Origin of the sequence: Streptomyces sp. MS191 (assembly GCF_008042125.1) — a bacterium.
Taxonomy (GTDB): Bacteria; Actinomycetota; Actinomycetes; order Streptomycetales; family Streptomycetaceae; genus Streptomyces.
The window spans coordinates 14,635-70,505 of sequence record NZ_RDBI01000066.1 but is presented as its reverse complement, the minus strand read 5'-3'; the positions used below and the strand labels follow the sequence as shown (position 1 = coordinate 70,505).

The window sequence follows — 55,871 nt, the reverse complement described above, 5'->3', positions numbered from 1 at the left end:
CATTCCACCCCGCTACTAGCGGCGCTTCGACTTCCGGTCGTCCTTCACGTGACCCCGGAAGGTGCGCGTCGGCGAGAACTCGCCGAGCTTGTGGCCGACCATCGACTCGGTGACGAACACCGGAATGTGGGTCTTGCCGTTGTGCACCGCGATCGTGTGGCCGAGCATGGCCGGGATGATCATCGAGCGACGGGACCAGGTCTTGATGACGTTCTTGGTACCGGCTTCGTTCTGAGCGTCCACCTTCTTTACGAGGTGTCCGTCGACGAAGGGTCCCTTCTTGAGACTGCGCGGCATCTAAACCCGCTCCTAGCGCTTCTTGTTCGTCTTGCGGCGGCGGACGATGTACTTGCTCGAAGCCTTCTTCGGCGAGCGAGTACGACCCTCCTTCTGACCCCACGGGGAGACCGGGTGGCGACCACCGGAGGTCTTGCCCTCACCACCACCGTGCGGGTGGTCAACCGGGTTCATCGCCACACCGCGGACGGTCGGGCGAACGCCCAGCCAGCGCTTACGGCCGGCCTTACCCCAGTTGATGTTGCTCTGCTCGGCGTTGCCGACCTCGCCGACGGTGGCGCGGCAGCGCACGTCGACCAGGCGGATCTCACCGGAAGGCATGCGGAGGTGGGCCATCTGGCCCTCCTTCGCGAGCAGCTGCACGGAGGCACCGGCGGAGCGGGCGAACTTGGCGCCGCCACCGGGACGGAGCTCGATCGCGTGGATCGTGGTACCGACCGGGATGTTGCGCAGCGCCAGGTTGTTGCCCGGCTTGATGTCGGCGCCGGGGCCGTTCTCCACGCGGTCGCCCTGCGAGAGACCCTTCGGCGCGATGATGTAGCGCTTCTCGCCGTCCACGTAGTGGAGCAGCGCGATGCGAGCGGTGCGGTTGGGGTCGTACTCGATGTGAGCGACCTTCGCCGGCACGCCGTCCTTGTCATGACGACGGAAGTCGATCAGACGGTAGGCGCGCTTGTGGCCACCGCCCTGGTGACGGACGGTCACACGACCGGTGTTGTTACGGCCGCCCTTGCTGTGCAGGGGGCGGACCAGCGACTTCTCCGGCGTGGACCGCGTGATCTCGACAAAGTCGGCGACGCTGGAGCCACGACGGCCCGGGGTCGTCGGCTTGTACTTGCGGATACCCATTTCTCAGTCCTCGTCCGATTCCGGACGATCCAGACCGCCCTTAGGCGGTCGGACCGCCGAAGATGTCGATACGGTCGCCCTCGGCGAGGGTCACGATGGCGCGCTTGGTGTCCTTGCGCTTGCCGAAACCGGCCTTGGTGCGCTTGCGCTTGCCCTGGCGGTTGATCGTGTTGACCCCGGTGACCTTGACCGAGAAGACCGCCTCGACGGCCTGCTTGATCTGGGTCTTGTTGGAGCCAGGCGCGACGATGAACGTGTACTTGTTCTCGTCCAGCAGGGCGTAGCTCTTCTCCGAGACAACCGGCTTGACGAGAACGTCGCGCGGGTCCGAGAAGGTCTTGCTGGTGACGACGGCCTCAGTCATCAGGCGTCGCTCCCTTCGGTCTCAGCGGTCTGGGGGCCAGACACGAAGGACTCGAAGGCGGCCTTGGTGAAGACCACGTCGTCGGAGACGATCACGTCGTACGTGTTGAGCTGGCCCGGCTCCAGGATGTGAACCTGGGGCAGGTTGCGGGCGGACAGCCACGCGGCCTCGTCGGCGCGGTCGACGACCAGGAGCAGGTTCTTGCGCTCCGAGATCTTGCCGAACAGCGTCTTGGCGGCCTTGGTGGAGACCTCGCCCTCGACCACGCCGGTGACGACGTGGATACGGGAGTGGTTCGCCCGGTCCGAGAGGGCACCGCGCAGGGCGGCGGCCTTCATCTTCTTCGGGGTCCGCTGCGAGTAGTCACGCGGCACGGGGCCGTGCACGACGCCACCGCCGGCGAACTGCGGCGCACGGGTCGAACCCTGACGGGCGCGGCCGGTGCCCTTCTGGCGGTAAGGCTTCTTGCCACCACCGCGGACTTCGCCACGGGTCTTGGTCTTGTGCGTGCCCTGACGGGCCGCGGCCAGCTGCGCGACGACGACCTGGTGGATCAGCGGGATGCTGATCTTGGCGCCGAAGATCTCCGCGGGGAGCTCGACGGTCCCGGCCTTGTCGCCTGCCGGCGAAAGGATGTCAATGGTGCTCATCGGTTCCTCAAACCCCCTTGGCCGCAGTACGGACCAGGACGAGGCCACCGTTCGGACCGGGGACCGCGCCCTTGATGAGCAGCAGACCCTTCTCCGCGTCAACGGCGTGGACGGTCAGGTTCTGGGTGGTGACCCGCTCGTTGCCCATACGGCCCGCCATGCGGAGGCCCTTGAACACACGGCCCGGGGTGGCGCAGCCACCGATGGAACCGGGGGAGCGGTGCTTGCGCTGGGTGCCGTGACCGGCGCCGAGGCCCTTGAAGTTGTGACGCTTCATGACACCGGCGAAGCCCTTGCCCTTGCTCTTGCCGGTGACGTCAACCTTGACGCCCGACTCGAACACGGCGGCGGTGATCTCCTGGCCGAGCGTGTACTCGCTGGCGTCAGCGGTACGCAGCTCCACCAGGTGGCGGCGCGGGGTGACGTCGGCCTTGGCGAAGTGACCCTTGAGGGGCTTGTTCACCTTGCGAGGGTCGATCTCGCCGAAGGCGATCTGGACCGACTCGTAGCCGTCGATGTCGTTGGTGCGGACCTGGGTGACGACGCAGGGCCCGGCCTTGACGACGGTGACCGGGACAACCCGGTTGTTCTCGTCCCAGACCTGGGTCATGCCGAGCTTCTCGCCCAGGACGCCCTTAATGTTCTTTGCCATCTCGCGCGTCACCTCAGAGCTTGATCTCGATGTCGACGCCCGCCGGCAGGTCGAGGCGCATGAGCGAGTCAACCGTCTTCGGCGTGGGGTCGAGGATGTCGATGAGGCGCTTGTGCGTGCGCATCTCGAAGTGCTCGCGCGAGTCCTTGTACTTGTGCGGCGACTTGATGACGCAGTACACGTTCTTCTCAGTGGGCAGCGGCACCGGGCCTGCGACCGACGCACCAGTGCGGGTCACCGTCTCGACGATCTTCTTCGCCGAGGAGTCGATGACCTCGTGGTCGTAGGCCTTGAGCCGGATGCGGATCTTCTGTCCCGCCATGGCTACTCAGTAGTCCTGTCTCTCGTAACGCTCTGGAACTCGGGGGTTCTCCAGTCCTCCACCTCCGACCCACGCGGTCGGGCGTGTCGCACTCCCTCTACGCAGAAATCCCTAAGGATCTCCCAACCAAGGGGGCGCGGTACCAGAACCGCGAGCCGGGGGCAGAACACCCACCGAGTGCCTGGCCGGCACCCCGCTGACGCTTCCCAGAAGATTCCCGTACGTCCGACCCGAGGGGTCGACGAGTACTGTGGGACTCGCTTCCGGTCCTCCCGACGGGAGGCGCGCAGCATCGGCACTCAACCGAGCAACCCCGATAGTCTGCCATACAGGGCCCTCCCGCCGCCAATCGGGGCGGAAGACTGTACCCCACGTCACGTCGCGGTACACGCAGGGCCATCTCCACCCCCTCGCTCGCACCCCTCGGGACGACGGCCCGCGCGGGAGGCCGCCGCGCGGGCCGCGCCGGTCAGGTGCGGGTGACCGTGCCGCACCCGCCCCGAGCCCGGTCCGGGCGCATCTCCTCGCTGCGGTCGTACGGGTCGACCGCCGGGCCGGAGCCCCGCGGTGCGGCCGCCAGGTCCTCAGTGAACTCCGGGTGGAGGAAGCCGTCCTCCTTCTCCTCGCAGGAGTCGTTGCCGAAGCTCATGTCGTAGCCGACCACCATCACGCGGCCCTCGGTCACCCGGTACCTGGCGGGGTCGTACACACCGAAGGTGACCTGGCGGCGCACGATCGTCCGCGCCACCTCGTCGAAGCCCGGCCGGGTCTTCACCAGGGGGTAGACGAAGGTGTAGTCGGCGACGATCTCCACCTCTCCCGGGCGCTTCCCCTTCCGGACGGTCATCCGTCCCCGGGTCTTCACGACGTCGCCGACCGGGCGCACCCGCTGGGGGTCGAACCGGCTGAACAGCGCGAGCGGGTCGTCCTTCTCCGTGGGCCGCTCCACGGCCCGCGTCATGGCATCGCGCAGCTCCTTCCCCCGGGGATCCATGAGCGCCAGCGCCGCCGCCGGCCTGTCACCGCGAACCGTGGCGGGATCGATGTTGGCCGCGACGAGGAAGGCCTTCGCCTTCTTCAGGGCGGCAGCGATCCGCGCCTCGGACAGACCGTTCGTCGCCTTCGCCCGGGGCAGCTCGATCCCCGCCGCGCCGTCGGCCCACCGCAGGGCCGGCGAGCCCTTGAAGGGGTCCTTCAGCGTGGGCGTGTCGGGGAACGCCTCGCGGGAGGGCGCCGCCGTCGGGCGCGCCGTCTCGGCGGCGAGCGGAGCACTGTCGCGGTCTCCCCCGAGACCGTCCGGCAGCGCGGCCGTGAGCTCGTCGGGCAGCCGGTCGGTCAGCAACTGGGGCCGCACCGCGACCAGCGCGAGCAGCACGACCAGCGCCATGCCGAGGACGGCCTTGATCCGGCGCCTGCGCGCGGCACGGCCGTTCATCTCCTGCCACGCCGGCCCGGTGCGCCACCCCTTCGGCTGTCCGGCCGGCATGCCCCCCGGCCGCCCCTTCCGGATCCGCCACCGCCGGGGCTTCGGCGGAGCGGTGCCCCCGACTCCGTCGCGCTGCGCCGCCTCGACCAGCGCGGCCCAATCCTCGTCGGACACCGACCGTCCCTCGTCCTTCATGATCCCCACCCCTCGCACTCTGTTGCGGACGGAGGATGTCACAGCGCTCGGGGGCCCGAAGCAGCAGGTCGGAGGCGTTGATCGGGTCGTGGTGCGGGGCCGGTGGACCGGGGCCGCGGCGCGCGCCCGCGGGCCCTCGGCACGGGGTGATGATGGAAGGGAACCCGCACGGCGGGAGGCGCGACCCCTCCCCCGCGGGACCGACGTCGGACACGGCAGGTGCCGGGCGCATGCGCACGAGCGACGAGATCTACCACCGGGTGCTGTGGGATCCCCGCTTCGACCCCGAGCGCTTCGTGATGGGGATCGCCGAGCGCGGCGCCGCACCGCAGCGGACGGCCCTGCCCGACTTCGTGCCCGGCGGGGAGATCCCCTGGCACCGGGTGCTGTTCTTCGAGGCGGACGGCGAGCTCGTCTGGGACCGGGCCACGGGCACGGACCGGATCGACGAGTCGGTCGCCGGGAGGACCACGGGGCCGCACGCCGCGGGCCGGGCGCGTCCGGCGGCCGCGACCGCGTCCGGGGCGACCGTCCTGGCCGTACCGCCGACACCCCGCACGGCACTGGCGTGGATCCCGCCGCACCGGCTCTGGCCGCCGATCCAGCACATCCGGCACGCGCACGACCGCCAGATCCACCGCTGGCCCCCGCACGTCAACGTCGTCTTCGGCTTCGTCCCCGAGTCCGACTTCGCCCGGGCGGCACCGCTGGTGTCCGCCGCGGCGGCCGAGGCGGTGCCGTTCACGGCCCGGCTGGAGGGCGTGCACTGGTTCCGGCACCGGGAGGACGCCACGGTCTGGCTCGACCCGGCCGCGGCGGGCGAGGAGCCGTGGGCGCTGCTGAGGCGCGCCCTGGAGACCCGTTTCCCCCTGTGCGGCGACGACTCCCGGGGCTACACCCCGCACCTGTCCCTCGGCCGCACCCGCGACCCGCACGCGCTGACGTCCACGTCCGAGGCGCTGCTCGCGCCGATGACGGCCCGGGTGGCCGAACTCGCCGTCCTCTCGCGCCGCGCCGACGGCCCGATGCGCGTCCGGGCGACCGTACGGCTGGGCAGCGGCGAGCTGCGCTGGACGGCCGCCTGAGCACCCCGCCGGCGGGGACGCAACCCCGGGTGTCGAGAATCCGTCTGACAGGGCGCGGATCACGGCTTGGGCCATGGCATCCGCCGCTTCCAGGAACCAGCACGCAGCACGGGGGAACGACACACGTGGACGCCAGAGACGCCGGACCCGCGCCGGATCCCGACCTCCCCCGTCCTCGGCTCCGCCGCCGCAGCGTCGTCGCCGCCGCCCTCGGGGGTGCCGCCCTGGCGACACCGGCACTCGCCGGCTGCTCCGTGCCCGCGCCCCGCCGGACCGGACCGACCGCGGATCCCGCGCCCGGGATGCCGATCGCCGCCTCACGGCGCGCGCAGCTGCTGCAGATCGCCGCGCACCCGGACGACGACCTGTACTTCATGAACCCCGACACCCAGCGCCTGCTCGACGCCGCTGTCCCGCTGGTCTCCGTGTACGTCACCGCGGGCGAGCACACCGGCCGGAACCGGATCGCCGGGATGCCGAGCCGCCCGGACGACAAGGCCGCCTACTCCTCCGCACGCCACCAGGGCCTCCGGCAGGCCTACGCCACGCTGCTCGGTCTCGACCGGTTCGCGCCCTGGCGGAAGGACGTCGTCACCCTCCGGGGCGGCCGGCGGGCCGAGATCGACACCCTCACCCATCGCGGCCGCCGGGTGGAACTGGTCTTCCTGAACCTGCCCATGCACACCCCGCGCCGGTACATGGCCCTGCCCGCCCTGTGGCACGACCGCGCCCTGGAGCTGCGCACCCAGCTCGCGGCGGACTCCCCCGTCGACCGCTCGGAGAGCTACGACCACGAGGGGCTGACCGACGTGCTCGTCGGCCTCCTGGAGCGGTACCGGCCGACGATCGTGCAGACCCTGGACCCGGACCCGGACATCCAGCACAGCGACGAGGCGACCCGCAGGCGGGACAGCGAGCAGCCGGGCTACTCCGACCACGGCGACCACACCGCGACGGCCTGCTTCTCCTGGGCCGCGCTGATCCGCTGGGTCGCGGAGGGGACCGGCCGGCCGGCCGCGGACGGCGGGGCCGTACCGGCCTTCGCCGTGACCGCCTTCCGCGGCTACTACAACCGCCACTGGCCCAAGAACCTCCCGCCGCAGGTCCTGAAGGAGAAGGCCGGACATCTCGTCCCGTACGGCGGCGATCCCGGCTGGGACTGCGGCAACCCCTCCGGCTGCGGCGACTACGGGGTGGGCGGCGACCGGCCCCTCACCAACAAGAAGGGCTGGGTCCGGTCCACCCACCACCGCTACCCCGGGCCGGGCCCGGCCGTGGCCGAACGGCCCGACGGCCGGCTCGACGCGTACGGGGTGCTCGGGCTGCGCGCGGTCCGCTGGCGGGAGACCGGGCGGGGCAGCGGGCAGTGGGGTGCGCCGGAGGACCTCGGCGGCGGCCCGCTCGCCCCCGTGCTCGGCTCGACGGCGCTCTCCGACGGCCGGATGCTCCTCTTCGGTCTCCGGTTCGCCGCCCTCGGCGGGCACGGCGGCCCGAACCGGCGGGAGGTCGTCCTCCTGGAACAGCGCTCCCCCGGCGGTCCGTTCCTCGCCTGGCGCGGGCTCGGAGGTCCGGAGCGCGGCGACGACCGCGGGCGCCGGACCGGGGTCCCGGTGGCCGTGACGGCGCCCGACGGCCGGGTGCACGTGTTCGTGCGGAACGCGGACCGGGGGGTGTCGACGCGGGTGCGGGACACCGGCGGCGGCTGGGGCCCGTGGCGGGCCCTCCCCGGTGACGCGGAGGTGCAGGACGGCCTCACCGCGGTCGTGGACGCCGCCGGGCGGGTGCGGGTCCTCGCGGCCGGCGGCACGGCCGTCCACCAGTGGATCGACGGTGTGCCGGGCGATCCGTCGCCGCTCGCGGCGGATCCGGTGGCCGCGCTGCCGGTCCCGGGCACGGACGGCATCGAGGTGTTCCACCGCGGCCCCGCCGCCGGGCGGCTGCTGTCGACGGCCGGCACCGACCCGGACTTCGAGGGGTACGGCGCGGTCGCCGTCGCCCCGGGCCCGACGTTCCTCGGCCGTGACCTGCGCGGGCGGATGCAGCTGCGGCACGGCGGGCGGCTGCACGTCCGTACGCAGGGCGTGGCGCCGGTCGGGAACGCGACGCTCCGGGGCACGACGGCGGTCGGTCTGGGCGCGGACGCGCACCCGTGGCTGTGGCGGCCGGCGGGAACGACGGAGGCCCGCCTCCCCTGAGGGGAGACGGGCCCCGACGTGGCCTGGGATCAGGTCACTTGACGTAGTAACCGGTGATGTCGGCGAGCAGGTCGACCGTGCCGGCCCGGTTGTAGAACACCACCTTGCCGTCCGCACCGACGGGGACGACGACCAGGTTCGGGATCGTCAGACCGGCGGTGAAGTTCAGGTTCGAGGCGCTCGACCGGGTCGTGCCGCTCGGGTAGACCGACACGAAGCTGGTCGCCGTCGGGGACGTCGCCGTCACGTTGAGGACGACGGCCGTGACACCGGCGGCCGGGACGCCGTTGGCGCCCGTCACCTGGAGCGTCACGGTCCCGCCCGCGCCGACCTTGGCCTTCGGGACACCGAGGCCGGAGCGGGTGTCCATCAGCCGCAGCGGACCGAGGTTGATGTGGGACGCCCCGGCCGTGTCGGAGGTGAAGTACCCGGTGACGTCGGCGAGCAGGTCGACCGTGCCGGCGCGGTTGTAGAAGCTGACCTTGCCGTTCGCGCCGACCGGGACGACCACCAGGTTCGGGATCGTCTGGCCCGCGGTGAAGTTCAGGTTCGAGGCGCTCGACCGGGTCGTGCCGCTCGGGTAGACCGACACGAAGCTGGTCGCCGTCGGGGACGTCGCCGTCACGTTGAGGACGACGGCCGTGACGCCGTCGGCCGGGACGCCGTTGGCGCCCGTGACCTGGAGGTCGACGACGCCGGAGGCGCCCACCTTGCCCTTGGCGACACCGGTGCCGTCGCGGGTGTCCATCAGCCGCAGCGGACCGAGGTTGGTGTGCGTGGAGCCGCTGGTGTCCTTGACGTAGTAGCCCGTGATGTCGGCGAGCAGGTCGACCGTGCCGGCGTGGTTGTAGAAGCGGACCTTGCCGTCCACCACCGGGACGACCACCAGGTTCGGGATCGTCTTGCCGGCCGTGAAGTTCAGGTTCGAGGCGGCCGTGCGGTCGGTGCCGTTGGGGTACGCGGAGACGAAGCTGGTCGCCGTCGCGTTCGTCGCGGTCACGTTGAGGACGACCGCGCCGACGCCCGTCGCCGGGACGCCGTTGGCGCCGGTGACCTGGAGCACCACCTCACCGCCGGGGCCGACCTTGGCCTTCGGCACACCGAAGCCGGAGCGGGTGTCCATCAGCCGGGTGGGCGTGACGGGCTTGAAGGTCTTCGGGCCCGGGACGGTCACGGCGACCGACGCCGAGGTCGACACCTTGCCGGAGGTGTGCGTGGCGCGGACGGCCACGGTGTGGGCGCCGTAGCCGCTCACCGTCGTGGCGGCGCTGCGGGCGGCGGGGCCCGGGGTGGCGACGACCTGGCCGTCGACGAGGACCTCGAACTTGTTGATCAGCGCGTTCGTGGTGCTGGTGGACCAGTTCACCGTGACCGGACCGGGCGTCTCGTAGCCGGTGCCGGCCCGGGTCGCCGCGCCGCCGAGCGAGTCGACCTTCAGACCGGCGACGGAGCCGGTGGCGTAGGAGCGGATGGTCGGCAGCTGCGGGTACAGCATGGTGCCCGGGCACTGGGTGTTGAAGCCGTTGCGGTGACCCGAGATCGCCGCGAAGGGGTACACCTGGTTCAGGGTGAACGTCTGCCCGAAGAAGTTCGTCTGGGTGACGCCCGCGGTGAGCTGCGCGGTGCTGTTCGGGTCGACGCCGTACTGGCCGAGCTTGTACGCGGCCACGCGCGAGGCGGAGACCAGCGCGGCGCTCGACGCGGCCTGGTTCGTGTAGTCACCGATGACCGCGACGCTCGTCGACTCGGAGTTCCAGCCGTAGGTGTGCGCGCCCAGGACGGGCTGGTCGACGCCGCCCTTGCGGCCCTCGAAGATCGTGCCGCACTTGTCGACGAGGAAGTTGTAGCCGATGTCGCGCCACTTCTCGACGTCCACGTGGTAGTCGAGGATGCTGCGGACGACACTGGCCGAGGCCGAGCACTCGTACGCGGCGCTCGTCGTGTGGTGGACGAAGATCGCCTTGATCTTGCCGCCGATGAGGTACTGGGCCGGCTCGGGCGTCTTGTCCTCGATCGCCTGCCCGCCCCACTGGGCGCGGCTGACGATCGTGGGCTGCGGAGCGGTCGAGGCCGGACCGGGCACGCTCGGCGGCGTGGTCGGCGGGTCGACGACCGCGAAGGCCGCCGGCTCGGCGTTCAGCTCGCCGCTGTCCTTGGCCGCGGATCCCGCGCCGCCCGGGTCGATCATGTTGAGCTTGAGTCCCGCGGGCAGCACGCCGGCCGCGGCACCGTCGCTGACGCGCACCTCGGCGCCGTCGGAGGCACCGACCCACACCGGCTCGGTGGAGCCGGGGGCACCGGCACGCCGGCCGTCCATGCCGGCCGGGTGCGGCTCCAGCTCGACCCAGTCGGACCACTCGCCGGTCTCGACGCTGCGGGTGCGGGCCTCGATCGTGCCCTTGACCTTCTCGTCGGGGTTCGTCCAGCTGACGCCGAGCAGACCGAACGGCTCGGTGGTCCGCTGCGTGAGGACGGCTTCGCCCTTGCCCTTGTCGGTCAGCGCGAGCTTGTGCAGCTCGCTCCTGCCCTTGCCGCCGTGTGCGGCCTTGCTGCTGTACACCCCCGGCGTCGCGGCCTTCGCCCCGTCGTCCCCGGTGCCGAAGACGGCACCGTTCGCCGCGGCCTGGATACCCAGGACCGCGAGGACGCCCACGGCGGTCCCCAGCGCTGTGCGACGCACCCGCGTCGCCGTCGTCGTACGTCGTGCTCGACGTCCCGATCTCAAGTTGTCTCCACCCCTTGATGGACATGACACAGTCAACCGGGTGGATGCTACTGGCAACTACTGTCACGGGCGCCACTGGGGTCACAACTGTCACACGAGATCACCGGAACAGACGAGGGCCCCCGTCCCGCCGCGAACGGCGGGCCGGGGGCCCTCTGATGACGCTCCGTCAGGAGCGGCACAGGTCAGACGATCGACAATTACTTGTTGATCTTGACGACCTGGCCGGCGCCCACGGTCCGGCCACCCTCACGGATGGCGAACTTGAGGCCCTCCTCCATGGCGACGGGCTGGATCAGCTCGACGGTCATGGAGGTGTTGTCGCCCGGCATGACCATCTCGGTGCCCTCGGGGAGGGTCACGACGCCGGTCACGTCCGTGGTACGGAAGTAGAACTGCGGGCGGTAGTTGTTGAAGAAGGGGGTGTGACGGCCACCCTCGTCCTTCGACAGGATGTAGGCCTGGGCCTCGAAGCTCGTGTGCGGCGTGACCGAACCCGGCTTGATGATGACCTGGCCGCGCTCGACGTCCTCGCGCTTGATGCCACGGAGGAGCAGACCGACGTTCTCACCGGCCTGGCCCTCGTCGAGCAGCTTGCGGAACATCTCGATGCCGGTGACCGTGGTGGTGACCTTCTCGGTCTTGATACCGACGATGTCGACGGTCTCGTTGACCTTGAGGACACCACGCTCGATACGACCGGTGACGACGGTGCCACGACCGGTGATCGTGAAGACGTCCTCGATCGGCATCAGGAACGGCTTGTCGACGTCACGCTCGGGCTGCGGGATCGCCTCGTCGACGGCGGCCATCAGGTTCAGGACCGACTGGCCCCACTCCTTGTCGCCCTCGAGCGCCTTGAGCGCCGAGACCTTGACGACCGGCAGGTCGTCGCCCGGGAACTCGTACTCGGAGAGGAGCTCACGGACCTCGAGCTCGACGAGCTCCAGGATCTCCTCGTCGTCCACCATGTCGGCCTTGTTCAGGGCGACGACGATGTACGGAACGCCGACCTGGCGGGCCAGGAGCACGTGCTCCTTGGTCTGCGGCATCGGGCCGTCGGTGGCGGCGACCACGAGGATGGCGCCGTCCATCTGCGCGGCACCCGTGATCATGTTCTTGATGTAGTCAGCGTGACCCGGGCAGTCGACGTGCGCGTAGTGACGCGACTCCGTCTGGTACTCGACGTGCGCAATCGAGATCGTGATACCGCGCTGGCGCTCCTCGGGAGCCTTGTCGATCTGGTCGAAGGCCGAGGCCTCGTTCAGGTCCGGGTACGCGTCGTGCAGCACCTTGGTAATGGCGGCCGTGAGGGTCGTCTTACCGTGGTCAATGTGACCGATGGTGCCGATGTTGACGTGCGGCTTAGTCCGCTCGAACTTCGCCTTCGCCACTGGGTCCTCCTGTGGAGTGGTTCTGTACGCCTTGCTTCATCGGCGCCAGGTGATCTTTGCTGGGATGCCATGCGCCGGGGCCCGATTCCCTCGGGTTACGGGGGCTGAGCCCCGGCGACTGGTGTCAAGCCTAAAGCGTGAACTCGGGAGAGTTACTCGCCCTTGGCCTTCGCGATGATCTCCTCGGCGACGTTCCGCGGAACCTCGGCGTAGGAGTCGAACTGCATCGAGTAGCTTGCGCGACCCGAGGTCTTGCTGCGGAGGTCTCCGACGTAGCCGAACATCTCCGAGAGGGGCACGAGGCCCTTCACGACGCGAGCGCCGCTGCGCTCCTCCATGGCCTGGATCTGGCCACGGCGGGAGTTGATGTCGCCGATGACCTCACCCATGTAGTCCTCGGGCGTGACGACCTCAACGGCCATCATCGGCTCAAGGATGACGGGGGAAGCCTTGCGCGCGGCCTCCTTGAAGGCCTGCGAACCGGCGATCTTGAACGCGAGCTCGGAGGAGTCGACCTCGTGGTAGGCACCGTCGAGAAGGATGACGCGGACGCCAGTCATCTCGTAGCCGGCCAGGATGCCGAACTGCATGGCCTCCTGCGCACCCGCGTCGACCGAAGGGATGTACTCCTTCGGGATGCGGCCACCGGTGACCTTGTTCACGAACTCGTACGAGGCGTCGCCGCCCTCGATGGGCTCGATCGCGATCTGCACCTTGGCGAACTGACCGGTACCACCGGTCTGCTTCTTGTGGGTGAAGTCCACGCGCTCGACGGCCTTGCGGATCGTCTCGCGGTACGCGACCTGCGGCTTGCCGACGTTCGCCTCGACCTTGAACTCGCGACGCATACGGTCGACGAGGATGTCGAGGTGAAGCTCGCCCATACCACCGATGATGGTCTGGCCGGTCTCCTCGTCAGAGTGAACCTGGAAGGAGGGGTCCTCCTCCGCGAGACGCTGGATGGCGACACCCAGCTTCTCCTGGTCACCCTTGGACTTGGGCTCGATGGCGACCTGGATGACCGGCGCCGGGAAGTCCATGGACTCCAGGATGACCGGGTTCTTGTCGTCGCACAGCGTCTCACCGGTGGTGGTCTGCTTGAGGCCCATGACGGCGACGATGTCGCCGGCGCCCACCGAGTCGATCTCCTCACGCTTGTTCGCGTGCATGCGGTAGATCTTGCCGATGCGCTCCTTCTTGCCCTTGACGGAGTTCAGCACCGCGGTGCCGGCCTCAAGGCGACCGGAGTAGATCCGGACGAAGGTGAGCTTGCCGAGGTGCGGGTCGCTCGCGATCTTGAACGCGAGGGCCGACAGCGGCTCGTCGTCGGACGGCTTGCGCTTGACGACCAGCTCCGCGTCCTTGACGTCGTGGCCCTCGATGGCCTCGACGTCCAGGGGGGAGGGGAGGTAGCGCACGACCGCGTCGAGCAGGGGCTGGACGCCCTTGTTCTTGAACGCGGTGCCACAGAAGACGGGGGTGATCGTCTTCTCGCCGCCACCCTTGCCGGAGGCAATGGTGATACGACGGATCGCGGCGTACAGCTGCTCCTCGGTGGGCTCCTGGCCCTCGAGGAAGAGCTCCATGATCTCTTCGTCGTTCTCGGCGACGGTCTCGACGAGCTTGCCGCGCCATTCCTCGGCGGTCTCGGTGTGCGAGGCCGGGATGTCGACGATGTCGTACATCTCGCCCTTGGTCGCTTCCGCGGACCACACCAGGGCCTTCATGCGGACGAGGTCCACGACACCCTGGAAGTCGGCCTCGGCACCGATCGGCAGCTGCATGACGATCGGGACGGCGCCGAGGCGGTCCACGATCATGTCCACGCAGCGGTGGAACTCGGCGCCCGTACGGTCGAGCTTGTTGACGAAGCAGATACGCGGCACGCCGTAGCGGTCCGCCTGACGCCAGACAGTCTCGGACTGGGGCTCGACACCGGCGACGCCGTCGAACACCGTCACCGCACCGTCGAGCACGCGGAGCGAACGCTCCACCTCGACGGTGAAGTCGACGTGGCCCGGCGTGTCGATGATGTTGATCGTGTGGTCAACGTCTTCCAGCGGCCAGTGGCAGGTCGTCGCGGCAGACGTGATCGTGATGCCGCGCTCCTGCTCCTGCTCCATCCAGTCCATCGTGGCAGCGCCGTCGTGGACTTCACCGATCTTGTAGGAGACGCCGGTGTAGAACAGGATCCGCTCGGTGGTGGTCGTCTTGCCCGCGTCGATGTGGGCCATGATCCCGATGTTGCGGACCTTGGCCAGGTCAAGCGAAGTGGTAGCCATAAGGCTTCAGTCTTCTCTCGGTCTCGATGTGGGGTGCGACTACCAGCGGTAGTGCGCGAAGGCCTTGTTGGACTCGGCCATCTTGTGCGTGTCCTCGCGCTTCTTGACCGAAGCACCGAGGCCGTTGGAGGCGTCGAGGAGCTCGTTCATGAGGCGCTCGGTCATGGTCTTCTCGCGACGGGCGCGGGAGTAGCCCACGAGCCAGCGGAGCGCGAGCGTGGAGGCGCGACCGGGCTTGACCTCGATCGGCACCTGGTAGGTGGCGCCACCGACACGGCGGGACTTGACCTCGAGAGACGGCTTCACGTTCTCGAGGGCGCGCTTCAGCGTGATGACCGGGTCGTTGCCGGTCTTCTCGCGGAGGCCTTCCATGGCACCGTAGACGATGCGCTCGGCGGTGGAACGCTTGCCGTCCAGCAGGATCTTGTTGATCAGCGAGGTGACAAGAGGAGAGCTGTAGACCGGGTCGATGATGACCGGGCGCTTCGGGGCGGGGCCCTTACGAGGCATTCTTACTTCTCCTTCTTGGCGCCGTAGCGGCTGCGAGCCTGCTTACGGTTCTTGACGCCCTGCGTGTCGAGGGAACCGCGGATGATCTTGTAGCGAACACCCGGCAGGTCCTTCACGCGGCCACCGCGGACGAGCACGATGGAGTGCTCCTGCAGGTTGTGGCCCTCACCCGGGATGTAGGCCGTGACCTCGATGCCCGAGGTCAGACGCACACGCGCGACCTTACGGAGGGCCGAGTTCGGCTTCTTCGGGGTGGTCGTGAACACACGCGTGCAGACGCCACGACGCTGAGGGGAACCCTCGAGTGCGGGCGTCTTGTTCTTCTCGACCTTGTCCTGCCGGCCCTTCCGGACCAGCTGCTGGATCGTAGGCACTACTTCTCCGGTTTCTGTGTGCCGTCGGTGAAACTAACCTGGAACGTCGCCGACCCACGCGGTCGGGTGTGTCGAATACTGCGGACTTCCGCCGGGGCGGAAAAGGCGCAGATTGCGGTGGCCGTTCTCGGACTCGCCTTGCGGTTGAGGACACGCACGCGAGCCCAGGCACACCCCAGGCACAAGGTCTGAGCGTACCTATCGCATGGACTCCGGTCAAAACAAATGCCCACGCGCACCGGGACCCGGCCGACGTGGGAGAACGAATCCGGGKCACCCCCGAGGAACTGCCCCTGGCCGAGGACCTGCTGCCGCCCGACGACTGGCAGCCCACCATGGAGGACTTCGCGCGCTGGCTCGGGGTCCCCGACGAGCGGATGGGCGTCTTCGTCAAGGTCGTCAACCAGTTCCTGGAGCCCGGCGAGGAGGACACGGAGACCCGCGCCACCTGTTCGCCCGCCCGAGTGCGGGCCTTTTTCATGCCCGCTTCCTGGCATCCCCGCCCTTCCCGCCGGAGGAACCCACCATGGCCACTCCCCTCTCCGCCGACCGGCTCCTCGCCGCGCTGCGCGCCGAGGGCGTCCACGTCGTCGAGCACGACGGCTGGCGCACCCACAACCGCAACCAGGCCGGCCCCTGGGGCCCCGTGAGCGGCGTGATGATCCACCACACCGTCTCCAGTGGCACCGCCTCGTCCGTCGAGCTCTGCTACGACGGCTACGACGGCCTGCCGGGCCCGCTGTGCCACGGCGTCATCGCCAAGGACGGCTCCGTCCACCTCGTGGGCAACGGCCGCGCCAACCACGCCGGCGGCGGCGACCCCTCCGTCCTGCAGGCCGTGATCACCGAGACCTACGGCGACCGGCCGCCCACCCCGCGCGAGCACCAGGGCAGCGCGGGCGCCGTCGACGGCAACACCCGCTTCTACGGCTTCGAGTGCGTCAACCTCGGCAACGGCAGCGACCCCTGGCCGGCGGCCCAGCTCGACGCCATCGAGCGGGTGTCCGCGGCCCTCTGCCGGGCCCACGGCTGGGGCGCCAAGTCGGTCATCGGGCACCTGGAGTGGTCCGACTGGAAGAGCGACCCGCGCGGCTTCGGCATGCCGGGCATGCGGGACCGCGTCCAGAAGCGGCTGGGCGCCGCCCCGTCCAAGACCCCCTCCGGCGCCACCTCCCCGGCCCGCCCGAGCACCCCGCGCTACCAGCCGTTCCCCGGCACCTCGTTCTTCCGGAAGAACCCGAGCTCGCCGATCGTCACCGCGATGGGCCGCCGGCTGATGGCCGAGGGCTGCTCCGCCTACACCGTCGGCCCCTCCCCCCGCTGGGGCGAGGCCGACCGGCGCAGCTACGCCAAGTGGCAGCGCAAGCTCGGCTTCCACGGCTCCGACGCCGACGGCTGGCCGGGCCCCGCCTCCTGGAACGCGTTGAAGGTCCCCTACTGCGGGTGAGTCCCGCCCTACCCGAGGAGTTCCACCGATGTCCGATGCCGCCAAGCGCACGGCCCGCACCGTCCTCCAGTCCGCCGTCGGTATCGCCGTCGTCCTGCCCGCGATCGTCGACGCCTCCGGCATCCCCGAGACCCTCCCCTGGGTCGCCGGGGCCCTGGCCGTCGCCGGCGCCCTGACCCGCGTCATGGCGCTGCCGGCGGTCCAGACCCTGCTGCCGTCCTGGCTCCGCAGCACTGCGGGAGGCGCCGATGGCCGAGTCTGAGCCGAACGACCCCGTCGCCGTGGCCGTGGAGCTGGAACGGCTCCGCGGCACGCTGGAGGCCGGCTTCGCCCGGGTCGACGGCGCGCTGGCGCTGCTCGTCCAGCGCAGCGACCAGACCGACAAGCAGCTCGCCGACATGGAGACCCGTCTCGACGCCCTGGAACGCGCCCGCTGGCCTCTGACCAGCATCGCCGCGCTCACGGCGAGCGCGGGCCTGATGATCGCGATCTGGGAGCTGGCCGGCCGCTGACCTTCCCGGGCACGCGGCCCGGGAACGCCGAAGGGCGGCCACCCCACGGGGTGACCGCCCTTCGCACGTCAGGCGACTCGCTTACTGGTTGTACGGACCGTAGTCGTAGTCCTCCAGCGGAACGGCCTGGCCGGAGCCGGTGCCGAACGGCGAGTAGTCGATGTCGTCGTAGCCGACGGCCGAGTACATCGCGGCCTTGGCCTCCTCGGTCGGCTCGACCCGGATGTTGCGGTAGCGGGACAGACCCGTACCGGCCGGGATGAGCTTACCGATGATGACGTTCTCCTTGAGGCCGATCAGGGAGTCCGACTTGGCGTTGATCGCCGCGTCGGTCAGAACCCGGGTCGTCTCCTGGAAGGACGCCGCCGACAGCCACGACTCGGTGGCGAGCGAGGCCTTGGTGATACCCATCAGCTGCGGACGGCCGGAGGCGGGGTGACCGCCCTCGGTGACCACACGACGGTTCTCGGTCTCGAACTTCGAGCGCTCGACGAGCTCGCCCGGCAGGAGCTCCGCGTCGCCGGACTCGATGATCGTCACGCGGCGCAGCATCTGCCGGATGATGATCTCGATGTGCTTGTCGTGGATCGACACGCCCTGCGAGTTGTAGACCTTCTGGACTTCGCCGACCAGGTGGACCTGGACCGCACGCTGACCGAGGATCCGCAGCACGTCGTGCGGGTTGGTGGCACCCACGGTGAGCTTCTGGCCCACCTCGACGTGGTCGCCCTCGCCCACGAGCAGACGGGCACGCTTCGAGATCGGGAACGCCGTCTCGTCGCTGCCGTCGTCCGGGGTGACGACGATCTTCTTGGTCTTCTCGGTCTCCTCGATACGGACGCGGCCGGCCGCCTCCGAGATCGGGGCGACACCCTTGGGCTGACGCGCCTCGAAGAGCTCGACGACACGCGGCAGACCCTGGGTGATGTCGTCACCGGCCACACCACCGGTGTGGAAGGTACGCATCGTCAGCTGGGTACCGGGCTCACCGATGGACTGGGCGGCGATGATGCCGACCGCCTCACCGATGTCGACCAGCTTGCCGGTGGCCAGGGAGCGGCCGTAGCAGAAGGCACAGGTGCCGACCGCCGACTCACAGGTCAGGACCGAGCGGGTCTTGACCTCCTCCACGCCCGCGCCGACGAGCGCGTCGATGAGCACGTCACCCAGGTCGACGTTGGCCGGCGCGATGACCTTGCCGTCCACGACGACGTCCTCGGCGAGCATCCGCGCGTACACGGAGGTCTCGACGTCGTCCGTCTTGCGCAGGACGCCGTCGGCACCCCGCTCGGCGATCTTCAGCTTCAGACCGCGCTCGGTGCCGCAGTCCTCCTCGCGGATGATCACGTCCTGCGAGACGTCCACCAGACGACGGGTCAGGTAACCCGAGTCGGCGGTACGCAGGGCGGTGTCGGCGAGACCCTTACGGGCACCGTGCGTGGAGATGAAGTACTCGAGGACGGTGAGGCCCTCGCGGAAGGACGCCTTGATGGGACGGGGGATCGTCTCGTTCTTGGCGTTCGACACCAGACCACGCATACCCGCGATCTGACGCATCTGCATCATGTTTCCTCGGGCACCCGAGTCGACCATCATGAAGATGGGGTTCGTCTTCGGGAAGTTCGCGTTCATCGCCTCGGCGACCTCGTTGGTCGCCTTGGTCCAGATCGCGATGAGCTCCTGAGTGCGCTCTTCCTTGGTGATCAGACCGCGCTCGTACTGCTTCTGGACCTTCTCGTCCTGCGCCTCGTAGCCCGCGACGATGGCCTTCTTGGCCTCGGGCACGACGACGTCGGAGATGGCCACGGTGACACCGGAACGGGTCGCCCAGTAGAAGCCCGACGCCTTCAGGTTGTCGAGCGTCGCCGCCACGATGACCTTGGGGTAGCGCTCGGCCAGGTCGTTGACGATCTCGGAGAGCTGCTTCTTGCCCACCGAGTAGTCGACGAACGGGTAGTCCTCGGGCAGCAGCTCGTTGAAGAGCGCGCGGCCCAGCGAGGTGCGCAGGCGGAAGGAGTCGCCCGTCTGCCACTCCGGCTCGCCCTCCTCGGCGACCGGGGGAACCCAGCCGCGCGGCGGAACGCTGCCGATGGGGAAGCGGATGTCGACCTGCGCCTGGAGCGAGAGCTCGCGGGCGTCGAAGGCCATGATCGCCTCGGCGGTGGAGCCGAAGGAACGACCGGCGCCGACGACCTCGCGCTCGTCCTCGTCCGTGGTGAGGAAGAACAGACCCAGCACCATGTCCTGGGTCGGCATGGTGACGGGACGACCGTCGGCCGGCTTCAGGATGTTGTTCGAGGACAGCATCAGGATGCGGGCCTCGGCCTGCGCCTCCGCGGAGAGCGGCAGGTGCACGGCCATCTGGTCACCGTCGAAGTCCGCGTTGAACGCGGTGCAGACGAGCGGGTGGATCTGGATGGCCTTGCCCTCGACCAGCTGGGGCTCGAAGGCCTGGATGCCGAGGCGGTGCAGCGTGGGCGCACGGTTCAGCAGGACCGGGTGCTCGGCGATGACCTCTTCGAGGACGTCGTAGACGACCGTGCGGCCGCGCTCGACCATCCGCTTGGCGCTCTTGATGTTCTGCGCGTGGTTCAGGTCGACCAGGCGCTTCATCACGAACGGCTTGAAGAGCTCCAGCGCCATGGCCTTGGGCAGACCGCACTGGTGCAGCTTCAGCTGCGGACCGACGACGATGACGGAACGCGCGGAGTAGTCCACACGCTTGCCGAGCAGGTTCTGACGGAATCGACCCTGCTTGCCCTTCAGCATGTCGCTGAGGGACTTCAGCGGACGGTTGCCGGGGCCCGTGACCGGGCGACCGCGACGGCCGTTGTCGAAGAGGGCGTCGACCGCCTCCTGGAGCATCCGCTTCTCGTTGTTCACGATGATCTCGGGGGCACCGAGGTCGAGCAGACGCTTCAGACGGTTGTTGCGGTTGATCACACGGCGGTACAGGTCGTTCAGGTCGGAGGTCGCGAAGCGGCCACCGTCCAGCTGCACCATCGGACGCAGGTCCGGCGGGATCACCGGCACGCAGTCGAGAACCATGCCCTTGGGGCTGTTCGCGGTCTGCAGGAACGCGGAGACGACCTTGAGGCGCTTGAGCGCACGGGTCTTCTTCTGGCCCTTGCCGGTACGGATGATCTCGCGGAGGCGCTCGGCCTCCTCGTCCAGGTCGAAGGACTCCAGGCGCTTCTGCAGCGCCGCGGCACCCATCGAGCCGTCGAAGTACGTGCCGAAGCGGTCACGCAGCTCGCGGTAGAGGAGCTCGTCGCCCTCCAGGTCCTGGACCTTGAGGTTCTTGAAGCGGTTCCAGACCTCGTCGAGACGGTCGATCTCGCGCTGCGCGCGGTCGCGCAGCTGCTTCATCTCACGCTCGGCACCCTCGCGCACCTTGCGGCGCACGTCGGCCTTGGCGCCCTCGGCCTCGAGCTCGGCCAGGTCGGTCTCGAGCTTCTTGGCGCGGGCCTCCAGGTCGGAGTCGCGACGGTTCTCGATCTGCTGACGCTCGACGGAGACGTGGGCCTCCAGCGACGGCAGGTCACGCGTACGGCGCTCGTCGTCGACGAACGTGATCATGTACGCCGCGAAGTAGATGACCTTCTCGAGGTCCTTCGGGGCGAGGTCGAGCAGGTAGCCCAGGCGCGACGGGACACCCTTGAAGTACCAGATGTGGGTGACGGGAGCGGCCAGTTCGATGTGGCCCATCCGCTCACGGCGCACCTTGGCGCGGGTGACCTCGACGCCACACCGCTCACAGATGATGCCCTTGAAGCGGACACGCTTGTACTTGCCGCAGTAGCACTCCCAGTCCCGGGTCGGACCGAAGATCTTCTCGCAGAAGAGTCCGTCCTTCTCGGGCTTCAGGGTGCGGTAGTTGATGGTCTCCGGCTTCTTGACCTCGCCGTGGGACCACTGACGGATGTCGTCCGCGGTGGCAAGGCCAATCCGCAGCTCGTCGAAGAAGTTGACGTCGAGCACTATGCGTCAATCCCTCTCAGGGTTGAGTCTCAATTTGGTCTGATGGGGGTCCCGGGGTCGGTGCAAATTGAGACTCAACCCTGAGAGGGATTGACGCATAGTGCTCGACGTCAACTTCTTCGACGCTGCTCGGCTCGCGCCGGGACAGGTCGATACCGAGCTCCTCCGCCGCGCGGAAGACGTCCTCGTCGGTGTCGCGCATCTCGATGGACATGCCGTCCGAGGACAGCACCTCCACGTTGAGGCACAGGGACTGCATCTCCTTGATGAGCACCTTGAAGGACTCGGGGATGCCGGGCTCAGGGATGTTCTCGCCCTTGACGATGGCCTCGTAGACCTTCACGCGGCCGGTCACGTCGTCGGACTTGATCGTCAGCAGCTCCTGGAGGGCGTAAGCGGCGCCGTACGCCTCCAGCGCCCACACCTCCATCTCACCGAAGCGCTGGCCACCGAACTGGGCCTTACCACCCAGCGGCTGCTGGGTGATCATCGAGTACGGGCCGGTCGACCGGGCGTGCAGCTTGTCGTCGACCAGGTGGTGCAGCTTGAGGATGTACATGTACCCGACCGAGATCGGGTCCGGGAACGGCTCGCCGGAGCGGCCGTCGAACAGACGCGCCTTGCCGGACGGCAGGACCAGACGGTCGCCGTCGCGGTTCGGGATGGTGTGCTCGAAGAGACCGGAGATCTCGTCCTCGCGGGCACCGTCGAACACCGGGGTGGCGACGTTCGTGCCGGGCTTGACCTCGTCGGCGCCGATCACCTGGAGGCGCTGCGCCCACTCGTCCGCGAGGCCGGAGACGTCCCAGCCGCGGCTGGCGAGCCAGCCGAGGTGGATCTCCAGGACCTGTCCCGGGTTCATTCGGGACGGGACACCCAGCGGGTTCAGGATGATGTCGACCGGGGTGCCGTCCTCCAGGAACGGCATGTCCTCGATCGGCAGGATCTTGGAGATGACGCCCTTGTTGCCGTGACGGCCGGCGAGCTTGTCACCGTCGGTGATCTTGCGCTTCTGGGCGACGTAGACGCGGACCAGCTGGTTCACGCCCGGGGGAAGCTCGTCGCCCTCCTCGCGGTCGAAGACGCGGACGCCGATGACCTTGCCGGTCTCGCCGTGCGGCACCTTCAGCGAGGTGTCACGGACCTCACGGGCCTTCTCACCGAAGATCGCGCGGAGCAGACGCTCCTCCGGGGTCAGCTCGGTCTCACCCTTGGGCGTGACCTTGCCGACGAGGATGTCGCCGGCGACGACCTCGGCACCGATCCGGATGATGCCGCGCTCGTCGAGGTCCGCGAGGACCTCCTCGGAGACGTTCGGGATGTCCCGGGTGATCTCCTCGGGGCCCAGCTTGGTGTCACGGGCGTCGACCTCGTGCTCCTCGATGTGGATCGAGGAGAGGACGTCGTCCTGCACGAGGCGCTGCGACAGGATGATCGCGTCCTCGTAGTTGTGGCCCTCCCACGGCATGAACGCCACGAGCAGGTTCTTGCCGAGCGCCATCTCACCGTTCTCGGTGGCCGGGCCGTCGGCGAGGACCTGGCCCTCGATGACCCGGTCGCCCTCGGAGACGACGACCTTCTGGTTGACCGAGGTGCCCTGGTTCGAGCGGGAGAACTTGGCGATGCGGTACGTGGTGTACGTGCCGTCGTCGTTCGTGACGGTGATGTAGTCGGCCGAGACCTCCTGGATCACACCGTCCTTCTCCGCCTTGATGACGTCGCCGGCGTCGGTGGCACAGCGGTACTCCATGCCGGTGCCGACGAGCGGGGCCTCGGACTTAATCAGCGGCACCGCCTGACGCATCATGTTCGCGCCCATGAGGGCACGGTTGGCGTCGTCGTGCTCGAGGAAGGGGATCATCGCCGTCGCGACCGACACCATCTGGCGCGGCGAGACGTCCATGTAGTCGACCTCGGTCGGCGGGACGTAGTCGACCTCGCCACCACGGCGGCGGACCAGGACGCGAGCCTCGGTGAACTGCAGCTCGTCGTTCAGGGTCGCGTTCGCCTGGGCGATGACGAAGCGGTCCTCCTCGTCGGCGGTGATGTAGTCGACCTCGTCGGTGACCTGACCGTCGACGACCTTGCGGTACGGCGTCTCGATGAAGCCGAACGCGTTGACGCGGCCGTACGAGGCGAGCGAACCGATCAGACCGATGTTCGGGCCTTCGGGGGTCTCGATCGGGCACATGCGTCCGTAGTGGGACGGGTGCACGTCTCGGACCTCGAAGCCGGCCCGCTCACGGGAGAGACCACCCGGGCCGAGCGCCGAGAGACGGCGCTTGTGGGTGAGACCCGACAGCGGGTTGTTCTGGTCCATGAACTGCGACAGCTGGCTGGTGCCGAAGAACTCCTTGATGGAGGCGACGACCGGCCGGATGTTGATCAGGGTCTGCGGCGTGATCGCCTCGACGTCCTGGGTGGTCATGCGCTCGCGCACGACGCGCTCCATACGAGCCAGACCCGTGCGGACCTGGTTCTGGATGAGCTCGCCGACGTTGCGCAGACGACGGTTGCCGAAGTGGTCGATGTCGTCGGTCTCGACGACGATCTCCCGGCCCGACTCGCCGATCGTCTCGGTCTCGCCCGCGTGGAGCTTCACCAGGTACTTGATCGTCGCGATGACGTCGTCCGTGGTGAGCACGCCGGCGTCCAGCGGCTCGTCCGCGCCGAGCTTCTTGTTCACCTTGTAGCGGCCGACCTTCGCGAGGTCGTAGCGCTTCGGGTTGAAGTAGAGGTTCTCGAGCAGCGTCTGAGCGGCCTCGCGCGTCGGCGGCTCGCCCGGGCGGAGCTTGCGGTAGATGTCGAGCAGCGCGTCGTCCTGGCCCTGGGTGTGGTCCTTCTCCAGGGTGGCGCGCATGGACTCGTACTCGCCGAACTCCTGCAGGATCTGCTCGGTGGTCCAGCCGAGCGCCTTGAGCAGGACGGTGACGGACTGCTTGCGCTTGCGGTCGATGCGGACACCGACCATGTCGCGCTTGTCGATCTCCATCTCCAGCCAGGCACCCCGGGACGGGATGATCTTGGCCGAGAAGATGTCCTTGTCGGACGTCTTGTCGATGGAGGAGTCGAAGTAGACACCCGGCGAGCGGACGAGCTGCGACACGACGACACGCTCGGTGCCGTTGATGACGAAGGTGCCCTTGTTGGTCATGAGCGGGAAGTCGCCCATGAAGACCGTCTGGGACTTGATCTCGCCGGTCTCGTTGTTGGTGAACTCGGCGGTGACGAAGAGCGGGGCACCGTACGTGAAGTCACGGTCCTTGCACTCGTCGATCGAGTTCTTCGGCGGCTCGAAACGGTGGTCGCGGAAGGTCAGCGACATCGACCCGGAGAAGTCCTCGATCGGGGAGATCTCCTCGAAGATCTCCTCCAGACCCGACTTCCTGGGGACGTCCTGTCCCGACTCAAGGGCTGCCTCGACGCGAGCCTTCCAGGCGGCGTTCCCGAGAAGCCAGTCAAAGCTCTCGGTCTGCAGCGCGAGGAGGTTCGGAACCTCGAGGGGCTCCTTGATCTTTGCAAAGGAGATGCGCAGCGGGGCGGTGCTGGCGCCGTTGTTCGTATTGGTCGAGGCGTTGCGCGAGGCGGCCAAGAGGGGGTCCTTCCGAGGGCTCGGACTCACTACGCGCGTACCGGTCCCTTGCGGGGCACTGGGACGGACACTCCTGAAACGGACTGAAGAGCCAGGTCAGGTCGGGTCTGTCGACGGTGCTTCGCGAGAGTATGCCCCAGGTGACGGGCAGGGGGCAGCTAACAGGCAGCGCAAAGGGACAGTGTAGCCACTTGGCCCACTGATGTCCAGGGCGAATAATTCGCGACCCTCGTTGTTCTCAACTCCGCGGTACCTCGCGCCGTGTGGCGCACCTCGATACTGCCCGTTCCGCCGTCGATCCATGCCTCGGATACGGATCGTTGTGACGACGCGTCCTGAGAATTGCGCGCTGCGTGCGGTTCGTCAAGGCCCCCCGTTCGGCGGGGCGCACGGCGAAGATCACCATACTCCGCTCCCGCGGGGTCCCACGACCCCCGCCACGCCCTGTTCCGGGTACGCCGAAGGGCGACCACCCGGATGGGTGATCGCCCTTCACGAGGCGCCAGAAGGGCGCCTGAGCGAGTCAGGAGACTCGCGAGGTGTTACTTGACCTCGACGGACGCGCCGGCGGCCTTGAGGGACTCGGCAGCCTTCTCCGCGGCCTCCTTGGCGACCTTCTCGAGGACCGGCTTCGGGGTGCCGTCGACGAGGTCCTTGGCCTCCTTCAGGCCGAGGGAGGTCAGCTCACGCACGACCTTGATGACCTGGATCTTCTTCTCGCCGGCACCCGTGAGGATGACGTCGAACTCGTCCTGCTCCTCGACGGCCTCGGCAGCGGCGCCCGGGCCGGCCGGACCGGCGACGGCGACGGCCGCGGCGGCGGTGACGTCGAACTTCTCCTCGAAGGCCTTCACGAACTCGGAGAGCTCGATGAGGGTCATCTCCTCGAACTGGGCGAGGAGGTCGTCCTGAGAGAGCTTCGCCATGATGGGCGATCCTTCCACTAATTCGGCTGGTGCCGATGTACATGTAGGCGGGCGTACTGTCGGCCCGCTGCGACCGTCCCCCCTGGTGGGGTGGCGGTCATTGCGCGAGCCGAGTTACTCGGCACCGCCCTGCTCGGCGAGCTTGACGCGAAGCGCCTCCGCGGTGCGGACGAACTTCGACGGCAGCGCCTGGAGGAGCGAGGCAGTCTGGGACTGCTTGCCCTTGAACGCGCCGGCCAGCTTGCTGAGCAGAACCTCGCGGGACTCGAGGTCCGCAAGCTTCTTGATCTCGTCGGCGGACAGCGCCTTGCCGTCAAGGACACCGCCCTTGATGACGAGGTTCGGGTTGTCCTTGGCGAAGTCACGAAGACCCTTGGCCGACTCCACCGGGTCACCGGTGATGAAGGCAGCGCCCGTCGGACCGGTGAACTGGTCGTCGAGCGAGGTGATCCCGGCCTCGTTGGCCGCAATCTTGGTCAGCGTGTTCTTCACCACGGCGTACTGGGCGTTCTCACCGAGCGAACGACGCAGCGTCTTGAGCTGCGCCACGGTGAGACCCCGGTACTCGGTCAGCACGACGGCGTTCGAGCTCTGGAACTTGTCCTTGAGCTCGGCTACCGCGGCAGCCTTGTCGGGCCTTGCCATGAGCGTCGGCCTCCTTCCGGGTGATGAGGACCGCTCAGAAGGGGCTGATACAAAACAAAACGCCCCGGCGCAGGCGCACGGGGCATAGCTCGACCGGATTCGAGAATCCGGGAACTCTTCCACGATCACCTACGCGGGCCGTCCGCATCTCAGCGAACCTTCGGCCACTGCGCCCTCTTGCGAGCACACAGCAACGACCAGCGGTCTTTGGCTTCTCTGGAAGAGTACGTGAAGGTGTCGGCAACGAGCAAATCCGCCCGTACGGCCCAGCTCCGGCCGGGGTCCGAGGAGTCGCCCCCGAGGTCCTTCGGCAGCCGGCACGGAGCCCTCACGGTGACGTCCACGGCGCCGGGGGTCCGTCCCTGGACGCCCGTCAGCTCGATGGCCGCCGTCGTGCGGTCGCACGGCGTCCGGGGCGGGTGACGGCGCCGCACACGGAACCGGCCCCCCGCGCCTCCGAGGAGGGGCGGGGGGCCGGTTCTGGTTGCACTGCACGAGCCCGGAGGCTCAGCCCGGTCAGACAGCTGCCGGGTCCTCCTCGACGAGGAGGTTGCGGGTGCGGTTGGAGTCCAGCGGGATGCCGGGGCCCATCGTCGTCGTCAGGGTCGCCTTCTTGATGTAGCGGCCCTTGGCGGCGGACGGCTTCAGACGGAGGATCTCCTCCAGAGCCGCGGCGTAGTTCTCGACCAGCTTCGTCTCGTCGAAGGAGACCTTGCCGATGATGAAGTGCAGGTTCGAGTGCTTGTCGACGCGGAACTCGATCTTGCCGCCCTTGATGTCGTTGACAGCCTTCACGACGTCGGGGGTGACGGTTCCGGTCTTCGGGTTCGGCATGAGACCACGCGGGCCGAGGACGCGGCCGAGGCGGCCGACCTTGCCCATGAGGTCCGGGGTGGCCACCACGGCGTCGAACTCGTTCAGGCGGTTGCCCTTGGAGATCTCGTCGATGAGCTCGTCGGAGCCGACGATGTCGGCGCCCGCGGCGATCGCGGCCTCGGCACGGTCACCGGTCGCGAAGACCAGGACCCGGGCGGTCTTACCGGTGCCGTGCGGGAGGTTCACGGTGCCACGGACCATCTGGTCGGCCTTGCGCGGGTCGACGCCCAGGCGGAAGGCGACCTCGACGGTGCCGTCGAACTTGGTGGCGGCGGTGTCCTTGGCGAGACGGACGGCCTCGAGGGGGGCGTAGTTCCGCTCCCGGTCGATCTTGGCGTCCGCGCTGCGGAGAGCCTTGCTGCGCTTCACTTCTGCTCCTGTTGGTTCAGGTATGGAGTCGTGGTGCGGGCCGCGCCGGCCCTACCACTGAGGTCACGAAGGGGCTGATCAGCCTTCGACCGTGATGCCCATGGAACGGGCGGTGCCGGCGATGATCTTCGACGCGGCGTCGAGGTCGTTGGCGTTCAGGTCGGGGAGCTTGACCGTGGCGATCTCGCGGACCTGGGCGGCCGTGAGCTTGGCGACCTTGGTCTTGTGCGGCTCGCCGGAGCCCTTGTCCACACCCGCGGCCTTGAGGATCAGCTTGGCGGCCGGCGGAGTCTTGGTGATGAAGGTGAAGGAGCGGTCCTCGTAGACCGTGATCTCCACCGGCACGACCATGCCACGCTGCGACTCGGTCGCGGCGTTGTAGGCCTTGCAGAACTCCATGATGTTGACGCCGTGCTGGCCCAGCGCGGGACCGACCGGCGGGGCCGGGTTGGCCGCACCAGCGTTGATCTGGAGCTTGATAAGCCCCGTGACCTTCTTCTTCTTGGGAGGCATTGCTCTCTCCGGGTCCTAGTGAGAGTGTTCAGCCCGCCATCCGGTCATCCGGATGCAGGCATACCGCACAACGATAACGGGTATACACGCGCGGCTAAAAACCGAGCAGGTCAGAGCGGCTACGAGAGCCACTCTGACCTGGTCGGAAACCTGTGGGACTAGTTCTTCTGGATCTGGTCGAAGCTGAGCTCGACCGGGGTCTCGCGACCGAAGATCTCGACGAGGCCCTTGACCTTCTTCGAGTCGGCGTTGATCTCGTTGATCGTGGCCTGAAGGGTGGCGAAGGGGCCGTCGGTGACGGTGACCGAGTCGCCGACCTCGAAGTCCAGGACCTCGACGGTGACCTTGCGGGCCGGCGCCGGCTTGCCCTCGGCCTCGGCGGCCTCGCGGGCGGCCTTCTCCTCGGCCTCGGGGGCGAGCATCTTGACGATCTCGTCGAGGGTCAGCGGGTACGGGTCGTAGGCGTTGCCCACGAAGCCGGTGACGCCGGGGGTGTTGCGGACGACGCCCCAGGACTCGTTCGTCAGATCCATGCGGACGAGAACGTAACCGGGCAGCTTGTTCTGCCGGACGTTCTTGCGCTCGCCGTTCTTGATCTGGACGATCTCTTCCTCGGGCACCTCGGCCTGGTAGATGAACTCCTCGACGTTCAGCGAGACGGCACGCTGCTCGAGATTGGCCTTCACGCGCTTCTCGTAGCCCGCGTAGGTGTGGATCACGTACCACTCGCCGGGCAGGAGACGCAGCTCGTCGCGGAGGGCCTGGATCGGGTCGACGGGAGCGGCGGGCTCCGCGGCCTCGTCCTCTTCCTCGTCACCCTCGGCGGACGCGTTCTCGGACTCGTCGTCCTCGTCCTCGGCCTCGGCGTCCTCGTCGGACTCCTCGGCGTCGGCGTCCTCGGTCTCGTCGGTGTCCTCGACGTGCAGGGCGGCAGCCTCGGCCGCCTCGCCCGCAGCGGCGTCAGCAGCCTCGGCCTGGTCCTCGTCGGCCGCCTCGACGATGTCGAGCTCGTCCTCAACGGACTCGACAGAATCGACGGCGTCGTTCAGGTTCGGGTCAGACACGGTGGCTGCTTCTTCCTGGATACAGATGGGTGGAACAAGAAATCAGCCGAAGACGTACTTGACTGCTTCCTGGAAGCCATAGTCAATCACGGTCACAAGGCCGATCATGATGACAACGAAGACAATCACTACCGTGGTGTACGTCGTCAGCTGGCTGCGAGTGGGCCAGACGACCTTGCGGAGTTCCGCGATGATCTGGCGGTAGAAGAGCGCGAGGCGGCCCAGGGGGCCCTTCTTCCCGCGCTTGCCGCCCTTGCGCGGCCTCTTCTTCGAGTCCGGCGCCTCGTCCTCGGCATCAGGCATGTCGATGGAGCCCACGGCGTCCGTCACGCTTCTCACCTGATCCCGGGTCATGGCAGTGCCGTGCCCGAATGAGCCGCACGGCGGTGCATTGAAGTACGTACATGCGCACACATCCTGGCGGTGTGTGTAGCAGGGCCGGAGGGACTTGAACCCCCAACCGCCGGTTTTGGAGACCGGTGCTCTACCAATTGAGCTACGACCCTTTGTGGCTCCCCCAACCTACCGCATCGTGAGATGTGGTCGGTGCGGGCCAACGAGCAGTGAGTGTACGTGGTGATGGGGCCCCACGTCGAACAGAAGGCGCCCCGACCTGCCACCGGACGCGCGTACGACCGGGAATGACCGTTCCTGTCCGCTCCTCGAAACCTGTGTACCGGGTCCCGAGGCCGTCTGGGAGCATGGCCGCATGAGCGCTGCTACCCCTCCGACCGAGCGCCGGGTCTCCGCCCGCATCGGTGCGATCTCCGAGTCCGCCACCCTCGCCGTCGACGCCAAGGCCAAGGCCCTCAAGGCCGCCGGGCGTCCGGTGATCGGCTTCGGCGCGGGTGAGCCCGACTTCCCGACGCCGGACTACATCGTCGAAGCCGCCGTGGAGGCGTGCAAGAACCCGAAGTACCACCGCTACACGCCGGCCGGCGGCCTGCCCGAGCTGAAGGCCGCGATCGCCGCCAAGACGCTGCGCGACTCCGGCTACGAGGTCGACCCCTCCCAGATCCTGGTGACCAACGGCGGCAAGCAGGCGATCTACGAGGCGTTCGCCGCGATCCTCGACCCGGGCGACGAGGTCATCGTCCCGGCCCCGTACTGGACCACTTACCCCGAGTCGATCCGGCTCGCGGGCGGTGTCCCGGTCGAGGTCGTCGCCGACGAGACCACCGGCTACCGCGTCTCGGTGGAGCAGCTGGAGGCCGCGCGCACGGAGAAGACCAAGGTCGTCCTCTTCGTCTCCCCGTCCAACCCGACCGGCGCCGTCTACAGCGAGGCCGAGACCGAGGCGATCGGCCGCTGGGCCGTCGAGCACGGCCTGTGGGTGCTGACGGACGAGATCTACGAGCACCTGGTCTACGGCGGGGCGAGCGCCGTCTCCCTGCCGTCGGTCATGCCGGCGCTGCGCGACAAGTGCATCGTCGTCAACGGCGTCGCCAAGACGTACGCGATGACCGGCTGGCGCGTGGGGTGGATCATCGGTCCGAAGGACGTCGTGAAGGCCGCGACCAACCTGCAGTCGCACGCCACCTCCAACGTCAGCAACGTGGCGCAGGTGGCCGCGCTCGCCGCCGTCTCGGGCGACCTGGAGGCCGTCGCGGAGATGGGCCGCGCCTTCGACCGGCGCCGCCAGACGATCGTGCGGATGCTCAACGAGATCGAGGGCGTCCTCTGCCCGACCCCGGAGGGCGCGTTCTACGTGTACCCCTCGGTGAAGGCCCTGCTCGGCAAGGAGATCCGCGGCAAGCGCCCGCAGACCTCGGTCGAGCTGGCCGCCCTGATCCTGGACGAGGCCGAGGTCGCGGTCGTCCCGGGCGAGGCCTTCGGGACGCCCGGCTACCTGCGCCTCTCCTACGCGCTGGGTGACGAGGACCTGGTCGAGGGCGTGTCCCGGATGCAGAAGCTCCTCGCCGAGGCACGCGACTGACGCGCTTCCCGCCACGTGCGAACGGGCCCCCGGTTCCCTGGAACCGGGGGCCCGTTTTCACGTTCGAGCAAGGTCCCGATCGGGGAAAGGGGCTGTATTCGTCCATTCGAGTGCGGCAAGATCCTTCAATGGAGCACGTTTCCGAGCACCCTTCCCGTGACATCAACCTGCTGCCCAAGGCCCATCTGCATCTGCACTTCACCGGCTCGATGCGACCCACGACGCTCATCGAGCTCGCCGACAAGTACGGCGTGCACCTGCCCGAGGCGCTGAGCAGCGGCACCCCGCCCAAGCTGCGGGCGACCGACGAGCGCGGCTGGTTCCGCTTCCAGCGGCTCTACGATCTCGCCCGGTCCTGCCTGCGGGAGCCCGAGGACATCCGGCGCCTGGTCCGCGAGGCGGCCCAGGAGGACGTGCGGGACGGCTCGGGGTGGCTGGAGATCCAGGTCGACCCGACCTCGTACGCACCCCTGCTCGGCGGGCTGATCCCGGCCATGGAGATCATCCTGGACGCCGTCGACGAGGCGGCGCGCGAGACCGGCCTCGGCATGCGGGTGCTGGTCGCGGCGAACCGGATGAAGCACCCCCTGGAGGCCAGGACCCTGGCGCGGCTCGCGGTGCGGTACGCGGACCGGGGCGTGGTCGGCTTCGGGCTGTCCAACGACGAGCGCCGGGGCATGGCCCGCGATTTCGACCGCGCCTTCGCGATCGCGCGGGAGGGCGGGCTGCTGGCCGCGCCGCACGGCGGTGAGCTGACCGGTCCGGCGTCGGTCCGGGACTGCCTGGACGATCTGCGGGCGTCGAGGGTGGGGCACGGGGTGCGGGCGGCGGAGGACCCCCGGGTGCTGCGCAAGCTGGCCGAGCGGGGCGTGACCTGCGAGGTCTGCCCGGCGTCGAACGTGGCCCTCGGCGTGTACGAGAAGCCCGAGGACGTCCCCCTGCGGACGCTCTTCGAGGCCGGGGTGCCGATGGCCCTGGGCGCGGACGACCCGCTGCTCTTCGGCTCGCGGCTGGCGGCCCAGTACGAGATCGCCCGCCGGCACCACGCCTTCACGGACGCCGAACTGGCCGAGCTGGCCCGCCAGTCGGTGCGCGGTTCGGCGGCTCCGGAGGACGTCCGGAACAAGCTGCTGGCCGGCATCGACGACTGGCTGGCGGTCCCGGCGGCCTGACCGCGGGGGCGCGATCGGGCCCTACGCGGCGGCGATCCCGGCCGTGAGCGTGCGGGCGAGGCCCGCGGCGAACGCGTCCAGCGAGGTCGGGGGCCTGCGGTCCTCGGTCATCTCGTAGGCGAAGGCCCGCTGCACGCAGGCCCCGAGCAGCAGGGACGCGGCGGCGTGGGGGTCGGCGTCCGGGGCGACCCGTCCGAGCCGCTGCTCGGCGCGGAGGTAGTCCGCGAGTCCCTCGATCGGCTTGTGGGGGCCGACGCCCAGTTCGCGCATGGCCTCTTCGTGGCGGCGCCTGAGCTGGGGCTCGGCGTAGAGGGAGGCGGCCATCGGGAAGGTCTGCTCGTAGAAGAGCGCGGCCTGGCGGGCCACCTCCGTGAGGTTCTCCTCGACGGAGCGTCCGCCGGGGTCGGCGGCGAGCGTGCCGAGGAGGCTGCCGAGTCCGGGCAGCCGCTCGTTCAGCACGGTCACGAACAGCTCCTCCTTGCTCGTGAAGTACTTGTAGAGCGCGGCCTCCGAGCAGCCGGCGGCCTTGGCGATCTCCTTGGTGGTGGTGCGGGCCAGGCCGGCCGTCCGCATGAGCAGGCGGGCCGCGTCGATGATCCGTACCCGGGTCGGCTTCTGGTCCATGCGTCCTCCGGAGCACGCTTGACGAGGGGGTGAGCGCACACTCACTCTAAGGGTGAGTGAATACTTACCCACCCCAGGAGGGTGCGACATGAGGCTCACCGTCTTCGGCGCGACCGGCGGCATCGGCCGCGAGATCGTCCGGCAGGCACTGGCCGCCGGGCACGAGGTGACGGCGGTCGTCCGCAACCCGGCGCGGCTCACGTTCGACGGCCCCGGCCCGGAGGTGTTCCGGTCCGATCTGGCGGACCCCGAGGCGCTGCGGGCCGCGGTCGCCGGCCGGGACGCGGTGCTCTCCGGGCTCGGCGCCCGCAGCCGCGCGGACGCCGGGGTCGCCGCCCGGCTGACCCGCTCGGTACGGGCGGCCATGCACGCGGAGGGGGTCCGGCGTCTGCTGGTGGTCAGCGCCGCGCCGCTCGGCCCGGTCCCCGCGGACCAGGGCGTCCTCGACCGGGCCTTGCTCGCGCTCGTCAACGCCGCCCTCAAGGACGTGTACGCCGATCTGCGGGTGATGGAGGACGAGCTGGCGGCCGGCGACACGGACTGGACGGCCGTACGCCCGCCACGGCTGACGGACGGGCCGCTCTCCGGCAGGTACCGCTCGGTCGTCGGCGGCACCCCCGGCCGGGGCCGCTCCCTCGCGCGGGCGGACGTGGCCCACGCGATGCTGGCGATGATCGGCGACCCGGCGACGGTGCGGCAGGGCGTGGGGGTCGCCTATTGAGCCCGGGGCGGGCGCGGGCCCACGAGCGGCGTCATCGGGCGCAGTCGGTGCCGGGTCCCGCCGCCGGCCGGTACGTGGTCGTCCTCGGCGCCTGCCCCGGCAGGCTCGGCCACTCCAGGACCGCGGTCGACGGCGAGGTCAGGGTCATGTGGGCGGCCAGGGGCAGGTCGTCCACCCAGTCGATCGCCGTGTGCGACGCCTCGTCGCCCTCGGCCCGCCAGAGCCGGCCGCCGAAGACCGCGTAGCGCAGGGCGCACTCCTTGGGCATGTCGTAGACGTACCGCCGCCCCGGGCTCGGGCGGTCCGGGCCGAGCGTCGCGGCGGGCGCGTCCCCGTGGCGCCGCCGGGGCTCCCGGTCCAGACACGCGGGCGGCCCCCCGGTCAGCGGGCGGAAGGTGAGGGGCGGCCGGTCGTCCGTCTCGAAGACGGCCGTGTCCCGCTCGGCCCGGTCGAAGCGGCCGTCGGTCCAGCTCATGTAGCCGCGCACCCGGTCCGTCGCCCCGTCCCCGGCGGACGTTCCGCCGCCGTCGGCGCGCTCCCACACTCGGCCGCCGAAGACGGCGTACCGCAGGGCGCACACGGTGGACAGGTCGTAGCGGTAGCGCACGTTCTCCCGCGGCCGGGTGGGCCCGCCGTCCAGCGGGTCGCCGGGGCCGGACGGCGGCTGGGGCGGGTACTTCCCGACGAAGGGCTGTACCGGCGGGGGCGTCGCGGTGGTGGGACCGGCAGGCGGCGTGTCCGCCTCCGGGCCGCTCCAGCGCGCCCCGAGGGTGACGCCGCCGGCGACCAGCAGGGTCGCCGTCCCCACCGCCAGCGAGCGCCGCAGCCGGCGGATCCGGCGACCGCGGGCCACGACGGTGGCGACAGGCGCCGGCCCGGCGTCGAGCGGCCCGGCGCCCGCCAGGTCGCGCAGTCCGCGCCTGAGCGGTTCCTCCTCGGGTGTCCCGGCCATCACGCGCCCCTTCCCGTTCCGGCGTAACCGGCCAGCGCGCCCGTGGCACGCAGCCGCTCCAGGGCCCGGTTCGTACGGCTCTTGACCGTGCCGGGCGAGCAGCCGAGCAGCTCGGCCGTCTGTTCCACGGACAGGTCCTCGTAGAAGCGCAGCACCACCACGGCACGCTGGGCACGGGGCAGGACGGTCAGCGCGCGGGCCAGTTCGAGGCGCGCGTCGGCGCCCCCGGCCATGTCGTGACCGTCGGGGGCGGTGTCGCTCGCGGGGCGGACGACCTCGGTGTGCCAGCGGCGGCGGCGCCAGGTCGCGTAGAGGTTGACGACGACCCTGCGGGTGTACGCCTGGGGCGAGTCCCAGGCGGCCGAGCCGCCCCAGCGCAGGTAGACCTTGACCAGCGCGGCCTGGACGAGGTCCTCGGCGGCGTGCGGGTCGCCGGTCAGCAGCCGCGCGGTGCGCAGCAGCGAGGCGTAGGCCGACTCCGCGAACTGCGCGAAGTCGGGCGGGCCGGTTCCCTCCACCGATCCCCCTCGCCGGGCGTGCGGTCCCCGCGTCCCGGGAGCCTGTCACCCACTCGACGACCTGGGGAGCGCGGCGGGTTCCACCGGATTCCCCGGACCGGGTCCGGCGGTCCGGCCGCCGCGGGCCGGGGGGTCTCAGAGGCTGACGCCGACCGTCACCGGCTCGTTCACCAGCGTGATCCCGAAGGCGTCCCGCACCCCGGCGACGACCTCGCGGGCGAGCGCGAGGAGGTCCTCGGTGGTGGCCTCGCCCCGGTTGGTGAGGGCGAGGGTGTGCTTGCCGGAGATGCGGGCCGGGCCGGAGCCGTACCCCTTGGTGAAGCCGGCCTTGTCGATCAGCCAGGCCGCCGAGGTCTTGATCCGGCCGTCGTCGCCGGCGGGGAAGGCGGGCGGCGCCACGTCGGGGCCGAGCCGCTCGGCCACCCGGGCGAGGAAGGTCTCGAACGCGGCGGCGGTCAGGATCGGGTTGGTGAAGAAGGAGCCCGCGGACCACGTGTCGTGGTCGTCCGGGTCCAGCACCATGCCCTTGCCGGCCCGCAGCCCCAGGACGGTCTCCCGGGCGTGCGCGAGCGGCACGCGGTCGCCGACCCGGACGCCGAGGGCGCGGGCGGTCTCCGGGTACCTGACCGGGGCCGACTGCCCGCCGGCGTCCTCCAGGCGGAAGCGGACGCGCAGCACGACGTAGCGGTCCGGGTCGTCCTTGAAGCGGCTGTGCCGGTAGGAGAAGGAGCACGCGGCGTTGTCGAGGGTGACCGTCTCGTCGGCGCGGCGGTCGTACGCCACGACCTCGGTGAGGGTGGCGGAGACGTCCTGGCCGTAGGCGCCGACGTTCTGGATCGGGGTCGCGCCGGCCGAGCCGGGGATGCCGGCCAGGCACTCGATCCCGGCGAGCCCGGCCTCGACGGCGCGCGCCACGGCATCCGTCCAGACCTCCCCCGCGGCCAGCTCCAGCTCCGTCCCGTCGAGGACGAAGCCGCGGGTGGCGATGCGCAGGGCGGTGCCGTCGAAACCCTTGTCCCCGATGACCAGGTTGGAGCCGCCGCCGATGATCAGCAGCGGGGTGCCGGCGGCGTCCGCCGCGCGGACGGTGGCCACCACCTCGTCGTCGGTGGTGGCCGTGACGAGGCGGTTCGCGGGGCCGCCGAGCCGGAAGGTGGTCAGGGGGGCGAGGGGGGCGTCGTGGAGTTCCTGCACGGGCTCAAGAGTACGGGGACGGCCCCGCCGGTCGGGGCGGGGCCGTTCCCGGCGTGGCCGGAGGGGCCGCTCACGCGGCCCGGGTGCGCCGGTCACGCGGGGATCAGCCGGTGCTCCTCGCTCTCCGCGGCCTCGGCGGAGCTGGCGTCCGGCCGCTCCCCCGCCTTGCGCCCGGGGATGAAGAGGGACGCCACCGCGCCGAGGGCGACCATCCCGGCACCGACCCACAGCGCGGGCTCCAGGCCGTCCACGAACTGCCGGGCGGATCCGTACCCGCCCTGGGCGGCGAAGATCGAGGCCATCACGGCGACGCCGAGGGCGCCGCCGACCTCGCGCAGGGCGTTGTTGGCGCCGGAGGCGATGCCCTGCTCGGAGGGCCGGACGCTGGACATGACCAGGTTGGCGGCGGGGGCGAAGTAGAGGGCCATGCCGATGCCGCTGACGATCAGGGCCGGGAGCTGGGCCGCGTACGAGACGTCGGGAGTCACGACGAGGGCGAACCAGGCGAGGCCGAGGGCCTGGAGGGCGAGTCCGGCGGCGACGACGGGACGGCCGCCGATCCGGTCGGAGAGGTAGCCCGCGATCGGGGCGACGATCATCGGCATGCCGGTCCAGGGCAGCATCCGCAGCCCCGCCTCGGTCGGCGAGTAGCCGAGGACGCCCTGCATGTACTGGCTGAGCAGGAAGATCGAGCCGAACATGCCGAGGAACATCAGCAGGCTCGCGGCGTTGATCCCGCTGAAGGCCCGGCTGCGGAAGAGCCGCATCGGGAGCATGGGCGCCTTGGCGCGGATGCCGTGGTGGACGAAGCCGGCGAGCAGCGCGCCGCCCGCGATCAGGCCGGTGAGGACGGTGGCGCCGGTCCAGCCGTCGATCGGGCCGCGGATCAGTCCGTAGACGATGCCGAACAGGCCGCCGCTGGCGAGCAGGGTGCCGACGGCGTCGAGCCGGGCGCCGGTGCCGAACGACTCGGCGAGGCGGAGCCGGGCGAGCGGGAGCAGGGCAAGGCCGAGCGGCACGTTGAGCCAGAAGATCCACTGCCAGGAGACGTGCTCGGTGAGACTGCCGCCGATGAGGGGCCCGGAGGCCACGGCGAGGCCGTTCACGGCGCCCCAGATGCCGTACGCCATCCCGCGCCGGGCGGCCGGCACGGCGGCGGTGAGCAGCGTGAGGGTGAGCGGCATCATGATCGCGGCGCCGACGCCCTGGACGGCGCGGGCGGCGATGAGGGCGTCGATGCCGGGGGCGAGCGCGGCGGCGGCGGACGCGCCCGTGAAGACGGCGAGTCCGGCGAGGAAGAGCCTTCGCCGGCCGAACCGGTCGCCGAGGGCCGCGCCGAACATCAGCAGGACGGCGAAGGTGAGGGTGTAGGCGCTCACCGTCCACTCCAGGTCGTGCAGGGCGCCGCCGAGGTCCTCGCGGATGGAGGGCAGCGCGGTGGTGACGACGAGGTTGTCGAGGGCCGCCATGAATCCGGCGACGCTGGTGATCACGAGGGCCCAGGCGGCGGAGCCGCGGCGGGCTGAGGGCTGGTTCATTGCTGCTCACCCTTCGGGTTAGTTATTGATGACTAACTTCAACGAGCAGAGGTCGGCCCGGACGCGTGGCGGCCGACCCCCGGGCCGGAGCCCGGGCGTGCGCTACTTCACTTCTCCAGCCGGCCGAGACGTCGGGCCGAGGGGTAGAAGCCCTCCCAGACCCGGTGCTCCGGCGGGAACCCCATGGCGACGAGGGTGTTCACGAGCATGCCGTACGCCAGGAAGGTCGTGGTCTCGTTGACGTCCGCGCCGAGCGGCAGGTGGACGGTCTCCCAGAGCTCCATCCAGCCGGCCCGGACGGCCTCGCCGAACTCGCGGTCACCGGCCTCCTCCGCGGCGGCCACCGCGACGTACACCTGCATCTGCATCAGGAGCCGGTCCGGCTGCTCGGCGATGAGCCGGGTGTAGGCGTTGGCCATGGAGTGCAGGGCCTCCTCCCCCGTCAGCCCCTCGGCGGCCTCCTGGAAGACCCGCCGGGTGTCCGCCAGGCAGCGCTCGGACGCCGCCAGGAAGATCGCCTTCTTGCCGGGGAAGAGGCGGAAGAGGTACGGCTGCGAGACGCCCACGCGGCGGGCGATCGCCTCCGTGGAGGTGCCGTAGTAGCCACCGCGGGCGAACTCCCTCATCGCCGCGCGGATCACGCTCTCGCGCCGTTCCTCTGCGCTCATCCTGACCATGCATCTGAAGTTAGTACTCAATCACTAACTTCGTCAACCCGGGAAAAGGGGCGGCCTCGTCGGGACGGCCGCCCCCACCCGGGATCCGGGGTCAGACCAGCTGCACCACGGCCCGGGACATGCCCAGGACCTTCTGGCCCGCCGCGACCGCGGTGAGGTCCACGCGGATCCGGCCGTCGTCCAGCTTCGCGCCGACCTTGGCGCTCACCTCGATCAGGGCGCCCTGGTCGTCGTTCGGCACGACCACCGGCTTCGTGAAGCGCACGCCGTACTCGACGACGGCCGCCGGGTCGCCGGCCCAGTCGGTCACGACGCGGATCGCCTCGGCCATGGTGAACATGCCGTGGGCGATGACGTCCGGCAGACCGACCCCGACCGCGAACTTCTCGTTCCAGTGGATCGGGTTGAAGTCCCCGGAGGCACCGGCGTACCGCACCAGCGTGGCGCGCGTCACCGGGAAGGACTGCGCCGGCAGCTCCGTGCCGACCTCGACCTCGTCGTAAGCGATCTTCGCAGCCACGGTCAGACCTCCTCGGGGGCGCGCGAGACGAGCTTGGTCCACGCGGTCACGACGTGCTCGCCGGACGCGTCGTGCACCTCGCCGCGGATGTCCAGGATGTCGTTGCCCGCCAGCGACTTGATCGCCTCGATGGTCGAGGTGACCGAGAGCCGGTCGCCCGCCCGCACGGGGCGGGTGTACGCGAACTTCTGGTCGCCGTGCACCACCCGGCTGTAGTCCAGGCCCAGCTGCGGGTCCTCGATGACCTGGCCCGCGGCGGCGAATGTGATCGCGAACACGAAAGTCGGCGGAGCGATCACATCGGGGTGACCGAGCGCCTTCGCGGCTTCCTGATCGGTGTACGCGGGATTCTCGTCCCCGACCGCCGTGGCGAACTCGCGGATCTTCTCGCGGCCGACCTCGTACGGCGCGGTGGGCGGATAGGTCCGGCCCACGAAGGACTGGTCGAGCGCCATGGGCTCGGTACCTCCTGGATTGTTGCCGACAAACGACGCGAGGCCGCCCCCTGGTGGGGACGGCCTCGTGTACGAGCCTGATTAGCGCGTCTCGCGGTGCGCAGTGTGAGAGTTGCAGCGAGGGCAGTGCTTCTTCATCTCAAGACGGTCCGGGTTGTTACGCCGGTTCTTCTTGGTGATGTAGTTCCGCTCCTTGCACTCCACGCAGGCCAGCGTGATCTTCGGGCGGACGTCGGTGGCAGCCACGTGAGTGCTCCTTGGACGGACGGATGGACGGATGAACGCATAAAAGAGTAGCCGATCGAAGGACCGACCCCACAATCGGCTACCGTGTGTAGCGGTGACCGGACTTGAACCGGTGACACAGCGATTATGAGCCGCTTGCTCTACCGACTGAGCTACACCGCTTTGATGTTCCGGATCCCGCCCGAAGGCGGGTCCTTCACACCAGAGCCCCAATACGGAATCGAACCGTAGACCTTCTCCTTACCATGGAGACGCTCTGCCGACTGAGCTATTGGGGCGAGCGATGAAGACATTACACGGTCCTCCGCCGATCGCCCAAATCCGTTTCCCACCCCCTGCGCACCGCCTTGCTCCGGCCGTCCCGTACGCCACTCGTGGCCTCATCAGTACGACTATTGCGCTCCTCCGCGAAGGCCGACCGGACCGCCCCTAGGCTCGGCACACGCTGCGTGATCTTGAGCCTGAGGAGCCTTGAGGAGCCCGATGTCAGCCGACAGCAAGCAGCCCCAGCCGCCCGACGACCGGGCCGCCGCCACCGCGGACTCCGCCGCCACGCTCCTGCTCTCCAACGCCCGCCTGACGGACGGCCGGACCGTCGACGTGCGGCTCGGCGCCGGCCGGATCGAGGCCGTCGGCACGGCCGGCAGTCTCACCGCCACCGGCCCCCGCGTCGACCTCGCCGGCTACCTGCTGCTCCCGGCGCCCGCCGAGCCGCACGCCCACGGCGACACCGCGCTCGGCGCCGACTCCCCCGGTCCCGTCTCCTACGCCGTCGACGAGGTGCAGCGGCGGGCCACCGAGGCCGCCCTGCTCCAGCTGGGCCACGGCGCGACGGCGCTGCGCGCGCACGTCCGGATCGGGGACGTCCAGGGCCTCGGCCCGCTCGAAGCCGTCCTGCAGGCCCGGCGTTCACTGCGCGGGCTGGCCGACCTGACGGCGGTCGCGATGCCCCGGCTGCTGACCGGGCTGGCGGGCGCGGACGGGCTCGCCATGCTGCGTGACGCGGTGAAGATGGGCGCCGGCGTGGTCGGCGGCTGCCCGGATCTCGACCCCGATCCGGCCGGCTACGTCGAGGCGGTCCTCGGCCTGGCCGCGGAGCACGGCTGCCCGGTGGACCTGCACACCGACGCCGACGATCCGGCGCGGCTCGCACGGCTGGCGGCGATGGCCGGCGGGCTGCGGCCCGGGGTGACCATCGGGCCCTGCGCGGGTCTCGCCCGGCTGCCCGCGGACCAGGCCCGGCGGACGGCGGACCGGCTGGCGGCGGCCGGCGTGACCGTGGTGTGCCTGCCGCAGGGCGGCTGCGGGGCGACCGGGACCCGCGGCGCGGCACCGGTCCGGCTCCTGCGGGCGGCCGGCGTCCGGCTCGCCGCGGGCAGCGGCGCGCTGCGCGACGTCGCCAATCCGGTGGGCCGCGGCGACCCGTTGGAGGCCGCATACCTGCTGGCCTCCCTGGGCGGTCTGCCGGCCACGGAGGCGTACGGGGCGGTGAGCGCGGAGGCCCGGGCGGCGATGGGTCTTCCGGAGGTGCGGGTCGAGGCGGGGTTCCCCGCGGAGCTGCTCGCGGTGCGCGGCGAGCGGCTGGCGGGCGTGCTGTCCCTCGCGTACAGCCGCATCGTGGTGCACCGCGGCCGGGTGGTCGCCCGGACGAGCGCGGTGCGGGAGTACTGCGACTCGGCGGCGGCGCTCGACCTGCCGCGCCAGTCCCGCCCCGAGCGGCCCGAGCCGGGAAGCCCTCCCGCCGGTCCCGTCGTACGGTCGTGAGTATGCGCATCGTCATCGCTGGAGGACACGGCCGGATCGCCCTGCGTCTGGAGCGGCTGCTCGCCGCGCGCGGACACCGGCCGGTGGGCATCATCCGCAAGCCGGAGCAGGCCGAGGACCTGCGGGGCGCCGGCGCCGAACCCGCCGTGCTGGACCTGGAGTCGGCGTCCCCGGAGCAGGTCGCGGACGTCCTGCGCGGCGCCGACGCGGCGGTCTTCGCCGCGGGCGCCGGGCCGGGCAGCGGCGTGGACCGCAAGGAGACCGTGGACCGCGCGGCGGCGGTCCTGTTCGCGGAGGCGGCCGAACGCGAGGGCGTACGCCGTTTCGTCGTCGTCTCGTCCATGGGCGCGGACGCGGAGCACCCGGGTGACGAGGTGTTCGACGCCTATCTGCGGGCCAAGGGGGCGGCGGACGACGCCGTACGCGCCCGGCCCGGCCTGGACTGGACGATCCTGCGCCCCGGGATGCTCACCGACGACGCCGGGACGGGCCTGGTCCGCCTGGAGGCGTCCACCGGCCGCGGCCCGGTCCCGCGCGACGACGTGGCGGCGGCCCTGGCCGAGCTGATCGAGACCCCGGCCACGGCGGGCCTCACGCTCGAACTGGTCGGCGGCTCGACGCCGGTGTCGGTCGCGGTGAAGGACGTCGCGGGCAACTGAGGCCCCGTCCGGTGGCCGGGCCCCGCGGGGCCCGGCCACGGTCGTCCAGGGGCGCGTCGCGCGCCCTATGAACCTCGTCACTCCCCCGCCCGCCGGTCCGCGGACGCAGAACGGCCCCTGATCGCGTTTCCGCAGATCAGGGGCCGTTCTTCCATGTGGCGGCGCCAGGATTCGAACCTGGGTAGGCTAAGCCGACGGATTTACAGTCCGTTCCCATTGGCCACTCGGGCACACCGCCATGGGATGCGCTGCTCGGAGCCGCTTTTCGGCGGTGCTCCGTGGCAACGACGTAAACGATACCTGATCCGCGGGGGTGCTTCGCCACCGGATTGATCAGCGGTTCGCGAGGGCTCGGTTGACTAGGCTTGCGTCGTACGCCCAGCAACCGCAGGCATTCGACGCAAGGAGCCACACGTCATGGCCGACTCCAGTTTCGACATCGTCTCCAAGGTCGAGCGGCAGGAGGTCGACAACGCCCTCAACCAGGCCGCGAAGGAGATCTCGCAGCGCTACGACTTCAAGGGCACCGACGCCTCGATCTCCTGGTCCGGCGAGAAGATCCTGATGCAGGCCAACGGCGAGGAGCGCGTGAAGGCGATCCTCGACATCTTCGAGACCAAGCTGATCAAGCGCGGAATCTCCCTGAAGTCGCTGGACGCGGGCGAGCCGCAGCTGTCCGGCAAGGAGTACAAGATCTTCGCCACGATCGAGGAGGGCATCTCCCAGGAGAACGCCAAGAAGGTCGCGAAGGCCATCCGTGACGAGGGCCCCAAGGGCGTCAAGGCGCAGGTCCAGGGCGACGAGCTGCGCGTCAGCTCCAAGAGCCGGGACGACCTGCAGGCCGTGCAGGCGCTGCTCAAGGGCAAGGACTTCGACTTCGCCATCCAGTTCGTGAACTACCGGTAGTCCACGAGTCCACCGGCCCGGCCCGGAGCGCGGCGTCCGAAAACCGCCGGTCCCCGGGGCCGGGGCCCTCGCACACTGGACGGAGATCGAGGGTGCGAGGAGAGGAACCAGTCATGACCGTGCAGAGCGTGTACGCGTACGTCGACGGACCGCTGGGCGAGATGCTGCTGGTCGGACGGATCACCGAGACCGGTGCCACGGAGCTCGCGTCGCTCTCGCTGCCCGGGCAGAAGGGCGCCGCGACCGTGCGGGACGGCTGGCGGCTCGCGCCCGAGGCCTTCGAGGACGTCGCCCGGCAGCTGGACGAGTACTTCGCCGGCCGCCGGGACGTCTTCGACATCCCGTACGCGGCGAGCGGCACGGAATTCCAGCGCAGGGTCTGGCAGGCCCTGGAGGAGATCCCGTACGGCGCGACCGTCTCGTACGGGGACATCGCCCGCCGGGTGGGGTCCTCCGGGGCCGGCGTGCGGGCCGTGGGGACCGCCATCGGACGCAATCCGCTGCTCGTGGTGCGGCCCTGCCACCGGGTGATCGGGGCGGACGGCGGCCTGCGCGGCTACGCGGCCGGTCTGGAGCGCAAGGAGCGGCTGCTCGTCCTCGAAGGCGCGTCGGCGGTGTGAGGCCGCGGTGACGGACGGGCTGTTCCCCCGCGAGCGGGCGGTCGTCGCCCCGGGTGCGGTGCACGTGCCCGGGTGGCTTCCGTCCGGCCGGCAGCGGGAGTTGGTGGCGGCCTGCCGGGCGTGGGGGCGGGGGCCGTTCCCGTACCGGCACACCGTGCTGCCGGGCGGGGGCGTGATGTCGGTGCGGTCGCTGTGCCTCGGGCGGCGCTGGGAGCCGTACCGCTACCTCGACGCGGTCGGCGCCGAACTCCCGGACTGGCTCGCCGAGCTGGGGCGCGAGGCCCTCGTCGAGGCGTACGGGCGGCACGACGACTTCGCCCCCGACACCGCGCTGGTGAACTTCTACGAGGCCGGCGCGCACATGGGCATGCACCAGGACAAGGAGGAGCGGTCCGGTGCGCCGGTGGTGTCGCTGAGTCTCGGCGACCGTTGCGTGTTCCGGTTCGGGAACACCGAGACCCGCGGCCGGCCCTACCGTGACGTCGAGTTGGAGTCCGGGGACCTGTTCGTCTTCGGCGGGCCGTCGCGCCTCGCGTTCCACGGGGTGCCGAAGGTGTGGGCGGGCACGGCCGATCCGGCGCTCGGGCTGACCGGGCGCCTGAACATCACCCTCCGTCAGACCGGTCTGTGAAGCGGCGGATCGGCCGCGGCCGGCGGCCTCAGCGCGAGCGCGAGTGGCCGAAGAGGATCCGGTAGCCGATCAGGAGGACCAGCGCGCCGCCGATGGCCGAGAGCCACGTGGCGCCGTCGTAGAACTCCGTGCTGATCGGACGGTCCAGGAAGCGTGCCGAGATCCAGCCGCCGACGAAGGCGCCCGCGACGCCGATCAGTGTCGTGCCGACGAGGCCGCCCGGGTCCCTGCCGGGCAGCAGGACCTTGGCGATGACGCCCGCGAGGAGGCCGAGAACGATCCAGCTGATGATGCTCATGCCAGGAAGGACGCCGCACGCCGCCGGGCGGTTGCCGGGGACGGCTGTCCCGCAATCCCCGGCGGGCGCACGACGCCGGCTACGGGACAGCCCTTAGGGTGCCGCCCATGACACAACTGCGCCGCACCCTCGGGGTCTTCGACGCCGTCGTCGTCGGGCTCGGCTCGATGGTGGGCGCGGGGATCTTCGCCGCCCTCGGCCCGGCGGCGCGGGCGGCCGGGTCCGGTCTGTTGCCGGCGCTCGGCGTGGCCGCGTGCGTCGCCTACTGCAACGCGACCGCGTCCGCCCGGCTCGCGGCCCGGTACCCGGCCTCGGGCGGCACCTACGTGTACGGGCGCGAACGCCTCGGCGTCTTCTGGGGGTACCTGGCGGGGTGGTCGTTCGTCGTCGGCAAGACGGCCTCCTGCGCGGCGATGGCGCTGACGGCCGGCGCGTACCTCTGGCCGGAGCAGGCGCACGCCGTCGCCGTCGGGGCCGTGGTCGCCCTGACGGCCGTGAACTACCGCGGGATCCAGAAGTCGGCCCTCCTGACGCGGGCGACCGTGGCGCTGGTGCTCGCGGTCCTGACGGCCGTGGTGAGCGTCCTGCTGTCCTCCGGCAGCGGTGACCCCGGGCGGCTCGCGCCGGGCGCGGACGTCACGGCCGGCGGTGTGCTCCAGGCGGCCGGGCTGCTGTTCTTCGCCTTCGCCGGGTACGCGCGGATCGCCACGCTCGGCGAGGAGGTGCGGGACCCCGCCCGGACCATCCCCCGGGCGGTCCCGCTGGCGCTGGGCATCACGCTGCTCGTCTACGCCGCGGTGGCCGGGTCCGTGCTGGCCGTCCTGGGGCCCGCGGCGCTGGCGGCCTCACCCGCCCCGTTGGCGGACGCGGCCCGGGCGGCGGGCGCCGCGTGGCTGGTGCCGCTGGTGACCGTGGGCGCGGCGGTCGCCGCGCTGGGGTCGCTGCTCTCGCTGATCCTCGGGGTGTCCCGGACGGCCCTGGCGATGGCGCGGGACGGTCGTCTGCCCGCCCCGCTCGCCGCCGTGCACCCCCGGTTCCAGGTGCCGCACCACGCCGAGCTCGCGGTCGGGGCGGTGGTGGCGCTGGTGGCGGCGACGGCGGACGTGCGGGGCGCGATCGGCTTCTCGTCCTTCGGGGTGCTGGTCTACTACGGGATCGCCAACGCCGCGGCCTGGACCCTGGGGCCGCGCGAGCGCCCGCTCGCCCTGTGCGGGCTCGCGGGCTGCGGGGTGCTGGCTTTCACGCTGCCGCTCACCTCGGTCCTCGCGGGGCTCGGGGTGCTGGCGGCCGGCGTCGTCGCGTACGCGGTCACCCGGGGGCGGCCCGGGCGTCCGGGGGAGTGAGACGGCGCCGCGGGGCCGTGGGCGGCCGGCTCCGTCAGTAGCCCGCGAACTGCTCGTCCGTCCGGACGATCTCCTTGCCCAGGGGGAGCAGCGAGACCGGGATCAGCTTGAAGTTCGCGATGCCCAGCGGGATGCCGATGATCGTGATGCACAGGACGATGCCGGTGGTGATGTGGCCGAGCGCCAGCCACCAGCCCGCGAGGATCAGCCACAGCACGTTGCCGACGCAGGAGGGGGCGCCCGCGTCGTGTCGGTCCACGACGGTGTAGCCGAAGGGCCAGAGGGCGTAGACGCCGATACGGAAGGCGGCGAGTCCGAAGGGGATGCCGATGATCGTGATGCAGAGCAGGACGCCGGCCAGCATGTAGCCGAGGAACATCCAGAAGCCGCACAGGATCAGCCAAATGACGTTGAGGATTGTCTTCACGGTCGACGACCTGCCATCTGTTCGAGTCGGGAGATGCGCTCCGCCATCGGCGGGTGCGTCGAGAACATCCTGGACAGCCCCTGACCTGGACGGAAGGGGTTCGCGATCATCATGTGACTGGCGGTCTCGATCCGGGGCTCGGGAGGCAGCGGCAGCTGCTTCGTGCCCGCTTCGAGCTTGCGCAGGGCGCTGGCGAGGGCGAGCGGGTCGCCGGTGAGCTGGGCGCCCGAGGCGTCCGCCTCGTACTCACGGGAACGGCTGATGGCCAGCTGGATGACGGAGGCGGCGATCGGGCCGAGGATCATGACCAGCAGCATGCCGAGCAGGCCGGGGCCGTCGTCGTCGTTGGACCGGCCGACCGGGATCAGCCAGGCGAAGTTGACCAGGAACATGATCACGGAGGCGAGCGCACCGGCGACCGAGGAGATCAGGATGTCCCGGTTGTAGACGTGACTCAGCTCGTGGCCGATGACCCCGCGCAGTTCGCGCTCGTCGAGGATCTGCAGGATGCCCTCCGTGCAGCACACCGCGGCGTTGCGCGGGTTGCGGCCGGTGGCGAAGGCGTTCGGGGCCTGCGTGGGCGAGATGTAGAGCCGGGGCATGGGCTGGCGGGCCTGGGTGGAGAGTTCGCGGACCATCCGGTACAGCGCGGGCGCCTCGAACTCGCTGACCGGGCGGGCGCGCATGGCCCGCAGAGCCAGCTTGTCGCTGTTCCAGTAGGCGTACGCGTTGGTGCCGAGCGCCACGAGGAGCGCGACGATCAGACCCGTACGGCCGAAGAAGCTGCCGATGACGATGATGAGGGCCGAGAGCCCTCCGAGGAGCACGGCGGTCCTCAGCCCGTTGTGCCGGCGGTGCACGGTACGCCCTCCAAGTGGTGCGGCAGGGGAACCCTTTGCTTGCTGGTCACTGGTTCCGTTGTTCCAGTGGACCCTCCCGTACTGGTCAACGCCAGGCGGGAGGCGCGGGTTCCCTGGCAGCGCCGGGCACGACGCGACGGCGGTGTGGGCCGTACGGGTGAGTGGGCCGGGCCGCGGAGGAGGGGGTCAGCGCTGGGCGGGGAAGCCGGCCTTCTCCAGCGCCGCGGCGACCGGTTCGACCTCGCTGGTGCAGTGGGCGCAGCGGGAGGCGATGGCGGGGATCTCGGTGTAGCAGCGGGGGCAGTCGCGCTTCTCGGACTTGATGTCGAGCTCCTCCTTCGCGAACCTCGCCTGAATCTTCGCCATGGGGACGACGACCATGAAGTAGAGCACCGCGGCGGTGATCACGAACGCTATCGACGCGGCGATCAGCAGGCCGTACGGGAAGACGGTGCCGCGCAGGTGGAAGCTGGCTTCGCTGAAGTCGCCGACCGTGCCGGTGGCCAGGCCGATGAGCGGGGTGATGAACGCCTTGCTGAAACCCGTGACGACGGCCGTGAACGACGATCCGACGGCCAGGCCGATGGCCAGCGAGATCACGTTCCCGCGCAGTATGAAGTCCTTGAAGCCGTTCAGCACGGGTGAAGCTCCTTGATGCTTTCTCTGTGGGGGGTCAGAAGAGGCTGGTGGCCGCGAAGCGGAGGGCGAACTGCGGATAGCCCGACAGGACGACGCCCGCGACGGCCGTCAGCGCGACCGCGACGGTCACCGGGGCGGGGACGCGGTGCCGGACCGCCGTCTCGCCCTCGGGAGCGTCCTGGGGCCCGCGGAACAGGAGCGCCGTCCACCGCAGGTAGTAGTAGAGGGCGATCACGACGTTGACGCCCATGATCACGGCCAGCCAGCCGAGGCCCGCGTCGACCGCCGCCGAGAAGACGGTGACCTTCGCGAAGAGACCGATGATACCGGGGGGCAGGCCGGCCAGGTTGAGCAGGAAGAAGCCCAAGACGAGCGCCACGACCGGGCGGCTCGCGTACAGGCCCCGGTAGTCCGAGATCCGGTTCTCCGGGTGCGTGCGGGCGACCAGCACCGCGACCGCGAAGGCGCCGAGGTTCACGACGGCGTACATCAGGGCGTAGGCGACGGTCGAGCCGATCTGGTCGTCGCTGGAGTACGCGGCGGCGGCGATCGGCACCAGGAGGTAGCCGGCCTGGGCGACGGAGGACCAGGCGAGCAGCCGGACCGCGCTCCACTTCCGGGTGGCGGCCTGGCGCAGGGCGGCCACGTTGCCGACGGTCATGGTGAGCGCGGCGAGGACGGCGAGCGCGGGGCCCCAGACGTCCGCGTACGAGGGGAACGCGACGACGGTCACCAGGATCAGGCCGGTGAAGCCGACCGCCTTGCCGACGACGGAGAGGTAGCCGGCGACGGGCAGCGGGGCTCCGACATAGGTGTCGGGGACCCAGAAGTGGAAGGGGGCCGCGGCGGTCTTGAAGGCGAAGCCGACCAGGGTGAGCGCCACGCCGGTCTCGGCCAGGACGTGCAGTTGGCCGGGGACGTCGTCGAGGCGCTGGGCGATCTCGGTGAGGTGCAGGGTGCCGGTCGCCGCGTAGACGAAGCTGACGCCGAGCAGGGTGACGGCCGTCGCCGTCACCGAGGACAGGAAGAACTTCAGCGCGGCCTCGCTGGACACCCGGTCCCCGCGGCGCAGGCCGACGAGGGCGAAGGCGGGCAGCGACGCCACTTCGAGGGCGACGACGAGGGTGGCCAGGTCACGGGAGGCGGGCAGCAGCGCGGCGCCGGCGGCCGAGGACAGCAGCAGGAACCAGTACTCCCCCGCCGGCAGCTTCTCCTCGGTGTCGGAGAGCGAGAGCAGCGCGGTGAGCAGCGCCCCGCCGAGCACCAGGAACTGGATGACCACGGTGAAGTGGTCGGCCGTGTAACTGCAGGCCGCCGCGCCGGTGGCGTCGCGGGCGGCGCCGGCCGCCTCGGCCGCCGCCGGGGTGAGGCAGAACGTCGAACGGTCGCCCGCGCGCAGCGGGACCAGCAGCGCGAGCGCGGCGACGAGCCCGGCGATCGCCGTCCAGCCCAGGAGCCGCTTCTGCGCCGCGGGGACGAACAGGTCGGCGACGAGGACGACCAGGGCGACCAGGGCGGTCAGGGTGGGCGGCGCGATCGTGAGCCAGTCGACGGACTGGACGAGGCTCGCGGCTGTCTCGGTCACTGCTTTCCTCCCGCGAGGAGCATCTGGACGGCCGGGTCGGTGAGGCCGAGGAGGACCGCGGGCCAGAGGCCGGCGAGGACGGTGAGGGCGGCGAGCGGCGTCCAGGCGGCGAACTCGTAGCCCCGGACGTCGGCGATCGCCTGCTCGCCCGCGGGGCGGGGGCCGCCCATGCAGACGCGCCGGACGACGAGGAGGAGGTAGGCGGCGGTGAGCAGGGTGCCGAAGCCGCCGATCGCCATGAAGACGAGGAAGGCGGGGCGGCTCAGGCCCTCGGCCGGGTCGAAGGCGCCGAACAGGGCCAGCATCTCGCCCCAGAACCCGGCCAGGCCGGGCAGCCCGAGGGAGGCGACGGCCGCGAAGGCCAGCAGCCCGCCGAGGCGCGGGGCACGACCGTAGAGCGCCGCGCCGGTGGCGCCCGCGAGGGTGTCGAGGTCGGCGGTGCCGTACCGGTCCTTGAGCGCGCCGACCAGGAAGAAGAGGAGGCCGGTGATGAGGCCGTGGGCGATGTTGGCGAAGAGCGCGCCGTTGACCCCGGTGGGGGTCATCGTCGCGATGCCGAGCAGGACGAAGCCCATGTGGCCGACGGACGAGTAAGCGATCAGCCGCTTGAGGTCGCCCTTGTTGCCGGGCCTGGCGAGCGCGAGGCAGGCGAGGGATCCGTAGACGATCCCGGCGACGGCGAAGGCCGCCAGGTACGGCGCGAAGACCCGCATGCCGTCGGGGGCGATCGGCAGGACGATCCGTACGAAACCGTACGTGCCCATCTTCAGCAGGACGCCGGCGAGGAGGACGGAGCCGACCGTGGGGGCGGCGGTGTGGGCGTCCGGCAGCCAGCTGTGCAGCGGCCACATCGGCGTCTTGACCGCGAGTCCGAGCCCGATCGCGAGGACCGCGATGACCTGCACGGAGGTGGTCAGGCCGCGGCCGTTGTCGACGGCGAGCGCCACCATGTCGAACGTGCCCGCCGTCAGTCCGACGAGCAGCAGGCCGAGCAGCATGACGACCGAGCCGAGCAGCGTGAAGAGGATGAACTTCCAGGCGGCCGCCTGCCGGCCCGCGCCGCCCCAGCGGGCGATCAGGAAGTACATCGGGATGAGGACCGTCTCGAAGGCGAGGAAGAACAGGACGAGGTCGAGCACGGCGAAGGTCGCCAGCGTGCCGGACTCGAGGACGAGGATCAGGGCGACGAACGCCTTCGGGGACGGGCCCGCGGGCATCCTGAAGTAGCTGTACAGCGCGCAGAGGAAGGTCAGCAGCGCGGTCAGCACCAGCAGCGGGAGCGAGATGCCGTCGACACCGAGATGGATGCGGACGTCGAGGGCGGGGATCCACGGGACGTCGGTCGTCGCCTGCATCCGCGACGGCCGGTCGTGGTCGAAGCCGAGCGCGAGGACGAGGGCGGCGGCCAGGACGACGCCGGTGACGACCACGCCGTGGCGGAGCACGGCCTGGTCGGGCGACCTGCCCCGCAGCCCGGGCGGGGCCGGGAGCAGGGCGACGGCGGCGCCGACGAGCGGCCCGACGACGATCAGCACGAGCAGGGCCTGCATCACGGATTCGCTGATATCGATCACGGCTCACGACCCGGCGTTGACGTTGACAAGGACGACGGCGGCGATCGCCAGGAAGACGGAGCCGGCGAGCAGGGCGCCGAGGTAGGTCTGCATGTTGCCGGTCTGGGCGCGGCGCACGAGCCACCCCAGCCAGTTGGTGCCGGTGGCCGCGCCGCGGACGTAGGTGTCGACGACCTCGCGGTCCAGGAAGCGGACCAGGGAGGCCGCGGCCAGGACGGGCCGCACGAACAGCCGCCGGTACCCGGCGTCCAGGTGGAACCCGGTGGCCGCGTGGCGGTGCAGCGGGCCCAGCAGGAGGCGGCCGGGGTCGGCCGGGTCGTCGGCCGGGTGCGGCAGCGTGAGCGCCTCGGCCTCCACCTGCCCCGCCTCGGCGTCCGGGTGCGCGACGTGCTCGGGCACGGTGCCGGGCGCCGGGGCGGCGGTCCGCACCGAGAGCGCCCGCCAGGTCGCGTACGTCATCAGACCGCCGACGAGGGCGAGACCGGTGCCCAGGACCGCGGTGGTGATCGTCGGGGTCAGGTCGTTGCCGTCGAACCAGTCGTCCAGGTACGTGACGGTGAGACCGAAGCCGACGGTCGGGACCGCGAGCACCCACAGGACGGTGGTCATGGCGAGCGGCTGCCGGCCGTGGTCCGGGGCCTCGGCGCCCCGGCCGCGGAAGGCGAGCAGCCAGAGGCGGGCCGCGTAGGCGGCGGTGAGCAGCGCGGTGAGCAGGCCCGCGAGGAGAACGGTCCAGCCCGCCCCGGCCGGGGCGACGGTCCGCTCACCGAGGGCGGTGTGCTCGGCGGCCACGAGGACCGCTTCCTTGGAGAAGAAGCCGGCGAAGGGCGGAAGGGCGGCCAGCGCGAGCAGGGCGAGGGTCATCGTCCAGTACGCGTCCGGGATCCGCTTCGTCAGTCCGCTCATCCGGGACATCGCGGAGAGCGAGTTGGTGCCGGCGGCGTGGATGACCGCGCCGGCGGCCAGGAAGAGCAGCGCCTTGAACGCGCCGTGCGCCATCAGGTGGAAGACGGCGGCGGCGCGGTCGCCGACGGCCAGGGCGCCCGCCATGTAGCCGAGCTGGCCGATCGTCGAGTAGGCGAGGACCCGCTTGATGTCGTCCTGGGCGAGCGCGGCGAGCGCCGAGCCGACCATGGTGACCGCGGCCATCACGGCGAGGACGGTCATCGCCGCGGCGGACTCGGCGAAGACGGGGAGCAGCCGGGCCACGAAGTAGATACCGGCGGCGACCATGGTCGCGGCGTGGATGAGCGCCGACACCGGGGTGGGGCCGGCCATCGCGTCGGGAAGCCAGGTGTGCAGCGGGAACTGCGCCGACTTGCCGGCCACGCCGGCGAGCAGGAGCAGGGCGATCAGCGTGGGGTGGTCGATGCCGCCGACGGCGACGGCGCCGAGGATCCCGCCGATCTGGAAGGTGCCCGCGTCCACGGCGAGCGCGAACAGGCCGAACAGGAACGGCACGTCGCCGAGCTTGGTGACCAGGAACGCCTTGAGGGACGCGGAGCGCGCCTCCGGGGTCTCCCAGTAGTGGCCGACGAGGAAGTACGAGCAGATGCCCATGACCTCCCAGCCGACCAGCAGCACCATCAGGTCGCCGGAGTAGACGACGAGCAGCATCGCGGAGGTGAAGAGGGAGACGAGCGCGGCGTACGACGGGTAGCGCGGGTCGTCGCGCAGGTAGCCCGTCGAGTAGACCTGCACGCAGGTCGCGACCACGCCGACGAGGACGGCGACGAGGGCGGCGAAGCCGTCGATGCGCAGGGCCAGGTCGATGGGGACGGATCCGGTGGGCGTGAGTTCGGTGGCGGCCTCGATCGTCTTCCCGCCGCCCTGGCGGACGGCGACGAGCGCGGCGAGCACGGCCGCGGCCAGCGTCGGCAGCACCGCGAGCGGGCGCACGAACCCGGGGGCGGTGCGGCCGAGGAGCAGTCCGGCGACGGAGCCGAGGAAGGGGAGCAGGGGGACGAGGACGGCGAGGGTGGTCGTGGTCACGCGGTGGCCTCGGTCTTCTCGTCGGACACCGCTCGGGTCGGGTCTGCGGGCCGGTCGGCGGGACCGTTCTCCGCGGTGTCGCGGAGCCGGTCGACGTCCGAGGTGCCGCGGTTGCGGTAGACCATCAGGACGATCGCGAGGCCGATGCCGATCTCCGCGGCGGCGATGGCGATGGTGAACAGGGTGAGTGCCTGGCCGGCGTGCAGGGTGTCGCGGAGCCAGACGTCGAAGGCGACCAGGTTGAGGTTGACGGCGTTGAGCATCAGCTCGACGGACATCAGGACCAGGATCGCGTTGCGGCGGGCGAGGACGCCGTAGACGCCGACGCAGAACAGCAGGACGGCGAGGACGGCGGGGTAGGCGAGATGCATCAGTGCGGCCCCTCCGGGGTCTGCGGGTCCTTGCGGGACAGCACGATCGCGCCGACCAGGGCCGCGAGCAGGAGGACGGAGAGCGCCTCGAAGGGCAGCACCCAGTGCCGGAAGAGGATCTCGCCGGACACCGCGGTGGAGCCCTGGGCCGGCCCGTCCAGCTCGATCCAGGTCGTGCGGAACGCGTCGACGACGACCCAGACGAGCGCGGCCGCGGCGGCCAGGGCGACGGCGAGCGCGACCGGGCGGTTGCCCGAGTCGGCGTCCGGGGAGCGCCCGATGGGCGCCTTGGTGAGCATGAGGCCGAACAGCAGCAGGACGACGACGGAGCCGACGTAGATCAGCACCTGCACCCAGGCGATGAACTCGGCGGTCAGGAGCAGGTACTCGACGGCGATGCCGCCGAGCGCCACGACCAGCCACAGGGCGGCGTGCACGAGCTGCCGGGTGGTCACGCTGACGAGGGCCGCGCCGAGGGTGACGAGGCCGACGAGGACGAACGCGATCTCGACGCCGGAGGGCGAGAGGAAGCCGGGGTTCTGGGCCGCGAGCATCACTGCCGCTCCCCCTTCCGGTCCTCGTCGGGGGCGGCGGTGCGCGCCTCCTCCGCTTCCGCCGCCGCCTGGGCGGCGGCCTTCTCGGCCGCCTTGCGGGCCGCGGCGATCTCCTTCGGCTCCTCGGCGCCCGGGTCGAGCGCGGGCGGCTCGGGGACCGTCCACATCCATTCCCGGAGCTTGTCGCGTTCGTGGGTCAGCTCGTGGATGTCGGTCTCCGCGTACTCGAACTCGGGCGACCAGAACAACGCGTCGAACGGGCAGACCTCGATGCAGATGCCGCAGTACATGCAGAGCGAGAAGTCGATGGCGAAGCGGTCGAGGACGTTCCGGCTGCGCTCGCGGCCGCCGGGGGCGGCGGCCGGGACCGTCTCCTTGTGGGAGTCGATGTAGATGCACCAGTCGGGGCACTCGCGGGCGCACAGCATGCAGACCGTGCAGTTCTCCTCGAACAGCCCGATCACACCGCGCGTGCGCGGCGGCAGCTCGGGCTGGGTGTCCGGGTACTGCGCGGTGACGGTCCTCTTCGTCATCGTGCGGAGCGTGACGGCGAGGCCCTTGGCGAGGCCGGAGCCGGGGATGGGCATTACTGGATCGCCACCTTCACGATGCCGGTGAGCGCGATCTGCGCGAGGGCGAGCGGGACGAGGGTGGTCCAGGCGAGCTTCTGCAGCTGGTCCTCGCGCAGGCGGGGGTAGGTCACGCGGAGCCAGATCACGACGAAGGCGAGGACCGCGACCTTGAGCAGGGTCCAGACCCAGCCGAGGCCGTCGGCACCGAAGGGGCCGTGCCAGCCGCCGAGGAAGAGGACGGTGGTCAGACCGCACAGGACGACGATGCCGGCGTACTCGGCCAGCAGGAAGAGCGCGAAGCGCAGGCCGGTGTACTCGGTGTAGGCACCGAAGATGATCTCCGAGTCGGCGACCGGCATGTCGAACGGCGGGCGCTGGAGCTCGGCGAGGCCGGCGACGAAGAAGACGAGGGCGCCGACGATCTGCCAGGGCAGCCACCACCACTCGAAGGCGTTCAGGATGCCGGGGAGGGAGACGGTGCCGGCGGCCATCGCGACGGATGCGGCGGCGAGCAGCATCGGGAGCTCGTAGGCCAGCAGCTGGGCGGCGGTACGCAACCCTCCCAGCAGGGAGAACTTGTTGGCGGACGCCCAGCCGGCCATGAGGCTGCCGAGGACGCCGACGCCCATCACGGCCAGCACGAAGAAGATGCCGGCGTCGACGACCTGACCGACGGCGCCCTCGTCCGGCCCGATGGGGATCGCGACGAGGACGAGCAGGTACGGGATCAGGGCGACGGCGGGCGCGAGCTGGAAGACGCGGCGGTCGGCGTCGGCCGGCACCACGTCCTCCTTCTGCGCGAACTTCACGCCGTCGGCGATGAGCTGCGCCCAGCCGTGGAAGCCGCCGGCGTACATGGGGCCGAGACGGCCCTGCATGTGCGCCATGACCTTGTGCTCGGTCTGCCCGACCACGAGGGGCAGCACGAGGAACACCGCGAGGATGACGAGCACCCGGAGGGCGACGTCGAGTGCGTCGTTCACGCGGGATCGCCTCCGGCGGGGTCTTCGGTGGTGGGCGGGGTACGGGGCGCGGTGTCCGGCGGGGTGCCGGCGTCGGCCTCCGGCTCGGGCGCGGTGTCGGGCTCGGGCGCGGTGTCGGCTCCCGGCTCCGGGGCCGGAGCGGTGTCCGGCTCGGGTGCGGGAGCCGCCGCCGGCTCCGGTGCCGTGTCCGTTCCCGGCTCGGCGTCCGCGCCCGAGCCCGACACCGCGCCCGAGCCGGAGGCCGACGCCGGCACCCCGCCGGACACCGCGCCCCGTACCCCGCCCACCACCGAAG

52 protein-coding genes, 4 tRNA genes and 3 pseudogenes are annotated in these 55,871 nt (G+C 70.6%); 14 read left to right on the top strand and 45 right to left on the bottom strand.

Translation table 11 applies throughout. The features are described 5' to 3' along the window. Window positions 1-15 precede the first annotated feature (15 nt). The 7 genes from rpsS to EAO71_RS28790 all read right to left on the bottom strand — a co-directional run bounded on the left by rpsS (window position 16) and on the right by EAO71_RS28790 (window position 4,755). Window positions 16-297 carry a 30S ribosomal protein S19 gene (gene rpsS, locus EAO71_RS28820; RefSeq protein WP_015035577.1) on the bottom strand — a complete coding sequence of 94 codons (282 nt, stop codon included), beginning with the start codon at window positions 295-297 and terminating at the stop codon, window positions 16-18. Window positions 298-309: 12 nt separating this feature from the next. After that, entirely contained in the window at window positions 310-1,146 is an 837-nt protein-coding gene (gene rplB, locus EAO71_RS28815; RefSeq protein WP_147980753.1) for a 50S ribosomal protein L2, read from the bottom strand. A 40-nt stretch (window positions 1,147-1,186) separates the two neighbouring features. Continuing rightward, window positions 1,187-1,510, bottom strand: a complete 324-nt coding sequence (gene rplW / locus EAO71_RS28810; RefSeq protein ID WP_147980752.1) for a 50S ribosomal protein L23 — start codon at window positions 1,508-1,510, stop codon at window positions 1,187-1,189. Continuing rightward, the gene (rplD, locus tag EAO71_RS28805; protein WP_147980751.1) at window positions 1,510-2,160 is read right to left on the bottom strand and encodes a 50S ribosomal protein L4; all 651 of its coding nucleotides are present in this window, start codon (window positions 2,158-2,160) and stop codon (window positions 1,510-1,512) included. Before rplD ends, rplW begins: the two co-directional genes overlap by 1 nt. 7 nt (window positions 2,161-2,167) lie before the next feature. Next, a complete protein-coding gene (gene rplC, locus EAO71_RS28800) occupies window positions 2,168-2,812 on the bottom strand; it encodes a 50S ribosomal protein L3 (RefSeq protein ID WP_147980750.1) in 645 nt (214 codons plus the stop codon). Window positions 2,813-2,825: 13 nt separating this feature from the next. After that, a complete protein-coding gene (gene rpsJ / locus EAO71_RS28795; protein WP_003948644.1) occupies window positions 2,826-3,134 on the bottom strand; it encodes a 30S ribosomal protein S10 in 309 nt (102 codons plus the stop codon). A 469-nt stretch (window positions 3,135-3,603) separates the two neighbouring features. Then, window positions 3,604-4,755, bottom strand: a complete 1,152-nt coding sequence (locus EAO71_RS28790) for a hypothetical protein (protein WP_147981310.1) — start codon at window positions 4,753-4,755, stop codon at window positions 3,604-3,606. Window positions 4,756-4,985: 230 nt separating this feature from the next. Here EAO71_RS28790 and EAO71_RS28785 point away from each other — a divergent pair. Then, window positions 4,986-5,828 (top strand): annotated as a pseudogene (locus EAO71_RS28785) (RNA repair domain-containing protein); the annotation flags it as partial. A 137-nt stretch (window positions 5,829-5,965) separates the two neighbouring features. Next, the gene (locus tag EAO71_RS28780) at window positions 5,966-8,035 is read left to right on the top strand and encodes a PIG-L family deacetylase (protein WP_147980748.1); all 2,070 of its coding nucleotides are present in this window, start codon (window positions 5,966-5,968) and stop codon (window positions 8,033-8,035) included. A 34-nt stretch (window positions 8,036-8,069) separates the two neighbouring features. Here EAO71_RS28780 and EAO71_RS28775 read toward each other — a convergent pair whose 3' ends face one another. From EAO71_RS28775 to rpsL, 5 genes are all read right to left on the bottom strand, one after another. Further along, complete coding sequence (locus EAO71_RS28775; protein ID WP_147980747.1) at window positions 8,070-10,715, bottom strand: N-acetylmuramoyl-L-alanine amidase; 2,646 nt, start codon at window positions 10,713-10,715, stop codon at window positions 8,070-8,072. A gap of 245 nt (window positions 10,716-10,960) precedes the next feature. Beyond that, window positions 10,961-12,154 (bottom strand): elongation factor Tu, encoded by a 1,194-nt coding sequence (gene tuf, locus EAO71_RS28770; protein ID WP_147980746.1) that lies wholly within the window; start codon window positions 12,152-12,154, stop codon window positions 10,961-10,963. A 152-nt stretch (window positions 12,155-12,306) separates the two neighbouring features. Continuing rightward, a complete protein-coding gene (fusA, locus tag EAO71_RS28765) occupies window positions 12,307-14,436 on the bottom strand; it encodes an elongation factor G (protein WP_147980745.1) in 2,130 nt (709 codons plus the stop codon). A gap of 39 nt (window positions 14,437-14,475) precedes the next feature. Beyond that, window positions 14,476-14,946, bottom strand: a complete 471-nt coding sequence (gene rpsG, locus EAO71_RS28760) for a 30S ribosomal protein S7 (protein ID WP_003966970.1) — start codon at window positions 14,944-14,946, stop codon at window positions 14,476-14,478. Window positions 14,947-14,948: 2 nt separating this feature from the next. Next, the gene (gene rpsL, locus EAO71_RS28755) at window positions 14,949-15,320 is read right to left on the bottom strand and encodes a 30S ribosomal protein S12 (RefSeq protein WP_003948652.1); all 372 of its coding nucleotides are present in this window, start codon (window positions 15,318-15,320) and stop codon (window positions 14,949-14,951) included. A 526-nt stretch (window positions 15,321-15,846) separates the two neighbouring features. Between rpsL and EAO71_RS28745 the strand changes: the two genes are divergently transcribed. The 3 genes from EAO71_RS28745 to EAO71_RS28735 are packed head-to-tail and all read left to right on the top strand — an operon-like array spanning window position 15,847 to window position 17,279. Beyond that, a complete protein-coding gene (locus tag EAO71_RS28745) occupies window positions 15,847-16,767 on the top strand; it encodes a peptidoglycan-binding protein (RefSeq protein WP_147980744.1) in 921 nt (306 codons plus the stop codon). A 28-nt stretch (window positions 16,768-16,795) separates the two neighbouring features. Further along, window positions 16,796-17,029, top strand: a complete 234-nt coding sequence (locus EAO71_RS28740; RefSeq protein ID WP_147980743.1) for a hypothetical protein — start codon at window positions 16,796-16,798, stop codon at window positions 17,027-17,029. Beyond that, complete coding sequence (locus EAO71_RS28735) at window positions 17,016-17,279, top strand: hypothetical protein (protein ID WP_147980742.1); 264 nt, start codon at window positions 17,016-17,018, stop codon at window positions 17,277-17,279. Before EAO71_RS28740 ends, EAO71_RS28735 begins: the two co-directional genes overlap by 14 nt. Window positions 17,280-17,360: 81 nt before the next feature. Here EAO71_RS28735 and EAO71_RS28730 read toward each other — a convergent pair whose 3' ends face one another. The 9 genes and pseudogenes from EAO71_RS28730 to EAO71_RS28685 form a co-directional block, all read right to left on the bottom strand. Beyond that, window positions 17,361-21,260, bottom strand: a complete 3,900-nt coding sequence (locus EAO71_RS28730) for a DNA-directed RNA polymerase subunit beta' (protein ID WP_147980741.1) — start codon at window positions 21,258-21,260, stop codon at window positions 17,361-17,363. Window positions 21,261-21,372: 112 nt separating this feature from the next. Continuing rightward, a pseudogene (gene rpoB / locus EAO71_RS28725) lies at window positions 21,373-24,852 on the bottom strand (DNA-directed RNA polymerase subunit beta); the annotation flags it as partial. A 542-nt stretch (window positions 24,853-25,394) separates the two neighbouring features. Further along, window positions 25,395-25,778 (bottom strand): 50S ribosomal protein L7/L12, encoded by a 384-nt coding sequence (rplL, locus tag EAO71_RS28715; RefSeq protein ID WP_116511090.1) that lies wholly within the window; start codon window positions 25,776-25,778, stop codon window positions 25,395-25,397. A 114-nt stretch (window positions 25,779-25,892) separates the two neighbouring features. Then, the gene (gene rplJ, locus EAO71_RS28710; RefSeq protein ID WP_147980740.1) at window positions 25,893-26,423 is read right to left on the bottom strand and encodes a 50S ribosomal protein L10; all 531 of its coding nucleotides are present in this window, start codon (window positions 26,421-26,423) and stop codon (window positions 25,893-25,895) included. A 516-nt stretch (window positions 26,424-26,939) separates the two neighbouring features. Then, window positions 26,940-27,668 (bottom strand): 50S ribosomal protein L1, encoded by a 729-nt coding sequence (gene rplA, locus EAO71_RS28705; protein WP_147980739.1) that lies wholly within the window; start codon window positions 27,666-27,668, stop codon window positions 26,940-26,942. Window positions 27,669-27,746: 78 nt separating this feature from the next. Beyond that, complete coding sequence (gene rplK, locus EAO71_RS28700) at window positions 27,747-28,181, bottom strand: 50S ribosomal protein L11 (RefSeq protein ID WP_030318720.1); 435 nt, start codon at window positions 28,179-28,181, stop codon at window positions 27,747-27,749. Between the two features lie 158 nt (window positions 28,182-28,339). Continuing rightward, window positions 28,340-29,245 carry a transcription termination/antitermination protein NusG gene (gene nusG / locus EAO71_RS28695; RefSeq protein WP_147980738.1) on the bottom strand — a complete coding sequence of 302 codons (906 nt, stop codon included), beginning with the start codon at window positions 29,243-29,245 and terminating at the stop codon, window positions 28,340-28,342. 42 nt (window positions 29,246-29,287) lie between these two features. Further along, window positions 29,288-29,575 (bottom strand): preprotein translocase subunit SecE, encoded by a 288-nt coding sequence (secE, locus tag EAO71_RS28690; RefSeq protein ID WP_187282868.1) that lies wholly within the window; start codon window positions 29,573-29,575, stop codon window positions 29,288-29,290. A 103-nt stretch (window positions 29,576-29,678) separates the two neighbouring features. Beyond that, a tRNA-Trp gene (locus tag EAO71_RS28685) sits at window positions 29,679-29,751 on the bottom strand. Between the two features lie 203 nt (window positions 29,752-29,954). Here EAO71_RS28685 and EAO71_RS28680 point away from each other — a divergent pair. After that, complete coding sequence (locus tag EAO71_RS28680) at window positions 29,955-31,181, top strand: pyridoxal phosphate-dependent aminotransferase (protein ID WP_147980736.1); 1,227 nt, start codon at window positions 29,955-29,957, stop codon at window positions 31,179-31,181. Window positions 31,182-31,309: 128 nt separating this feature from the next. Continuing rightward, window positions 31,310-32,353, top strand: coding sequence for an adenosine deaminase (locus EAO71_RS28675; protein WP_147980735.1), 1,044 nt, complete (start codon window positions 31,310-31,312; stop codon window positions 32,351-32,353). 21 nt (window positions 32,354-32,374) lie between these two features. Here the strand turns inward: EAO71_RS28675 and EAO71_RS28670 are convergent, their stop codons facing one another. After that, window positions 32,375-32,977 (bottom strand): TetR/AcrR family transcriptional regulator, encoded by a 603-nt coding sequence (locus EAO71_RS28670; RefSeq protein ID WP_147980734.1) that lies wholly within the window; start codon window positions 32,975-32,977, stop codon window positions 32,375-32,377. A gap of 88 nt (window positions 32,978-33,065) precedes the next feature. On the opposite strand from EAO71_RS28670, the gene EAO71_RS28665 reads away from it, so the two are divergent. After that, complete coding sequence (locus EAO71_RS28665; protein WP_147980733.1) at window positions 33,066-33,698, top strand: NAD(P)-dependent oxidoreductase; 633 nt, start codon at window positions 33,066-33,068, stop codon at window positions 33,696-33,698. 31 nt (window positions 33,699-33,729) lie between these two features. On the opposite strand, the gene EAO71_RS28660 is transcribed toward EAO71_RS28665, so the two are convergent. The 10 genes from EAO71_RS28660 to EAO71_RS28615 all read right to left on the bottom strand — a co-directional run bounded on the left by EAO71_RS28660 (window position 33,730) and on the right by EAO71_RS28615 (window position 40,076). Then, complete coding sequence (locus EAO71_RS28660) at window positions 33,730-34,650, bottom strand: hypothetical protein (protein WP_147980732.1); 921 nt, start codon at window positions 34,648-34,650, stop codon at window positions 33,730-33,732. After that, window positions 34,650-35,168 (bottom strand): SigE family RNA polymerase sigma factor, encoded by a 519-nt coding sequence (locus EAO71_RS28655; protein WP_147980731.1) that lies wholly within the window; start codon window positions 35,166-35,168, stop codon window positions 34,650-34,652. Before EAO71_RS28655 ends, EAO71_RS28660 begins: the two co-directional genes overlap by 1 nt. 135 nt (window positions 35,169-35,303) lie before the next feature. Continuing rightward, on the bottom strand, window positions 35,304-36,362 hold the full coding sequence (locus EAO71_RS28650; protein ID WP_187282867.1) for a UDP-N-acetylmuramate dehydrogenase: 1,059 nt from the start codon (window positions 36,360-36,362) through the stop codon (window positions 35,304-35,306). A gap of 92 nt (window positions 36,363-36,454) precedes the next feature. After that, window positions 36,455-37,900, bottom strand: coding sequence for an MFS transporter (locus EAO71_RS28645; RefSeq protein WP_147980729.1), 1,446 nt, complete (start codon window positions 37,898-37,900; stop codon window positions 36,455-36,457). A gap of 107 nt (window positions 37,901-38,007) precedes the next feature. Continuing rightward, window positions 38,008-38,577 carry a TetR/AcrR family transcriptional regulator gene (locus tag EAO71_RS28640; protein WP_187282866.1) on the bottom strand — a complete coding sequence of 190 codons (570 nt, stop codon included), beginning with the start codon at window positions 38,575-38,577 and terminating at the stop codon, window positions 38,008-38,010. Window positions 38,578-38,668: 91 nt separating this feature from the next. Further along, entirely contained in the window at window positions 38,669-39,097 is a 429-nt protein-coding gene (locus tag EAO71_RS28635) for a MaoC family dehydratase (protein ID WP_147980727.1), read from the bottom strand. Between the two features lie 2 nt (window positions 39,098-39,099). Next, complete coding sequence (locus tag EAO71_RS28630; protein ID WP_147980726.1) at window positions 39,100-39,552, bottom strand: MaoC family dehydratase N-terminal domain-containing protein; 453 nt, start codon at window positions 39,550-39,552, stop codon at window positions 39,100-39,102. A gap of 81 nt (window positions 39,553-39,633) precedes the next feature. Then, window positions 39,634-39,798, bottom strand: coding sequence for a 50S ribosomal protein L33 (gene rpmG, locus EAO71_RS28625; protein WP_003956487.1), 165 nt, complete (start codon window positions 39,796-39,798; stop codon window positions 39,634-39,636). 89 nt (window positions 39,799-39,887) lie between these two features. Beyond that, a tRNA-Met gene (locus tag EAO71_RS28620) sits at window positions 39,888-39,960 on the bottom strand. Between the two features lie 43 nt (window positions 39,961-40,003). Next, a tRNA-Thr gene (locus tag EAO71_RS28615) sits at window positions 40,004-40,076 on the bottom strand. Window positions 40,077-40,281: 205 nt separating this feature from the next. Here EAO71_RS28615 and EAO71_RS28610 point away from each other — a divergent pair. Continuing rightward, window positions 40,282-41,562: an amidohydrolase family protein gene (locus EAO71_RS28610; protein WP_147980725.1), complete on the top strand. Its 1,281-nt coding sequence runs from the start codon at window positions 40,282-40,284 to the stop codon at window positions 41,560-41,562. A 2-nt stretch (window positions 41,563-41,564) separates the two neighbouring features. Next, a complete protein-coding gene (locus EAO71_RS28605) occupies window positions 41,565-42,221 on the top strand; it encodes an SDR family oxidoreductase (protein WP_147980724.1) in 657 nt (218 codons plus the stop codon). Window positions 42,222-42,377: 156 nt separating this feature from the next. Here the strand turns inward: EAO71_RS28605 and EAO71_RS28600 are convergent. Further along, window positions 42,378-42,459: transfer RNA gene (locus EAO71_RS28600), tRNA-Tyr, on the bottom strand. Window positions 42,460-42,638: 179 nt separating this feature from the next. Between EAO71_RS28600 and EAO71_RS28595 the strand changes: the two genes are divergently transcribed. The 3 genes from EAO71_RS28595 to EAO71_RS28585 all read left to right on the top strand — a co-directional run bounded on the left by EAO71_RS28595 (window position 42,639) and on the right by EAO71_RS28585 (window position 44,378). Next, the gene (locus EAO71_RS28595; RefSeq protein WP_147980723.1) at window positions 42,639-43,127 is read left to right on the top strand and encodes a YajQ family cyclic di-GMP-binding protein; all 489 of its coding nucleotides are present in this window, start codon (window positions 42,639-42,641) and stop codon (window positions 43,125-43,127) included. 113 nt (window positions 43,128-43,240) lie between these two features. Further along, window positions 43,241-43,747: a methylated-DNA--[protein]-cysteine S-methyltransferase gene (locus tag EAO71_RS28590; protein ID WP_147980722.1), complete on the top strand. Its 507-nt coding sequence runs from the start codon at window positions 43,241-43,243 to the stop codon at window positions 43,745-43,747. 7 nt (window positions 43,748-43,754) lie between these two features. Further along, window positions 43,755-44,378, top strand: coding sequence for an alpha-ketoglutarate-dependent dioxygenase AlkB family protein (locus EAO71_RS28585; protein WP_147980721.1), 624 nt, complete (start codon window positions 43,755-43,757; stop codon window positions 44,376-44,378). A 28-nt stretch (window positions 44,379-44,406) separates the two neighbouring features. Here the strand turns inward: EAO71_RS28585 and EAO71_RS28580 are convergent, their stop codons facing one another. Further along, on the bottom strand, window positions 44,407-44,676 hold the full coding sequence (locus tag EAO71_RS28580; RefSeq protein WP_147980720.1) for a GlsB/YeaQ/YmgE family stress response membrane protein: 270 nt from the start codon (window positions 44,674-44,676) through the stop codon (window positions 44,407-44,409). A 107-nt stretch (window positions 44,677-44,783) separates the two neighbouring features. On the opposite strand from EAO71_RS28580, the gene EAO71_RS28575 reads away from it, so the two are divergent. Continuing rightward, window positions 44,784-46,019 carry an APC family permease gene (locus EAO71_RS28575; protein ID WP_147980719.1) on the top strand — a complete coding sequence of 412 codons (1,236 nt, stop codon included), beginning with the start codon at window positions 44,784-44,786 and terminating at the stop codon, window positions 46,017-46,019. Window positions 46,020-46,053: 34 nt separating this feature from the next. Here the strand turns inward: EAO71_RS28575 and EAO71_RS28570 are convergent, their stop codons facing one another. From EAO71_RS28570 to EAO71_RS39240, 11 genes and pseudogenes are all read right to left on the bottom strand, one after another. Further along, entirely contained in the window at window positions 46,054-46,446 is a 393-nt protein-coding gene (locus tag EAO71_RS28570) for a YccF domain-containing protein (RefSeq protein ID WP_147980718.1), read from the bottom strand. Then, the gene (htpX, locus tag EAO71_RS28565; RefSeq protein ID WP_147980717.1) at window positions 46,443-47,306 is read right to left on the bottom strand and encodes a zinc metalloprotease HtpX; all 864 of its coding nucleotides are present in this window, start codon (window positions 47,304-47,306) and stop codon (window positions 46,443-46,445) included. Before htpX ends, EAO71_RS28570 begins: the two co-directional genes overlap by 4 nt. 186 nt (window positions 47,307-47,492) lie before the next feature. Next, window positions 47,493-47,945, bottom strand: a complete 453-nt coding sequence (mscL, locus tag EAO71_RS28560; protein WP_147980716.1) for a large conductance mechanosensitive channel protein MscL — start codon at window positions 47,943-47,945, stop codon at window positions 47,493-47,495. Between the two features lie 34 nt (window positions 47,946-47,979). Then, window positions 47,980-49,530 (bottom strand): NADH-quinone oxidoreductase subunit N, encoded by a 1,551-nt coding sequence (locus EAO71_RS28555; RefSeq protein ID WP_147980715.1) that lies wholly within the window; start codon window positions 49,528-49,530, stop codon window positions 47,980-47,982. Next, entirely contained in the window at window positions 49,527-51,080 is a 1,554-nt protein-coding gene (locus tag EAO71_RS28550) for a complex I subunit 4 family protein (RefSeq protein ID WP_147981309.1), read from the bottom strand. The genes EAO71_RS28555 and EAO71_RS28550 overlap by 4 nt, the downstream gene beginning before the upstream one ends. 27 nt (window positions 51,081-51,107) lie before the next feature. Further along, a complete protein-coding gene (locus EAO71_RS28545) occupies window positions 51,108-53,096 on the bottom strand; it encodes an NADH-quinone oxidoreductase subunit 5 family protein (protein WP_147980714.1) in 1,989 nt (662 codons plus the stop codon). Next, window positions 53,093-53,467, bottom strand: coding sequence for an NADH-quinone oxidoreductase subunit NuoK (gene nuoK / locus EAO71_RS28540; protein WP_147980713.1), 375 nt, complete (start codon window positions 53,465-53,467; stop codon window positions 53,093-53,095). The genes EAO71_RS28545 and nuoK overlap by 4 nt, the downstream gene beginning before the upstream one ends. Beyond that, window positions 53,467-54,021 (bottom strand): NADH-quinone oxidoreductase subunit J family protein, encoded by a 555-nt coding sequence (locus tag EAO71_RS28535; protein ID WP_147980712.1) that lies wholly within the window; start codon window positions 54,019-54,021, stop codon window positions 53,467-53,469. The genes nuoK and EAO71_RS28535 overlap by 1 nt, the downstream gene beginning before the upstream one ends. Beyond that, window positions 54,021-54,608, bottom strand: a complete 588-nt coding sequence (locus EAO71_RS28530) for a NuoI/complex I 23 kDa subunit family protein (protein WP_147980711.1) — start codon at window positions 54,606-54,608, stop codon at window positions 54,021-54,023. Before EAO71_RS28530 ends, EAO71_RS28535 begins: the two co-directional genes overlap by 1 nt. Continuing rightward, a complete protein-coding gene (locus tag EAO71_RS28525) occupies window positions 54,608-55,576 on the bottom strand; it encodes a complex I subunit 1/NuoH family protein (protein WP_147980710.1) in 969 nt (322 codons plus the stop codon). The genes EAO71_RS28530 and EAO71_RS28525 overlap by 1 nt, the downstream gene beginning before the upstream one ends. Next, window positions 55,573-55,871 (bottom strand): annotated as a pseudogene (locus EAO71_RS39240) (hypothetical protein); the annotation flags it as partial. The gene EAO71_RS28525 and the pseudogene EAO71_RS39240, both read right to left, overlap by 4 nt.

What these genes read in the sequence shown, in the direction of transcription:
- rpsS (WP_015035577.1), bottom strand. Translation starts at nt 297, where the DNA reads ATGCCGCGCAGTCTCAAGAAGGGACCCTTCGTCGACGGACACCTCGTA.
- rplB (WP_147980753.1), bottom strand. Translation starts at nt 1,146, where the DNA reads ATGGGTATCCGCAAGTACAAGCCGACGACCCCGGGCCGTCGTGGCTCC.
- rplW (WP_147980752.1), bottom strand. Translation starts at nt 1,510, where the DNA reads ATGACTGAGGCCGTCGTCACCAGCAAGACCTTCTCGGACCCGCGCGAC.
- rplD (WP_147980751.1), bottom strand. Translation starts at nt 2,160, where the DNA reads ATGAGCACCATTGACATCCTTTCGCCGGCAGGCGACAAGGCCGGGACC.
- rplC (WP_147980750.1), bottom strand. Translation starts at nt 2,812, where the DNA reads ATGGCAAAGAACATTAAGGGCGTCCTGGGCGAGAAGCTCGGCATGACC.
- rpsJ (WP_003948644.1), bottom strand. Translation starts at nt 3,134, where the DNA reads ATGGCGGGACAGAAGATCCGCATCCGGCTCAAGGCCTACGACCACGAG.
- EAO71_RS28790 (WP_147981310.1), bottom strand. Translation starts at nt 4,755, where the DNA reads ATGAAGGACGAGGGACGGTCGGTGTCCGACGAGGATTGGGCCGCGCTG.
- fusA (WP_147980745.1), bottom strand. Translation starts at nt 14,436, where the DNA reads ATGGCTACCACTTCGCTTGACCTGGCCAAGGTCCGCAACATCGGGATC.
- rpsG (WP_003966970.1), bottom strand. Translation starts at nt 14,946, where the DNA reads ATGCCTCGTAAGGGCCCCGCCCCGAAGCGCCCGGTCATCATCGACCCG.
- EAO71_RS28745 (WP_147980744.1), top strand. Translation starts at nt 15,847, where the DNA reads ATGGCCACTCCCCTCTCCGCCGACCGGCTCCTCGCCGCGCTGCGCGCC.
- EAO71_RS28740 (WP_147980743.1), top strand. Translation starts at nt 16,796, where the DNA reads ATGTCCGATGCCGCCAAGCGCACGGCCCGCACCGTCCTCCAGTCCGCC.
- EAO71_RS28735 (WP_147980742.1), top strand. Translation starts at nt 17,016, where the DNA reads ATGGCCGAGTCTGAGCCGAACGACCCCGTCGCCGTGGCCGTGGAGCTG.
- rplL (WP_116511090.1), bottom strand. Translation starts at nt 25,778, where the DNA reads ATGGCGAAGCTCTCTCAGGACGACCTCCTCGCCCAGTTCGAGGAGATG.
- rplJ (WP_147980740.1), bottom strand. Translation starts at nt 26,423, where the DNA reads ATGGCAAGGCCCGACAAGGCTGCCGCGGTAGCCGAGCTCAAGGACAAG.
- rplK (WP_030318720.1), bottom strand. Translation starts at nt 28,181, where the DNA reads ATGCCTCCCAAGAAGAAGAAGGTCACGGGGCTTATCAAGCTCCAGATC.
- EAO71_RS28680 (WP_147980736.1), top strand. Translation starts at nt 29,955, where the DNA reads ATGAGCGCTGCTACCCCTCCGACCGAGCGCCGGGTCTCCGCCCGCATC.
- EAO71_RS28675 (WP_147980735.1), top strand. Translation starts at nt 31,310, where the DNA reads ATGGAGCACGTTTCCGAGCACCCTTCCCGTGACATCAACCTGCTGCCC.
- EAO71_RS28670 (WP_147980734.1), bottom strand. Translation starts at nt 32,977, where the DNA reads ATGGACCAGAAGCCGACCCGGGTACGGATCATCGACGCGGCCCGCCTG.
- EAO71_RS28665 (WP_147980733.1), top strand. Translation starts at nt 33,066, where the DNA reads ATGAGGCTCACCGTCTTCGGCGCGACCGGCGGCATCGGCCGCGAGATC.
- EAO71_RS28660 (WP_147980732.1), bottom strand. Translation starts at nt 34,650, where the DNA reads ATGGCCGGGACACCCGAGGAGGAACCGCTCAGGCGCGGACTGCGCGAC.
- EAO71_RS28645 (WP_147980729.1), bottom strand. Translation starts at nt 37,900, where the DNA reads ATGAACCAGCCCTCAGCCCGCCGCGGCTCCGCCGCCTGGGCCCTCGTG.
- EAO71_RS28640 (WP_187282866.1), bottom strand. Translation starts at nt 38,577, where the DNA reads ATGGTCAGGATGAGCGCAGAGGAACGGCGCGAGAGCGTGATCCGCGCG.
- EAO71_RS28630 (WP_147980726.1), bottom strand. Translation starts at nt 39,552, where the DNA reads ATGGCGCTCGACCAGTCCTTCGTGGGCCGGACCTATCCGCCCACCGCG.
- EAO71_RS28610 (WP_147980725.1), top strand. Translation starts at nt 40,282, where the DNA reads ATGTCAGCCGACAGCAAGCAGCCCCAGCCGCCCGACGACCGGGCCGCC.
- EAO71_RS28605 (WP_147980724.1), top strand. Translation starts at nt 41,565, where the DNA reads ATGCGCATCGTCATCGCTGGAGGACACGGCCGGATCGCCCTGCGTCTG.
- EAO71_RS28595 (WP_147980723.1), top strand. Translation starts at nt 42,639, where the DNA reads ATGGCCGACTCCAGTTTCGACATCGTCTCCAAGGTCGAGCGGCAGGAG.
- EAO71_RS28590 (WP_147980722.1), top strand. Translation starts at nt 43,241, where the DNA reads ATGACCGTGCAGAGCGTGTACGCGTACGTCGACGGACCGCTGGGCGAG.
- EAO71_RS28580 (WP_147980720.1), bottom strand. Translation starts at nt 44,676, where the DNA reads ATGAGCATCATCAGCTGGATCGTTCTCGGCCTCCTCGCGGGCGTCATC.
- EAO71_RS28575 (WP_147980719.1), top strand. Translation starts at nt 44,784, where the DNA reads ATGACACAACTGCGCCGCACCCTCGGGGTCTTCGACGCCGTCGTCGTC.
- EAO71_RS28550 (WP_147981309.1), bottom strand. Translation starts at nt 51,080, where the DNA reads ATGCAGGCCCTGCTCGTGCTGATCGTCGTCGGGCCGCTCGTCGGCGCC.
- nuoK (WP_147980713.1), bottom strand. Translation starts at nt 53,467, where the DNA reads ATGCATCTCGCCTACCCCGCCGTCCTCGCCGTCCTGCTGTTCTGCGTC.
- EAO71_RS28535 (WP_147980712.1), bottom strand. Translation starts at nt 54,021, where the DNA reads ATGCTCGCGGCCCAGAACCCCGGCTTCCTCTCGCCCTCCGGCGTCGAG.
- EAO71_RS28530 (WP_147980711.1), bottom strand. Translation starts at nt 54,608, where the DNA reads ATGCCCATCCCCGGCTCCGGCCTCGCCAAGGGCCTCGCCGTCACGCTC.